Source organism: Paraglaciecola sp., assembly GCF_039943935.1.
Taxonomy (GTDB): Bacteria; Pseudomonadota; Gammaproteobacteria; order Enterobacterales; family Alteromonadaceae; genus Paraglaciecola.
The window spans coordinates 288358-329674 of record NZ_JBDUZQ010000020.1 but is presented as its reverse complement, the minus strand read 5'-3'; the positions used below and the strand labels follow the sequence as shown (position 1 = coordinate 329674).

The 41317-nt window shown below is 38.3% G+C and carries 41 protein-coding genes (1 of these 41 cut by a window edge); 17 read left to right on the top strand and 24 right to left on the bottom strand.

Annotated features, from left to right (window positions below):
- Positions 1 to 673: 673 nt before the first annotated feature.
- Both ABJD71_RS12005 and ABJD71_RS12000 read right to left on the bottom strand, forming a co-directional pair.
- On the bottom strand, positions 674 to 1939 hold the full coding sequence (locus ABJD71_RS12005; protein WP_348169348.1) for a Y-family DNA polymerase: 1266 nt from the start codon (positions 1937 to 1939) through the stop codon (positions 674 to 676).
- A complete protein-coding gene (locus ABJD71_RS12000; protein WP_348169345.1) occupies positions 1939 to 2343 on the bottom strand; it encodes a S24 family peptidase in 405 nt (134 codons plus the stop codon). The genes ABJD71_RS12005 and ABJD71_RS12000 overlap by 1 nt, the downstream gene beginning before the upstream one ends.
- A 630-nt stretch (positions 2344 to 2973) precedes the next feature.
- Between ABJD71_RS12000 and ABJD71_RS11995 the strand changes: the two genes are divergently transcribed.
- A complete protein-coding gene (locus ABJD71_RS11995) occupies positions 2974 to 3963 on the top strand; it encodes a 2-hydroxyacid dehydrogenase (protein WP_348169341.1) in 990 nt (329 codons plus the stop codon).
- A 47-nt stretch (positions 3964 to 4010) separates the two neighbouring features.
- Here ABJD71_RS11995 and ABJD71_RS11990 read toward each other — a convergent pair whose 3' ends face one another.
- Positions 4011 to 4778: a helix-turn-helix domain-containing protein gene (locus tag ABJD71_RS11990; protein ID WP_348169338.1), complete on the bottom strand. Its 768-nt coding sequence runs from the start codon at positions 4776 to 4778 to the stop codon at positions 4011 to 4013.
- A 165-nt stretch (positions 4779 to 4943) separates the two neighbouring features.
- On the opposite strand from ABJD71_RS11990, the gene ABJD71_RS11985 reads away from it, so the two are divergent.
- Both ABJD71_RS11985 and ABJD71_RS11980 read left to right on the top strand, forming a co-directional pair.
- Positions 4944 to 6113: a PAS domain S-box protein gene (locus ABJD71_RS11985; RefSeq protein ID WP_348169391.1), complete on the top strand. Its 1170-nt coding sequence runs from the start codon at positions 4944 to 4946 to the stop codon at positions 6111 to 6113.
- A 12-nt stretch (positions 6114 to 6125) separates the two neighbouring features.
- Positions 6126 to 6761 (top strand): response regulator, encoded by a 636-nt coding sequence (locus ABJD71_RS11980; protein WP_348169335.1) that lies wholly within the window; start codon positions 6126 to 6128, stop codon positions 6759 to 6761.
- Between the two features lie 15 nt (positions 6762 to 6776).
- Here ABJD71_RS11980 and ABJD71_RS11975 read toward each other — a convergent pair whose 3' ends face one another.
- The 3 genes from ABJD71_RS11975 to ABJD71_RS11965 form a co-directional block, all read right to left on the bottom strand.
- Positions 6777 to 7199 carry a universal stress protein gene (locus ABJD71_RS11975; RefSeq protein ID WP_348169332.1) on the bottom strand — a complete coding sequence of 141 codons (423 nt, stop codon included), beginning with the start codon at positions 7197 to 7199 and terminating at the stop codon, positions 6777 to 6779.
- A 202-nt stretch (positions 7200 to 7401) separates the two neighbouring features.
- The gene (locus ABJD71_RS11970; RefSeq protein WP_348169329.1) at positions 7402 to 8469 is read right to left on the bottom strand and encodes a patatin-like phospholipase family protein; all 1068 of its coding nucleotides are present in this window, start codon (positions 8467 to 8469) and stop codon (positions 7402 to 7404) included.
- A gap of 51 nt (positions 8470 to 8520) precedes the next feature.
- On the bottom strand, positions 8521 to 8904 hold the full coding sequence (locus ABJD71_RS11965) for a VOC family protein (protein ID WP_348169326.1): 384 nt from the start codon (positions 8902 to 8904) through the stop codon (positions 8521 to 8523).
- 226 nt (positions 8905 to 9130) lie between these two features.
- On the opposite strand from ABJD71_RS11965, the gene ABJD71_RS11960 reads away from it, so the two are divergent.
- The 6 genes from ABJD71_RS11960 (at position 9131) to ABJD71_RS11935 (ending at position 12427) form a co-directional block, all read left to right on the top strand.
- Positions 9131 to 9514: an ACT domain-containing protein gene (locus tag ABJD71_RS11960; protein ID WP_348169323.1), complete on the top strand. Its 384-nt coding sequence runs from the start codon at positions 9131 to 9133 to the stop codon at positions 9512 to 9514.
- Complete coding sequence (locus ABJD71_RS11955) at positions 9514 to 10020, top strand: PTS glucose transporter subunit IIA (RefSeq protein WP_348169320.1); 507 nt, start codon at positions 9514 to 9516, stop codon at positions 10018 to 10020. Before ABJD71_RS11960 ends, ABJD71_RS11955 begins: the two co-directional genes overlap by 1 nt.
- 109 nt (positions 10021 to 10129) lie before the next feature.
- The gene (locus ABJD71_RS11950; protein ID WP_348169317.1) at positions 10130 to 10474 is read left to right on the top strand and encodes an ArsC family reductase; all 345 of its coding nucleotides are present in this window, start codon (positions 10130 to 10132) and stop codon (positions 10472 to 10474) included.
- Positions 10471 to 11604: a succinyl-diaminopimelate desuccinylase gene (dapE, locus tag ABJD71_RS11945; RefSeq protein WP_348169314.1), complete on the top strand. Its 1134-nt coding sequence runs from the start codon at positions 10471 to 10473 to the stop codon at positions 11602 to 11604. The genes ABJD71_RS11950 and dapE overlap by 4 nt, the downstream gene beginning before the upstream one ends.
- Positions 11598 to 12275: a M15 family metallopeptidase gene (locus ABJD71_RS11940; RefSeq protein WP_348169311.1), complete on the top strand. Its 678-nt coding sequence runs from the start codon at positions 11598 to 11600 to the stop codon at positions 12273 to 12275. The genes dapE and ABJD71_RS11940 overlap by 7 nt, the downstream gene beginning before the upstream one ends.
- A complete protein-coding gene (locus ABJD71_RS11935) occupies positions 12272 to 12427 on the top strand; it encodes a DUF2897 family protein (protein WP_348169308.1) in 156 nt (51 codons plus the stop codon). The genes ABJD71_RS11940 and ABJD71_RS11935 overlap by 4 nt, the downstream gene beginning before the upstream one ends.
- A 23-nt stretch (positions 12428 to 12450) precedes the next feature.
- On the opposite strand, the gene ABJD71_RS11930 is transcribed toward ABJD71_RS11935, so the two are convergent.
- From ABJD71_RS11930 to ABJD71_RS11900, 7 genes are all read right to left on the bottom strand, one after another.
- The gene (locus ABJD71_RS11930; RefSeq protein WP_348169305.1) at positions 12451 to 12777 is read right to left on the bottom strand and encodes a heavy metal-binding domain-containing protein; all 327 of its coding nucleotides are present in this window, start codon (positions 12775 to 12777) and stop codon (positions 12451 to 12453) included.
- Entirely contained in the window at positions 12774 to 13196 is a 423-nt protein-coding gene (locus tag ABJD71_RS11925; protein WP_348169302.1) for an HIT family protein, read from the bottom strand. The genes ABJD71_RS11930 and ABJD71_RS11925 overlap by 4 nt, the downstream gene beginning before the upstream one ends.
- 10 nt (positions 13197 to 13206) lie before the next feature.
- Entirely contained in the window at positions 13207 to 14277 is a 1071-nt protein-coding gene (astE, locus tag ABJD71_RS11920; RefSeq protein WP_348169299.1) for a succinylglutamate desuccinylase, read from the bottom strand.
- A 118-nt stretch (positions 14278 to 14395) separates the two neighbouring features.
- The gene (locus ABJD71_RS11915; protein ID WP_348169296.1) at positions 14396 to 15715 is read right to left on the bottom strand and encodes a bifunctional diguanylate cyclase/phosphodiesterase; all 1320 of its coding nucleotides are present in this window, start codon (positions 15713 to 15715) and stop codon (positions 14396 to 14398) included.
- A gap of 94 nt (positions 15716 to 15809) precedes the next feature.
- Positions 15810 to 18290 (bottom strand): glycogen/starch/alpha-glucan phosphorylase, encoded by a 2481-nt coding sequence (locus ABJD71_RS11910; protein ID WP_348169293.1) that lies wholly within the window; start codon positions 18288 to 18290, stop codon positions 15810 to 15812.
- 211 nt (positions 18291 to 18501) lie between these two features.
- A complete protein-coding gene (gene pgm, locus ABJD71_RS11905) occupies positions 18502 to 20154 on the bottom strand; it encodes a phosphoglucomutase (alpha-D-glucose-1,6-bisphosphate-dependent) (protein ID WP_348169290.1) in 1653 nt (550 codons plus the stop codon).
- Between the two features lie 18 nt (positions 20155 to 20172).
- Entirely contained in the window at positions 20173 to 20727 is a 555-nt protein-coding gene (locus ABJD71_RS11900; RefSeq protein WP_348169287.1) for a Negative modulator of initiation of replication, read from the bottom strand.
- 160 nt (positions 20728 to 20887) lie between these two features.
- On the opposite strand from ABJD71_RS11900, the gene ABJD71_RS11895 reads away from it, so the two are divergent.
- The 4 genes from ABJD71_RS11895 (at position 20888) to ABJD71_RS11880 (ending at position 26636) form a co-directional block, all read left to right on the top strand.
- The gene (locus ABJD71_RS11895) at positions 20888 to 21808 is read left to right on the top strand and encodes a MoxR family ATPase (RefSeq protein ID WP_348169388.1); all 921 of its coding nucleotides are present in this window, start codon (positions 20888 to 20890) and stop codon (positions 21806 to 21808) included.
- A 12-nt stretch (positions 21809 to 21820) separates the two neighbouring features.
- Positions 21821 to 22840, top strand: coding sequence for a DUF58 domain-containing protein (locus tag ABJD71_RS11890; RefSeq protein ID WP_348169284.1), 1020 nt, complete (start codon positions 21821 to 21823; stop codon positions 22838 to 22840).
- Between the two features lie 3 nt (positions 22841 to 22843).
- Positions 22844 to 24940: a DUF3488 and transglutaminase-like domain-containing protein gene (locus ABJD71_RS11885; protein WP_348169281.1), complete on the top strand. Its 2097-nt coding sequence runs from the start codon at positions 22844 to 22846 to the stop codon at positions 24938 to 24940.
- A gap of 109 nt (positions 24941 to 25049) precedes the next feature.
- Positions 25050 to 26636: an ABC-F family ATPase gene (locus ABJD71_RS11880; RefSeq protein ID WP_348169278.1), complete on the top strand. Its 1587-nt coding sequence runs from the start codon at positions 25050 to 25052 to the stop codon at positions 26634 to 26636.
- A gap of 606 nt (positions 26637 to 27242) precedes the next feature.
- Here ABJD71_RS11880 and ABJD71_RS11875 read toward each other — a convergent pair.
- Positions 27243 to 27368 carry a hypothetical protein gene (locus ABJD71_RS11875; protein ID WP_275404729.1) on the bottom strand — a complete coding sequence of 42 codons (126 nt, stop codon included), beginning with the start codon at positions 27366 to 27368 and terminating at the stop codon, positions 27243 to 27245.
- A gap of 435 nt (positions 27369 to 27803) precedes the next feature.
- Between ABJD71_RS11875 and ABJD71_RS11870 the strand changes: the two genes are divergently transcribed.
- On the top strand, positions 27804 to 28277 hold the full coding sequence (locus tag ABJD71_RS11870) for an NYN domain-containing protein (RefSeq protein WP_348169275.1): 474 nt from the start codon (positions 27804 to 27806) through the stop codon (positions 28275 to 28277).
- Between the two features lie 70 nt (positions 28278 to 28347).
- Here the strand turns inward: ABJD71_RS11870 and ABJD71_RS11865 are convergent, their stop codons facing one another.
- From ABJD71_RS11865 to ABJD71_RS11850, 4 genes are all read right to left on the bottom strand, one after another.
- Entirely contained in the window at positions 28348 to 30162 is a 1815-nt protein-coding gene (locus ABJD71_RS11865) for a ferrous iron transporter B (RefSeq protein WP_348169272.1), read from the bottom strand.
- Positions 30163 to 30243: 81 nt separating this feature from the next.
- Positions 30244 to 30483 carry a FeoA family protein gene (locus ABJD71_RS11860; RefSeq protein ID WP_348169269.1) on the bottom strand — a complete coding sequence of 80 codons (240 nt, stop codon included), beginning with the start codon at positions 30481 to 30483 and terminating at the stop codon, positions 30244 to 30246.
- An 87-nt stretch (positions 30484 to 30570) separates the two neighbouring features.
- Positions 30571 to 31914 carry a 3-deoxy-7-phosphoheptulonate synthase class II gene (locus ABJD71_RS11855; RefSeq protein ID WP_348169266.1) on the bottom strand — a complete coding sequence of 448 codons (1344 nt, stop codon included), beginning with the start codon at positions 31912 to 31914 and terminating at the stop codon, positions 30571 to 30573.
- 135 nt (positions 31915 to 32049) lie between these two features.
- Positions 32050 to 32520, bottom strand: a complete 471-nt coding sequence (locus ABJD71_RS11850) for a low molecular weight protein-tyrosine-phosphatase (RefSeq protein WP_348169263.1) — start codon at positions 32518 to 32520, stop codon at positions 32050 to 32052.
- A 97-nt stretch (positions 32521 to 32617) separates the two neighbouring features.
- Between ABJD71_RS11850 and pepE the strand changes: the two genes are divergently transcribed.
- On the top strand, positions 32618 to 33313 hold the full coding sequence (gene pepE / locus ABJD71_RS11845; protein WP_348169260.1) for a dipeptidase PepE: 696 nt from the start codon (positions 32618 to 32620) through the stop codon (positions 33311 to 33313).
- Positions 33314 to 33351: 38 nt separating this feature from the next.
- Here pepE and bioD read toward each other — a convergent pair whose 3' ends face one another.
- The 4 genes from bioD to bioB are packed head-to-tail and all read right to left on the bottom strand — an operon-like array spanning position 33352 to position 37196.
- The gene (gene bioD, locus ABJD71_RS11840; RefSeq protein ID WP_348169257.1) at positions 33352 to 34077 is read right to left on the bottom strand and encodes a dethiobiotin synthase; all 726 of its coding nucleotides are present in this window, start codon (positions 34075 to 34077) and stop codon (positions 33352 to 33354) included.
- Positions 34078 to 34084: 7 nt separating this feature from the next.
- Complete coding sequence (locus tag ABJD71_RS11835; protein WP_348169254.1) at positions 34085 to 34912, bottom strand: methyltransferase domain-containing protein; 828 nt, start codon at positions 34910 to 34912, stop codon at positions 34085 to 34087.
- Positions 34906 to 36087: an 8-amino-7-oxononanoate synthase gene (locus ABJD71_RS11830; protein ID WP_348169251.1), complete on the bottom strand. Its 1182-nt coding sequence runs from the start codon at positions 36085 to 36087 to the stop codon at positions 34906 to 34908. The genes ABJD71_RS11835 and ABJD71_RS11830 overlap by 7 nt, the downstream gene beginning before the upstream one ends.
- Positions 36087 to 37196 (bottom strand): biotin synthase BioB, encoded by a 1110-nt coding sequence (bioB, locus tag ABJD71_RS11825; RefSeq protein WP_348169248.1) that lies wholly within the window; start codon positions 37194 to 37196, stop codon positions 36087 to 36089. The genes ABJD71_RS11830 and bioB overlap by 1 nt, the downstream gene beginning before the upstream one ends.
- 52 nt (positions 37197 to 37248) lie before the next feature.
- Here bioB and bioA point away from each other — a divergent pair, with 52 nt between their 5' ends.
- Positions 37249 to 38580 carry an adenosylmethionine--8-amino-7-oxononanoate transaminase gene (gene bioA / locus ABJD71_RS11820; protein WP_348169245.1) on the top strand — a complete coding sequence of 444 codons (1332 nt, stop codon included), beginning with the start codon at positions 37249 to 37251 and terminating at the stop codon, positions 38578 to 38580.
- A 160-nt stretch (positions 38581 to 38740) separates the two neighbouring features.
- A complete protein-coding gene (gene argJ / locus ABJD71_RS11815) occupies positions 38741 to 39985 on the top strand; it encodes a bifunctional glutamate N-acetyltransferase/amino-acid acetyltransferase ArgJ (protein WP_348169385.1) in 1245 nt (414 codons plus the stop codon).
- A gap of 14 nt (positions 39986 to 39999) precedes the next feature.
- On the opposite strand, the gene ABJD71_RS11810 is transcribed toward argJ, so the two are convergent.
- Both ABJD71_RS11810 and ABJD71_RS11805 read right to left on the bottom strand, forming a co-directional pair.
- The gene (locus ABJD71_RS11810; protein WP_348169242.1) at positions 40000 to 40818 is read right to left on the bottom strand and encodes a tetratricopeptide repeat protein; all 819 of its coding nucleotides are present in this window, start codon (positions 40816 to 40818) and stop codon (positions 40000 to 40002) included.
- A 125-nt stretch (positions 40819 to 40943) separates the two neighbouring features.
- Positions 40944 to 41317: the 3' portion of a SirB2 family protein gene (locus ABJD71_RS11805; protein WP_348169239.1), read on the bottom strand. It continues 1 nt past the right edge of the window; 374 of the gene's 375 nt are visible here — the last part of the coding sequence; its start codon straddles the right edge of the window (only 2 of its three bases are visible, at positions 41316 to 41317); it ends in the stop codon at positions 40944 to 40946.

Genomic DNA, 41317 nt, shown 5'->3' with positions numbered 1-41317 from the left:
TATATTAGCCAGACCGCACGTTTAAGCCACTTTAGGAATAAACGGAATAATGATTCTGGCAATTAATTTATTTCATCTTTTCATATACTTATTAGCTTTTAAAGGTAAATTTTTTATTAGCGAACCATGTAGAAATCACGAGTCTGGATAAATACAGAATATTATATTTTCACTAAGAGTATTAACTTCAACAAAAACAATGAGATAAAATTAATTGGTCTATTTTCAATTATATTTTTTCACAAATAATAACAGTGAAAAATGGAAAATTATAAAATACGCATTATAACTGTATAAACAAACAGTGTGATAATGAGTGAATTATGTCAGCTTTTATCGAGGCAATTCGAACCAACTTATATAGATACCCAAAATAATAACTTACTTAAATACTTCAGTGTATTTCTATGCCAAGCCCCCCCTAAAAACATGGGTGAATTAGAGGTTGAGCAGTTACCTAGTTATCGAAGCGAGAGTCTCACCAACCACGCAAGTTTATACTCATGTTTTAGGTAAACATAAGTCTGGGGCAATAAGTCCGATGGGTGTGAGGTGAAATATCAAAGGTAATGGTTACTCTGTTTTTGAGAAGGTAAATAAACTATATGACCGCAATTCGCTCATAACCGACCGTCATCATTGATGCGACACTTGGAAAATGTAATCTTGAGTATTAACAAATTATCTTTGGAATATCACTCCACTTTGTTGTGTATTGCGGTGATAAGAACGCTCGTCGCATCGCAAATTTTTGCTCAAACCCTTTAGCTGCGAGATGTACCGTTGAACGGCCATACCGGGCGTTAATGGTATCCATACAATTCATCAGTTTGGTGTTGTCATTCGAGGGTGTGAATAAATCGTATTGAAACAACGTTTCATTGTGTAACTCCATCAAACCCACCCCGCACTTATAATATCGTACGTTACGATTGTATAACTGCGGTATCGCATCGCCAATGACTTTAACTATATTGAGTGTGTCATTAGTGGGTACGGCAAAGTGATGAAAGTAGGACTTCCTGAAATATCCTTCAGTGTCATGTGGTGAACTTGTTGCAAATAAGGTCATACTGCTTGTTAGACTCTTTTGCTTGCGTAACTTTGTTGCCACTACTTCAGCATGGCTAGCTAAGGCACTTCGCAGTTCTTCTAAATCAGTAATTCGCTCTCCAAAACTACGGGTACTATATATTTCTTTTTTAGCCGCACGTACCGTATCCCAATTATGTCGAACTTCGCCATTGAGCTCTCGCACGGTATTTTCGACTAAAATTGAGAACTCTTTTCTAATTTGCGTGGGGTCTCTATTAGCCAACTCCCAAGCGGTATTAACCCCTAACGTATTTAAACGTTTGCCCAAGCGATTACCTATACCCCATACGTCAGTCACGGCCATCTTTGACAATACTTTTTTTTGTACTTCCTTGGTATCAAGTACAGCTACGCCTGTGAACCCCTCTACTTTTTTTGCAGCATGGTTTGCGACTTTAGCTAAAGTAGGTGTTGGGCCTATACCCACGCAGATAGGTAATCGTACTTCTCGCCATACCGCTTTTCTAATCTGCATCCCCAGAGCTTGCCACCCCTTTTGCGGTGCTGAGGATTGTTTGCCGTAATATAAAAAGCACTCATCAATTGAATAGATATTAATATCTGGGGCAAAGCGTGCACAGGTATCCATCATACGTTGGCTTAAATCAGCATATAACTCATAGTTGCTTGAACGTATAACAGCGCAAGCTGCTTCTAGCTCTTTCTTTACTTGAAAGTAAGGTACAAATTTCTTTCCAATTCCCATGCGTTTGGCAATGCCACAGGCGGCGCAAATACAGCCATCGTTGTTTGTTAACACTACGACGGGTTTGTTGCGGATTGATGGGTCGAATACCTTTTCGCAACTGGCATACATGCTGTTCACGTCACACAATGCGTACATTAGAGCTGTTTATTGAAAGGACGGTGTAGTCTGATTGAGCGTGTAACTACACCTTCAATCTGAAACTCGTCTCCCTGACTTAAAAAATAGGGTGATAGGTTCTGACCTGAAGACAATAAACAGCGCCGCACCTTGTCTATTTTCTTGCACACAAAAACACCGTTGAGGTTTGCCACCACCACGTCTTGGTCTTTAATATTTTGAGCTCGGTCAACAATCAATAGATCTCCAGAGAATATACCATCACCCACCATAGATTCTCCTTCGGCCATACCAATGTAAGTAGCTGATGGGTTATCAATAAGTAGCTGGTCTAAATCAAGATTTAGCTGAGTGTATTCTGCCGCAGGAGACTCAAAACCAATGATACCCGCGGATGCTTTAATTGGGATAAACTTCAACATGACTGTAATTATATACAGTATTATTTTATTTGATATTAACTTTTTTATTATTTTTTATGTAGCTTACGAGGGGGTAGCTTCCGGCTCCAGAGTATTAAAGTCAGGATATATAAACGGTGTGGGTAATTGGGTGATTAAGCATCTTTGACTGAGCTCTATAATTCGGCATAAGGGTTAGGATCATGTCACCTATTAAGCCCCCCAATGCTAGTCAAAACTTGGTTGTTGATACTCAGATCAGCAGATGAAGCAGCAAGACGTCACGCCACACGACTGCTCAATAATGCTTTTAGTAATATTGAGTGCCGTTATATGTGTAGAAGACAACAGAGAAAAGATGAGAGCGTAGCGATCTGTTTAATTTCTTAATAAACTCACTCTATTTCTGGGTAGTGGAGCTTATCGATATCACTTTTCAGCTGTAAAACTCAGATAATAACGGTGCCTTTTCAATCGTCCTCAATTAACGTTAAAGACAAGGCTTTTAAATAAGAAAGTATTGACATGGTAGAGGCGATTATTCAAGTCCACTCGGTTGTACCTACCTAATTTCTACCAATGATTTGACCAATATCAATGAGTAAGGAGTATTAACTGATAATCTTGTAAGATAAATAGGTAGACCTTGCCATGAAAATAGCTTTCTATAACACTAAGCAGTATGACAGAACTTACTTTGACCAAGCATTTTTAGGATCTGAGCATGAGGTACATTACCTTTCATGTCACTTAGATAAAGAGTCAGCTAATCTAATTAATGATGAAACTGCGGTATGTGTTTTTATTAACGACACGTTAGATGCAGACGTACTCACTATATTAAAACAACGTGGAGTGAGATTAATTGCACTGCGCTCAGCAGGGTTTAACCACGTAGATTTAGATTGTGCTAGAAGATTAAACCTAGCAGTGGTTAGAGTACCAGCCTACTCTCCTTATTCGATTGCAGAACACGCCGTAGCTTTATTACTTTCTTTAAACCGTGGAATTCACAGGGCCTACAACCGTACCCGAGAAGGTGATTTTTCAATTAGTAATCTAATGGGGTTTGACCTACACAATAAAACTGTAGGGGTAATAGGCACGGGGAAAATAGGGCAAGCATTTATTAAAATCATGCACGGGTTTGGCTGTAAAATATTGGCCCATGACCCTTATCCAAATGAAGAGTGTATAAAACTAGGGGCTAATTATGTCTCTCTAGATGAAATATTTATTCAATCAAATGTTATTTCTTTACATTGCCCTTTAACCTCAGAAACGCAGCATTTAATCAACGAAAACTCCTTAGAAAAAATGCAAGATGGTGTGGCTATTATTAACACTAGCCGCGGAAGATTAGTCGATAGCAAAGCTATGATTCAGGCTCTTAAAAAAAGCAAAGTGGGTTTACTGGGGTTAGATGTTTATGAAGAAGAAGAAACATTATTTTTTGAAGATTTATCAGCTCAGGGAATTCAAGACGATGTACTGGCAAGGCTAACAACCTTTCCCAATGTAATCATCACCAGTCACCAAGGTTTTTTCACTCATGAGGCCATGTCAAATATAGCCAAAACGACCCTGTCCAACATCAATCAATTTGAGCTAGATGGGAGTATTCAAAATGGTGTAGCCTAGACTTGCTTGGCTTCCAAGCCTAGGTAGGAAATGTGGTTAGAACTCCACTAATAAATGACTGAGCTATGATGTGAACTACTTACTTTAACCTTAGGTATATACTGTTTAGCTAAAGAGTTATCTCCATTTACGCAATCATGTAAACACTGCATATCCCGTATCGTTATTCTACGTTTGTTAACGTTTATGGTTTGTTCTTTTTGTCGTTGTGTTAATTGTCGGCTTACGGTTTCAACGGCCATACCTAAGTAGTTAGCGATATCTACACGGCTCATACTTAAATCAAAGGTGTGGCTCGATAGGCCGCGGCTTTCAAATTTTTCAGATAAATTAAGTAAAAATGACGCAAATTTTTGACTGGCATTCATACAATGAGAATTAAGAATAAACTTGTCATCAACATTTAGAGCTTCGCTCATACCTTGTAGTAATTTAAATCTGATACTGGATGACTTTGCCATAGCGTTATCTAACTCATTATAGGCAATACGGCATACACTGCTGGTTTCTAAAAACTTCAGGGTCTGACTATGCACGCCTTTCTCAAACCCATCTAGTCCAAGTAAATCACCAGGAAAGTAAAAGCCAGTGATTTGTTCTTGCCCTGTATCGGATATAAGCGAAGACTTAACAGAGCCAGAACGCAATATATAGATAGCGTCAAAGTTTTCACCCGCACGAAACAAGGCATCCGATTTGTGATAAATTTTATGGGATCTAACCTTTGATACAGATTTAGCTGTTTTATCTAAACACATACCTGACATAGCGCAATTCTGACACAAGGAAGACTGTTGGGAAACGTAGTGAGACATTTTACACTCCTTACTTATTTGTAGTAAATTGGCTCACCTTGATGCAGATCAGCCTTGAGATAAATACTATCTGTAAGCTTAATATTGATATATTCGTTATTCTGCGTAATTAATTTCGGTTTATACCTAGTTTGTGGCTATTTAGGAGAGTGTTAGTTGACAAAAATGGAAAGTAGCACATATAAACCCAACCCTCTTGATACCAATGCACAATTTTTAGCATTACTCGATGCCGCTGTTGACGCTATGATAGTTATCGATCATATCGGCCAAATAGAAGTATTCAATCATGCGGCTGAAAGAATGTTTGGATACAAAGCTAAGGATGTAATAGGGTCGAATGTACGCATTTTAATGCCACAACCCTACCAAGATGCCCACGATGGTTATTTGCAGCACTTTAACGAAACCAAGCAAGCTAAAATAATTGGAATTGGCCGTGAGGTAAAAGCACAAAAGTCGAACGGAGAAATATTCCCAATTGAGCTCTCAGTAGGCGAAGTTAAAAAATCTAGTCATACGCAATTCGTAGGTATAATTCGTGACATCAGCGACCGTATAAAGGTGCAAGCAGATTTAAATGAAAGCCGTGAACGGTTAGCCCAATTTACTAGGTTAAGCACTATGGGTGAAATGGCTGCTGGCATTGCCCATGAAATTAACCAACCTCTTACAGCTATTACTAGTTACTCGCAAGCATGCCGCAATTTTTTAGAACAGTATCAACCAGAGTCCGAAGACCCATCATTAATAAAAGTTAAAGCTGCATTAGACAAAATTAGTGCGCAAACACACCGCGCTAGCGAAGTTATAAGCCGTCTTAGAAATTTTGTTAAAAAGGGACAGGTTATTCGCACTACGGTTAACTTAAGCTCCTTAATACAAAACACCTTGAGCTTAGCAGAGATAGATACCAGAATTCTCGACCATGGTATTGAATTAAAGCTATCCAATGACCCTCGCCCTATGGTAAATATTGACGATATTCAAATTCAACAAGTATTATTTAATTTAATAAACAACGCCATAGACTCTCTTCAAAACCGCCCTTCTGAGCCTATTCAGATCAGCACTCATTGGGTAGCCCCCAAAAATATTGAAGTATCAGTGAAAGACTTGGGGGTCGGCATAAGCAAAGAACAAGAAGCATCATTATTTTTACCCTTTTTCACCACTAAAGCATCTGGAATGGGGGTAGGTTTGTCTATTAGCCAAACAATTATTGAAGCCCACGGGGGCAAACTCACTTATCATAAAGGTGAACCATCCGGCAGTATATTTACCTTTACCTTACCCGCTACTGGTGCCAAAACTTTGCCTCACATTGAAAAATAGTAATACAAAAATATGACGACTAACCCACAAGGCTCGACTGATTCGTTAGTTCACTTAATTGACGATGACGAAGCTGTGCTAGACTCCATCAGTTTATTGTTAGATTCAATGTCAATTGCTAACAAAACCTACCCTAATGCTATTGCATTTTTAGACGCTTATACTACCGAAAACTTTGCCACTTTATCTGGATGCATTGTGTTAGATATAAGGATGCCAGGGATGAGTGGTATGGAGTGTCAGCAAAAACTAAAAGCCCTCGATTGTAATTTACCTATTGTCTTTTTATCCGGTCACGGTGATGTGCCATTAGCCGTAGAGGCAATGAAACAAGGCGCGGTAGAATTCATTCAAAAACCATTTCGAGAACAAGCCTTGTTAGACTGCATTCAACATGTGTTGGCGACTAACCAAGCAGAGCAAAGCCAAGCAATACAACAGCTTGAAATTCAAAAACGAGCAGACACTTTAACTAAAAGAGAAAAACAAATAATGGAAAAAGTAATTGCAGGTCAAGCCAACAAGCTTATCGCCAATGAACTAAGCCTTAGCCAACGCACAATAGAAATTCACCGCGCCAATGTCATGGAAAAAATGCAAGCAAAATCATTAGCAGAGCTTGTGATTATGGGGTTATCTTGCCAATAACGTTAGTGTTGAGCTTTATATTTTGACAGCCAAAACATCACATTTAGCACCATGCAGTACTGCATTCGCTGTAGAGCCAAGCAATAACTTTAACCCACTCTTGCCATGGGTACCTACAACAATTAGGTCAGCTTGTATTCTTTCAGCTAAACCATGGATCTCATCAGCTGGATCGCCGATAGGTGCTACCACTTGACCTTCAGGGATACCATGTTTCTTAGCGAGCGTTACCAATGCATCTTGTGCATTTTTCTGATTGTCACTTATAAAGTCTGTTCCTAAGGAATATCCATAAGATTCAAAATATAACTGCGGTAACGTAGCGTAAATCAGGACTAAATCTTCGGGGCTGCTAGCTAGTTTTTTAGCTCGTTCTAGTACTTTTTGATGTTCAGAGAAAATATCTATCGCAACAATAATTTTTTGATAATTATCCATACAAGCATACCTTTATGTTGATTCTATTCAGTTAAAACGACTGACATACAAGGGCAACCTTTACATCGAGTAGTTTAATCATTTGTATATAGATTATTAAAGAGTATTGAGGAAAATGTGTATTGATCCACATCAAAATAACGACAGTCACTAAAAAATAGCGAATGTTCCACTAGGTTCTCATTCATTGAAAAATGTGGCTTTAGAGAAACTCAAAGGGTTTTACATGTTCAATTATTGTTTGCGAGTCATATAGCTTCGCAAATTCTTGACCTAATTGATTACTTTGATTGATTACCGACTCCCAATAACGAATACGTTGCTCTGCAGGCATGGTTTCAAAGTCTTTTCTGTCGGGTATTTTGGCGTATGGTAACTGGCTTATAAACTCTTCAGATGGCACTAACATCACCACATCATCGTAACTTGTGCTATGAGGTAAACGTTTTTTCAAAGACTTATCAAACCATCCTGGTATTGGGCGTCTATTAAAGTGTGGATAAAGCACTAACCCCTTTTGTGGCCCAAAGCGGAGGTCAAAATGATAGTCAATAATTCCCCCATCTCGGTACATCCCTTTTGGGGCCCCTTGAATATCTTGCACGCCTTCAATAATTAGTGGAATAGAGCCTGAAGCCATCAATGCTTGTGCTAAATTGTCAGATGATAACAGTATCGAATAAGATGGCATACCATAGGGATCTGAAATAGCTAACTCGCTGTCGGGTACGGAAAACACATAGCGCTGATAAAATTTATTTAGCCAGCGGCGCTTTATTGCATTTGCACCAGCACTAGCAATCAAACCCGTTAATTGTATGGGTTTAGATTCAAACTGCGTCAGCCCCTTACATTTAGCCACAACAAAGTGAGCTTTAACAACTGGGTTATTGATAATTTCTTGTATGCCAGTATCACCTAAAACGTAATCAAGCAGAGCAGTACCTTTATCAGTGATCTCTTTGGCTGTAGGTTTATCTGAGTAGGTTGTCGTGGAGTAACGCTGCGCTAAGCGATTGATAGCTGAGACAGGATCTTTTTGTGCGAAACAAGCAAATCTAAACGCACCAGCCGAAGAACCAATAATGTCTAAAGGCTTGGTTCGTCCTTTAAAAAAGTCAGAAAAAATATAACGATCTAACCCAGCTAAAACAAACCATTTAGGTCCACCAGACGCACCAAGCATATAGTCAAATAAACCGGGATGAAAGCCTTCACGTGTGATCCTATTCAAGGCATTTTTGCCCGCATAAATATTTAATAAGCTCATTTATCAACAACTTCCACTTTAATAATGTGCATAACTATATCTTTAATAAACCTAACCTTGCTCATCATAAATGACACAGACCGCACCTGCGGGATCTTCAATAACGGCGTAGTTGCTAATGTCACTTAGTTTTTTCACCTCAGTTAATGCTTTGCCGCCTTGTATAGTAACTTGTTTTAGTGATTCATCTAAATTCGCAACTTTTACATACATTAACCATTGTGCTGGCAACCCAGCGTTTGGGCCTTTAGCATGACAAATCCCCGCCACACCACTATCATCGCTTGGTGTTTGCATAACATAGTCATCGTAGTCTCCCATGCTAATAGGTAATGATCGCCACCCTACTACAGATCGATAAAAGCTAGCTACATTTGATGCATTATCAACCGTTAGATCCCGCCATGTAATACTGCCAACTTCAGCTTTACTCATACTATATCTCCTGTTTATAGAAACAAACGCTGTAAAATACAGCATTCGTTTTATTATCGAGTATTTTACAACCAGTAGTAATTTTCCTATATATATCAGCTTATTAAACACTATATAAACAGTACTCAACAGACTTATCCACAGATTACGTGGATAAAGCCAACTTGACATGACAACTACTGACTGGTTTCCTAAGGTTATAAATAAACTTACCATTTAAATTTATATGCCTAAACAAACCCTTGCGATCTTATCAGAGATCTTTGTAATACATAGTTTGCCAGATAATGCAGCTATTCCCCCCGAAGTATTTAAAGCCCCTGTCTATTTTATTGGTAAAACCAATGAAGAGTTATCCCTTGTTGTGCCCAATTCTATTACTATTGATAGTGATGACAAAGACAGTGACTGGAAAGCTCTAGAAGTCCTAGGCCCATTAAATTTAAGTATGGTAGGTATCATGTCACAAATTGGCGGAGTATTAGCTGCAGCAAAAGTCAGCATTTTTGTTCTATCTACCTTTGAAACAGATTTCTTTTTAGTCAAGCAGAAAGATCTAGAAACAGCATGTAATGCACTAACTGAAAATGGATATAAAGTTCAAAAGTAATGGGATTATTTAACCGTTTAGTTACACCAGACAATATCCCCGCTAATTCTAAGACCTTTGACATCTTAAGCCCTATAAATGGCAAGGTTGTGAGCCTAGACAGTGTACCTGAACCTATTTATACACAGCGCTTATTTGGGGAAGGAGTGGCTATTGAGCCATCTGGCTATCAAGTGTTTGCTCCATTTTCAGGGAAAATGCTTTATTTTCCTGAATTAGCCTGTCAAATGCGTATTAAGGCCAAGAATGGCTTACACCTTCAAATTCAACTAGGAATGGATTCACACTTGATGATGGCTGAGGGATTTAAACGATTGGTAAAAGTAGGAGAGTCATTTGAACAAGGTCAAGTTATTGCTGAATTTGCTATTCACAAAATGAAAAACACGTTAACGAGTACCTTGTGTCCTGTTACCATATTGAATAGTGAAAAGGTAAAAGGCGTACACGCTTTCTATTATTCAGTGAGAGCAAAAGAAGACAAAATCATGAGTGTATATTTCTAAACACATTTATTAATATATCTATAATTAAAATGGTCATTACAACATCTTTACCTACCTCCCCTTTTGTAGCTATAGTTCCTCTTCAAACGATTTAACCAATTAGGAAACCATGACCACACTATTTGGCATAAAGAATTGCGACACGATAAAAAAAGCCAGAGCTTGGCTAACTGAACAAGAGATAGAATTTACTTTTCACGATTACAGAAAAGACGGGCTAGAGTTACAGTGGCTCCAACAAGCCGAACAAAACCTAGGCTGGGAACAAATGCTCAATAAACGTGGCACGACCTTCAGGCAGCTCAGTGATGAACAAAAACAAAATATAGATAAAGAAAGTGCAATGGCACTCATGCTTAAACATGAAGCCATGATCAAGCGCCCTATTTTGATACATAATGATAACTATTTTATTGGCTTTAAAGCCGACCAATACTCAGAGGTATTTGCATGAGTCGCAACGTGTTAGATGTAACTAAAAACCTAATAAACCGTCAATCCGTTACCCCAGAAGATGCTGGATGTCAGGATTTAATGGCAAGTATTTTAAAGCCATTAGGCTTTGAAATTGAAGATTTAACATTTGCAGATACTAAAAACATTTGGGCTAGAAAAGGCACGGAGTCTCCTGTGTTTTGCTTTGCGGGTCATACAGATGTAGTCCCATCTGGTCCAGCAGAAAACTGGCAAACGCCACCATTTGAAGCTACAGAAAAAGATGGATATTTGCATGGTCGTGGCGCAGCCGATATGAAGGGCAGTTTAGCAGCGATGTTAGTAGCCACTGAAAACTTCGTGAAAAATACCCCTGATCACAAAGGCTCCATTGCTTTTTTGATCACGAGTGATGAAGAAGGCCCATTTATTAACGGTACTACTAAAGTTATTGACACGTTAGAAGCAAGAAATGAAAAAATAACATGGTGTCTTGTGGGTGAACCATCTAGTACCGATGAAGTTGGGGATGTTGTAAAGAATGGCCGCAGAGGTTCGCTAACAGGCGATTTAGTCGTAAATGGGATCCAAGGCCACGTCGCCTACCCTCACCTCGCTAAAAACCCCATTCATGACTCAGCACTTGCTTTCGCAGAGTTAGCTAACACCCAATGGGACAGTGGCAATGATTCTTTTCCTCCCACTAGCTTTCAAATTTCTAATATTAATGGCGGAACCGGCGCAGGTAATGTGATCCCAGGCTCACTAAATGTCTGTTTTAACTTCCGTTTTTCGACTGAAGTAACTGATCAGGAGTTAATCGGTAAGGTTACTCATGTTCTAGACGCCCATAAATTAGACTACAAAATTGATTGGACCTTCAATGGTCAGCCATTTTTAACAGACTCAGGTGATTTAGTTGAAGCCACTCAGCAAGCTATCAAACACTGTACTGGTAAAGACACAGTACTATCAACAGCAGGTGGAACATCTGATGGACGTTTTATTGCTCCCACAGGCGCGCAAGTAATAGAGCTTGGGCCTGTCAACGCCACCATTCATAAAATTGATGAGTGTGTAAAAATGTCCGATTTAGAAACATTAGCTGACATCTACGAAGATATACTAAAACGGTTACTCGCTTGCTAACAAATGCACAAATACTGGGTAAAGACGAAAGCCAACTTGTCGAGTTAGACAATGGCTTTCTGCTTTTACCAAAAGTCGCCAATGCATTTGAAGCCATGCAACTTGCAGCTAAAAAAGACAAGGTTGATATTCAAATAGCCAGTAGTTATCGTAGTTTTGAAAGACAAAATTTCATCTGGGGCAATAAGTGGTTGGGTAAAACTCAGTTGCGCGATGCAAACGAAACGCCCCTTGATGCTACTCAATTAGATGATTGGGAAAAAGCCCAGACAATTCTAACTTGGTCTGCTTTACCTGGTGCAAGCCGTCATCATTGGGGCACAGATTTAGATGTTTACGACAAAACCAAAATTGAGGCATCTGGTGCTGCTCTGGAGCTAATTTGCAGTGAATATGATGAAAATGGTCCATGTTATGAACTCAACAAATGGCTGGGAAGTTACGCAGCTGATTTTGGTTTTATAAGACCCTACTCTACATTCAAGGGTGGTATAGCAAGAGAGCCTTGGCACTTAAGCTATGAAGAGCTATCAAATAGTATTATTACCCAGTTAACGCCACAAACTCTGCTGACAGCGCTAACCGACTCAGATGTTTTGGGCATTCAATGCATCACTGAAAATATGCCAGAAATATATTCTCGCTTCGTATTAAACAGAGGAAAATTATGAATATTTGGATAATTGGTGCCATCATTACTTTGGTACTTGGTGTAATCATAGGCAACATTTTGCTGCTAAAACAAAGTGCTAATCAAGAGCTATCCAAACCTACCAAGGACAACAACGAGTCTTATGATAGGTTTGAAGACAAAGATGACTAACTTTAGTTTTTACATGGCTGAAATTATTGATCTGAGTATCGTACGGCTGTACCGCTAATACTAACCATCAACATGGTGCCCCCCTTACCTACTACTTCATAATCAATGTCTATGCCGATTACCGCATTGGCACCAATCGAGCGAGCTTCACTCTCTAGCTCTTGAAACCCAATTTTACGGGCCTTAGTCAGCTCATCTTCATATGCCCCAGAGCGCCCACCAACAATATCTCTTATTGATGCAAAGATATCCTTAAACAGGTTCGCCCCCATAACTGCTTCACCTACCACTATCCCTAAATATTGTTCAATTTTTTTACCTTCAAGGCTATGTGTTGTTGTTACTATCATTGTTTAGCTCCTTTATTTAAGGCTTCTTGTATTAACACGATACGTTTGTTTAGTTCACTTTGAACATAAGGTTTGGCTGGAAATTGCCCCCAAATTGGTTTTGGCCAACTAACATCGTCTTTAAAACGAGCGATATGATGTAAATGGAGTTGCGGCACCATATTACCCAATGCAGCTAAATTCAACTTATCAGGTGTAAACAAGTGTGTAATAACCTGACTAACCATCGCAGATTCACTCCATAAAACTTGCTGCTCCTGACTAGATAACTCAATTACTTCACATATATTTGCTACTTTAGGTACCAAAATTAACCATGGGTAATTCATGTCATTAATTAAACGTACCGTGCACAAAGGCAAATCAGTTATCCACATACTATCTTTCTCTAATTGTGGATCTAATACAAATTCAACCATAAAAATGCCCTTAAATTGTTGTCGGTATAACTGTTAATATTGCTCGCTGACCAATTTCTACGTCTGCATTGGGGAATACTATTGCTTCGCCTTCGTGCTCTGCCCTGTATATTGCACCACTTTCAGTGGCCAATACCTCACCTCTTGCAAAGTCACTGAAATTAGGCATGTCGTCTGCGAAGTTCAGAACAAAATCTGCTTGCAGTTTGTTAATCACTTGATTCACTTTGTAAATTAAAAAATCTGCTTGATTATAGGGTTTGAGTGCTAAATTGTTACCACACACCATTTTAGTTAGAGTTTCGATAACGTCTTGAAAGTCCGACATTTTGTTTTCGCCAAAGGGATTAACCTTACCCAATTCCACAGTAAATGCATGTGCGTCAAACTCATTGGCTGAATAGTAACTAAAAGTAGTGGTTGGATTACCCGATAATAAAATGGTATTCACCCCACAAGCTAATAATATTTGTAGCTGCTCTTTATCCCAAGGTTTATCATTTTGAAATGGATAAACTGCAAACTTGTGATTTTTAGAGGGACGAATAGCGGTATGTAAATCATAATGATACCGGCTACATTGCTGCTTATTATTACGGCCGCAATAAAATTTCTTTACTGCAAGCTCTAACTGATTTGCTCGATGTCTTTCACCATTAACTCGTTGATCTACATTGATGTTTTGATGTTCACCACTAAATAATCGGTTCATATTTTCAGTCACAAAGCGCTGTTCGATATCCATAGCTGGTAAATTCCCAAAAATAACCAGAACCCTTTGTTTGACAATCAACTTTTCACTTAAAATATCACTGACTAAGTCATCACAAATCTCAATCGGTGCAGTTTCATTTCCATGTATCCCACACGATAACACTATGTCCTTATCTGTTACATTTTCTGGCTCAAAGCATATTATACCCTCTGCAATAATCTTCACCTTGGTATGCTGAGACAACATAAAATGGACTGGCTTCGAAAATAGTTGAGGGTCCTGTCGAGAAAGTTGCAAAAAGCAACCGTTTTCCTTAAGTCTTTGAATGGTGTTAGCGCTAAGTGTTTTTGTTTCGATTTGGTTCATTGTTAGAGAATATTCATGAATTTGACATTAAAAATCCATAATACGCTATGCAAGATCTTAACTCGATACATAAAAGGCGTTACCAGATAAGACACATATATTTAATATAGATATATCATCAGTTAGCACTTAATGTTTGTTCTCTTACATAAGATGTACCTACGGTTATATCTTTACTAGCAAGTTCTTCAAAATGCTTTAATGACACCGCTTTAGAAAATAGAAACCCTTGTCCAGAATCTATCCCCAATTCCCTTAAAATATGTAGATGTTGAATATTTTCAATTCCTTCAGCAACTAACTCACAATTCGCTGCTTTAGCAATTATTTGACTAGCTTCAACGATGGCCTTACTTACTGGGTTCTTATCTATTTCCATAACAAATGATTTGTCAATTTTAATACAGTCAACCTCGATATCTCGCAAATAAGCTAAATTAGAGTACCCTTTTCCAAAATCATCAATGGCGATACTAACGCCTAACAGCCTTATATCTGACAGTTGCCTTTTCACTAAAACTGAATTAGATAAAGCAACATCTTCAGTTAATTCAAGCTCTAACAGCGACAAATTAAAATTATACTGTTGTGCTAATGCCGTAAGGGTTGAAACAAAATTCAAATCATATAATTGGGTTGGAGACATATTTACCGAAAGCTTTATTGACAAACCGACTTTCGATAAATAGACAGAAGCCTTAATTGACTCTTCTAGTGTCCAGTAGCCAAGTTCATTCATCATATTATAGGACTCAGCGGCTTCAATTAACGCTCCTGGAAACAATAAACCATCCAATGGATGATTCCAACGTAACAAACACTCTGCACCAACAATTGCGAGTGAATTAAGTTCAATTTTTGGCTGAAAGTAAATTTCAAGCTCATGATTATTTAAGGCGCGCTTTAAATCTGCTTTTAATGTTAAAGAGCGTCCACCTTCTTCATTTTTAAATTCATGAGTATATTGAAAGTTATCGAATTTATTACTTTTGGCGTGTTTTAAGGCGATTTCAGCCAAAGAGAAAAAGGCACTGACATTAGTATTATTTTTAGGGTTTGCCGTTGCGCCGACTTTAAAATCAACAATAAAGGCATGTTCATTACACTGTATTGGAGTTTTAAAATGCTCAATTAAATGCGTATAAAACTGATACAGATCTCGTCTATGATGGATACCAGAAACCACTATGCCAAAAATATCACCACTTATTCGTCCAAATATGACAGTGTCACCAAAGAGATATAAAATCCGGTTGGCGATTTCGAGTAATATCTGATCGCCAAATTCATATCCAAAGTTACTACTCACATCTGAGAAACGAACAACATCAATCAATAGTAATGATTGATTTGAATCAAATAACAAGGTCTCTTCAATATCGTCTAATAGTGCATATCGATTTGGTATTGCATTAAGAGAGTCGAATGTTTTCTGCATTAAATACTATTACTCAATTAGAACGAATTAAAATAATCACTAAGATGGCTCATCGAAAGCCGGTACATTTAGATTGCAAATCTCCAATGGAAACTTAATCTAATTCGACATCACAGGGTGTTAACTTCCAAATTTTATCCACATAATCTTTTACAGATCTGTCCGAGGTGAACTTTCCCATACGTGCTGTATTTTGTATTGCCATTCTTGCCCATTTATCTTTATCGCCAAATACAGCATCAACTTTAATTTGCGCATTACAATATGACTCATAATCAGCAAGAACTTTATAGGGGTCCCCACCATCTAGTAAAGTATTTTTAAAGAAAGATAACCCACCGGGTTTGTCTGGAGTAAAATAATCAGAGTCTAACCAATCTAATACAGTTTTTAATTCGTTGTTATTTTCATAATACTGAACAGGATTATATCCTTTGGTATCTAATTCTTTTACTTGCTCAACGGTTAAGCCAAAAATGAAAATATTATCTGCCCCTACTTCCTCTGCTATCTCGATATTCGCTCCATCTAAGGTACCAATAGTTAGCGCCCCATTTAACGATAACTTCATATTTCCAGTACCAGATGCTTCTGTTCCTGCAGTCGAAATTTGTTCAGATACATCTGCAGCAGGTATAATTTTTTCAGCCAAACTGACACGGTAATTTGGCAAAAACACAATTTTGATTTTATTATTTATTCGACCATCGTTATTAATTTTTTTAGCAACTTGATTAATTGCATAAATAATGTCTTTTGCTAATTTGTACCCAGGAGCGGCTTTTGCGCCAAAAATAAAGACTCTGGGATGCATTTCATATTCAGGATTTTCCAATAACCTATGGTACAGAGTTAAAATATGCAGCAAGTTTAAATGCTGACGTTTATATTCGTGTAAACGTTTAATTTGCACATCAAATATAGCGTTAGGATCAACGTCAATCCCTGTTAAATCAAAAATTTCCTTTGTTAATATGACTTTATTTTCAAACTTAATTTTCATAAATTGTTTTTGAAATCGTTTATTTTTTGAAAATTCAGTTAACTCTCCAAGTTTATTTAAATGTAGCGGCCAATCATTTCCAATACTTTTGTCTATTAACGTTGATAGTTTGGGATTACAAGCCTTCAACCACCTGCGAGGGGTTATACCATTAGTGACATTAGTAAGCTTAGTTGTCCATAATTCATCAAACTCAGGAAAAAGGTTTTTCTTAACTAAAGCCGAGTGAATTTCTGCCACACCATTAACAGCGAAAGAACCAATTACTGATAAATTCCCCATACGTACCATTTTATCGCGACCTTCTTCTATCACAGATAATTTTCGTTTTTTAGCATCATCACCAGGCCATAAATTTTCCACTTCTATCATAAAGTGGTGATTTATTTCATAGATGATTTCTAGGTGGCGAGGCAGGATTTTTTCAATCATTTTAACAGGCCATTTTTCAAGGGCTTCAGGTAGCAAAGTATGGTTTGTATAAGCAAAGGTTTTTGTACAAATCTCCCAAGCTGTATTCCAATCGAGTTGAGCACGATCCACCAAAATACGCATTAGCTCTGGGATTGCTATTGCTGGGTGGGTATCATTAAGTTGAATAACAACTTGGCTCGAAAAACGTTTCCAGTCGTCTCCATTCGCGCGTTTATACCGACGAATAATGTCCTTTATAGAACATGCACTAAAAAAGTACTGTTGAATTAAGCGTAGCTGTTTTCCAGCTTCAGTTTCGTCATTGGGGTATAGGACCTTCGATATAGTTTCAGCTTGTACTCTTTCTTTCTGCGCATCTACATATCCACCAGCATTAAACACATCCCAATTAAAGTATTGAGATGCCTGGCTTTGCCATAATCTGAGTACATTTACTGTATTGCCACCATAGCCAACAATTGGTATGTCCCAAGGTAGGCCTTTAACGATAAAATTTGGGTGCCACTCTTTTTCAATTTTACCATCGACATCGTATTTGGTTTCAACATAACCGCCTAATGACACCTCTTGAATAGACTCAGGCCGACATATCTCCCATGGGTTTCCATAATCTCGCCAGCTATCAGGACGCTCTATTTGATGACCATTAATTATTTCTTGGCGAAACAACCCATTTTCGTAATGCAACCCATAACCAACAGCAGGGAAATCTAAGGTCGCTAAGGAATCCATAAAGCACGCAGCTAAACGCCCTAACCCACCATTGCCAAGGGCCATATCAGACTCTTCTTCCATGATGTCTGTAATGTTAACTCCTAACTCTCTCAGTGCCATATCAGTACATTCAAACAGCCCAAGGTTATGCAGATTGTTGGACATTAGACGCCCCATTAAAAACTCAGCAGAAAAGTAATGAACGGCACGAGTATCGTTTAAGTAATGGCTTTTTTGAGTTTTACGTAGTTGTTCTAAGACTTGCTCTTGAACTGCAGCACAGGTTGCTTTCCACCACGCATGATTATTAGCTTTGTTTTCGTCTGTGCCAAGCGAGCAATGAAGGTGACGTACAATGGCATCTTTAATGGTTTTCTTACTAGTATGGGTGATTTTGATTGGCTTTTTAGGCTTTGTTAACATTTTCTACCTCATTAAAAAATAGGCAATTTCATCTCGTTTGCTAAATAACCTCACTCTAGTTCAGATAAGGTCAGTAAAGGATAAAAATTCAATAACCTAGTTTTAACAGGAATTTTGAAGAATATATATTAAAAAAATGTTAATAACGTAAACCGCACTTAATGAATGGTCACCAAGCGCGGTCTTTCTTTTACTTTTACTGCTTTTCCAATTATACGTTTGCAGACTTAAAAACGCTTTCAACTAAAGCCTGCGCTTCTTTCACTAATAAAGCTAAATGCTCCTCACCATTAAAACTTTCGGCATATATTTTATAAATATCTTCTGTACCTGATGGACGAGCAGCAAACCAACCATTTTCAGTGCTGACTTTTACTCCACCTATAGCCGCATTGTTACCAGGTGCGTGAGTCTGAATGTTGATAATGACCTCGCCTGCTAATTCTTTAGATTGGATAACGCTTTTGTCCATTTTGCTCAACACTTGCTTTTGAGCGTGAGAGGCAGCCACATCAATGCGAGTATAAACAGGTGCAGAGAATTGCTCAGTAAGGGCTTGATAATGCTCACCAGGATCTTTCCCTGTAACAGCAATGATTTCAGCCGCCAACAAACATAAAATAATGCCATCTTTGTCCGTCGCCCAAGGTTTACCATTGCGACGTAAAAAGATGCCACCAGCACTCTCTTCACCTGCAAAACCAATTTCACTACCTAATAAACCTTGCACAAACCATTTGAATCCAACAGGCATCTCAGCGATTTCTTTGCCCAAGCCTTTGACCACACGATCAATCATACTGCTTGAAACTAACGTTTTACCTACTTTGATATTCTCTGGCCACTGGGTTCGGTGTTTATATAGATATTGAATTGCCACAGCTAAATAATGATTTGGATTCATTAAGCCGCTTTTGCGGGTAACTATACCGTGACGGTCAAAGTCAGGGTCATTACCAAAAGCCACATCAAACTTATCTTTTAAATCGATCAGGCCTGCCATTGCATAGGGTGATGAACAATCCATTCTAATTTTGCCGTCTTTATCACGGCGCATAAATGCAAATTGTTGATCTACATTGCGATTTACAACTTCGATATTCAACCCATATCTTTTAGCTATTCGATCCCAATATCCTAAACCTGCACCGCCTAATGGGTCAGTACCTAAAACTAAACCAGCTTTTTTAATCGCTTCCATATCAATAACGTCGCCTAACTGGGCAATGTAATTCTCTGCAAAATCGATTTCTGTTACGAAGTCTGACGCATAAGCATCATTCAAGCTGATACGCTTAACATCACTTAAATCATTATCAATAATATCATTAGCACGTTGTTGTATTACATTGGTCACATCGCTATCTGCTGGCCCACCGTGTGGAGGGTTATATTTAAAGCCGCCGTCTTCAGGTGGATTATGTGAAGGAGTAATTACCACACCATCCCCTATTAGTTCAGCGTCACTTGTATTAAATTCTAATATGGCATGTGAAATGACTGGAGTCGGAGTATAGCCTCTACTCTCTTGCACCACTATAGACACTCCATTAGCCGCAAGTACTTCTACAGCAGTAGAAAACGCAGCCTCAGACAAAGCATGTGTATCCATACCCATAAACAATGGCCCAGTAATTCCTTTTTCTTTACGAAATTCTGCCAAAGACTGACAAATCGCGGCGATATGCGTGTCGTTAAACGTGCACAATAAAGAACTTCCACGGTGCCCAGACGTCCCAAAAGAAACAGCTTGTGTGCTATCGCCCTTGGTAGGTTTATCGGTGTAATAAGCACTTGTTAATTTTGCGACGTTAACTAATTGTTGCTTAGATGCGGGTTTTCCAGCTTCAGGGTGCAGAGCCATAATGATCCTTATAATTTATTATATGTGTTCAGGTGCAAAAACTGCGATTAAACGCTCGATTTGTGATCCATCAAATCCCATTGTGTGTGCCACTTCCTTTAGCATATTGATCTTCTTAACGGTATTGTTATTGGTGATGACCCAATATTCTGAACCAGGAACATTTTTAGGGTTTGTACTACTACCCGTTTCCAATAATGTTTCTTTGCTTGTAGCAAAATAGGTTCTATTTCGCCCACTCATTCCTAGTACTTTACTAAACAGCCCTTGATGATGTTTGTGAATAATTGATAAAACTAATAACCAACGTTCTACCATCTTGGGAATTGCTTCAAGTTGTTGACCTTGTAATTCATCAAACACCGCTACTGCTTGACATTGTCCATGAGAAAGCTCTTCACTTGGAATATCTAGTGGAGCCTCTTTCTCTACTCTTGAAATCTTTGTTGATGAAGGTTTGCTATCACTCGGCATAACAAGACGCCTTAAAATATCTGAAGCGCTTTCACCTATATCTTGGGTTTGAGAAGCGATGAAATGATATAAATCATCATCTATCTGAATACTTTTCATTAAATTCTTTTTATTAAAACAACATAGAACTCAATTATACGGATTGATGCGATCAATTCACCGATTAATTTAAAATCATACCCAAGTATCAGTAAAATAATCTGAAAACACATTTACTTAAGCTAGAATAATTTTCCTAAGTTAACCATTTATGTCCTCAATGAAACAAAACCAACTATCAAATGTTACCAACACTATTTGCCAAGTTCTTATTGGAAAACAAATACAAGTAAAACTTGCGCTGACTTGCTTAATTGCAGATGGACATTTGTTAATTGAAGACCTTCCAGGTATGGGTAAAACCACTCTTTCTCATACGCTAGCCCATGTATTGGGCTTACAATATTCTCGTATTCAATTTACCTCGGATTTATTACCTGCAGATATGCTGGGTATTAATATTTTTGACAATAAGGAACAAGAATTTCAGTTTCATCCTGGACCTGTTTTTAGTCAATTAGTTTTAGCTGATGAAATTAACCGTGCCAGTCCCAAAACGCAAAGTGCATTGCTAGAGGCTATGGAAGAGGGGCAAGTTAGTTTAGATGGTAAAACGCATACACTGCCTAAGCCTTTCTTTGTTATTGGAACACAAAACCCCCAACACCAATCAGGAACGTATCCACTACCAGAGTCTCAATTGGATCGTTTCTTAATGCGCATTCAATTGGGGTACCCAGACAAAGAAGCTGAAAAAAGTATGCTGACTGCTATGGTTAGTGAAAACAAGTCAATTACCCCCCCAATAATAACACTTAATGATTTTTTGCAAGCCCAGACAACAGCAACTAAGGTGCATGCATCTGATGATATTTTGAATTACATTTTAGCTTTAGTCACCTTTAGCCGTGAGAGTAATCAATTTGCAAACCCTTTATCTCCAAGAGCAACGAAAGCACTTTTAAGGGCGGCCAAAGCTTGGGCCTATTTACATTACAGAGACTATTTAATACCAGAAGATGTTCAAGCTGTTTTACCCTCGGTTGCCGAGCATAGGCTACGTAGTGCTTCAAGTGATTTTAGTACTCAAGGTAGCTTGAGTAAAATACTCTTGGAAGCCATAGACCCAATCGCTTTTTAATTGCATGTAACTATGTCAATAATTCAACGTCAATTTGATAAATGGTTAGACAAACGTATTCCAACGGCTAATCAATTCCAACTTAATCATAAAAATATATTTATTTTCCCTTCTAAATTTGGCTTTCTATTTTTAGGGCTGTGCAGTTTACTATTTCTACTCGGTACCAATTACCAAAATAACCTTATGTTGTTACTTTGTTATTTTTTAATCTCAATCTTTTTGGTCACCCTACTGACAAGTTATGCCAACTTTGCAAAGATTCATCTGCATATAGGTAAAACCCCTGAAGTTTTTTTAGGTGATAATTTACACCTACCGATGTGGCTAAATGCAGACCCCAAGGTTCTGCCACCAAGTGGATTAATTCGATTTAAATTTAACATTAATACAATAAAAAATGATAAGACTAAAAATCCTGATAAGGACGGCACTCAAATAGATGGCAATAATTTTTCTAACCCCGTTACATTAAATCAACTCTGCAACCAAAGAGGCAAGATAACTTTGCCTAGAGTCACCATAGAAAGCTTTTATCCATTGGGGCTATATCGTTGTTGGACTCATTTATCCTTCGCTAATGACATCACTGTATTTCCTAAACTTTTACCATGTGACATAGTATTGTTTTCTAAAAGTCACAAGGAATCGAATGAACCAGGACAAACCGTTTATCAGTCATTAGGCCAGGACGATTTCTCCCATCTCAAAAATTATCAATTAGGTGAGCCCTTAAACCATGTAGCGTGGAAACAACTAGCCAAAGGTAGAGGCATGGTAAGTAAACAGTTCACATCTGAAGCAAACCATATCGGGTGGCTTAGTTTAATACATACAACTGCTCCATTGCTTTTACCTATTTCTGACAAACTAGAAATAAAACTAAGCAAACTATGTTATCAAGTCACCGAATTAAGTAGAAACAATCAAACATTTGGCTTAGACCTTGGGGAGACTATAATTCCTCCTAGTTCAGGGGCTGCTCACCGTTTAAAATGTTTAACTGCTTTAGCTACTTATGGTGAGCATTAATTTATGCTTACCCCCCGAAGTCCGATTGAAAAACTCTCAGCTAAACACTCAGTGAAAAGTATCACCTTACTTATATTGGCGATTACACTAACCTTGGTTAGCTTGAGCTTGTATGAATCTGTTTTTACTTGGGTAATATTAATTATTGGTTGTAGTGGCGTTATCAGGAGCACAATCTACTTTCAATATTATAAACACCTTCCCACCATTCGAACCTTAAACTTACTAGCTTTACTTAGTATATTAGGGTTGGTCTATTCTAGCTTGAATGAAGGATTATTGTTGATAATGGTTAACTTACTTGTATTGGCCTGTGCGTTAAAGCTTATGCAAGCAAGAAACCAAAGAGACGTTTATCAATTAGTTAGTAGTTTGTTTTTTGTAATAGGGTGTGGTTTTATCTTTAATCAATCTATTGGGTTTTATATTTTCTATACCCTAATGAGTATAACCCTACTAGTTAGCCTAGCGTGTTTTCAAGCGCCAAGCCTATCAATACAAAAACAATGTAAAACAGCCCTGAAGCTGAGTTTTCAAGCACTCCCAATCTGTATTTTAATGTTTTTAGCGCTACCCCACCTGCCTCCACTATGGCAAGTTCCTGCATCTAAGAGTTTTCAAACAGGTCTGACGGATAATATTACACCTGGTGACATTGCTGAGTTATCTCAATCGAGTGACCTAGCGTTTAGAGCAACCTTTCAAGGAGCCGTACCTAATTCTAAAGATAGGTACTGGCGCGCCATTGTATTGGAAGACTTTGATGGTAAAACGTGGAGTATTGCCCCTTTTCGTAAGAAGGTTCAACAGCAGTTAAAGTTACAAAACAAAGTGTTTTCCCCAGTTATTGTTGGGCCTAGTACAGACTATCAAGTAATAGCAGAGCCTACTCACCAAAACTGGTTATACGCATTAGACTTAGCCATTCCCAATAATGTTAAAAGTACTAATGATATTTGGCAAAGCTCAGACTATCAGTTGATTAGCAACCAAACATTACTGAGTAAATATGAATATTCTGTGCGCTCTTATCCACAAGCAATGGCACATCAAAAGTTTACCCAAGTAGATCAACGTCTCAATGTAAACGTTCCAGAGGAAGGTAATAGGAAAACACAACGCTGGGTGGCCGAACAACGAAAATTAAACACATCTGATGATGAATTCATCCAAGCTGTATTAGCCTACTTTACACAACAACCTTTCGTTTATACCTTGCGCCCTAAGTTAATGTTGAGCGATTCTATAGATTTGTTTTTGTTTGATAATCAGGCTGGGTTCTGTAGCCACTATGCTAGCGCACTTGCATATATGTTACGTTTAGGAAATGTTCCCGCACGAGTCGTAACAGGTTATCAGGGAGGAGAGCTAATTAAAGAAAGCAACCAAGCACCCTATTTGAGTGTATATCAATACGATGCTCATGCTTGGGTTGAAGCATGGACCGAACAACATGGCTGGCAGCGATTCGACCCAACAGCTTTAGTAGCACCAGATCGAATTGAATTTGGTTTACAACAAGCAATGAAACAAGAAGGGAGTTTTTTGGCTGGATCGCCATTTTCGTTGGCTAGAATGTCAAATGTAGTTTGGCTTAACAATGTTAGATTATTTCTAACAGACTTAGATTACGACTGGAGTCGCTTTGTTTTGGGCTTTAACGAGGATAAACAAAAAGATTTATTCAAAAGTATTCTAGGAAAAATAACACCAGACAGGTTATCTATTTTAGGATTAAGCACTGTTACGCTTATCGCCCTATTACTTTGTTTGTTTTTTTTACCTCATTGCTTAAGAAATAGAATGAGCACCACACAAAGGATTTATTTTAAAGCATTGAAAATTTTTGAAAGCTCAGGAACAAACCGTCCTGCATGGCAAGCACCATTAAGCTTTAGTGAAGCAGTAAAGCAACAGTACCCAGCCCCCGTTAGTAACGCTTTTACTCAAATCACCCAGCTTTATTTGCGTATGCAATATCAAGATACCGATAAACATAAAAATTCTGTTTTAAATTCCAAGCTCACCCATAAATTGATGCGTAATCACTTACAAAAACTCAAAAAAGAAATAATAAAAAATAATAAAAGCCCCCTTTAGTTTAATCGCTAGCCAATTAAATTTATGGCATAATTTGCGCCGAATTTCACTGCCTGCTTAGATTATAGACAGTGCCTTACCCATAAACATTATTTATAGAGAATTGCCCGTGCTTACCACTGCTAATATCACAATACAATTTGGCGCAAAGCCTTTATTTGAAAACGTATCTGCCAAATTTGGAAATGGAAATAAATACGGCCTAATTGGCGCAAATGGTTGTGGTAAGTCAACCTTTATGAAAATAATTGGTGGAGATTTAGAAGCCACTGCTGGAAACGTATCCATTGACCCAGGAGAGCGAATCGGTAAGCTGAAGCAAGACCAATTTGCCTATGAAGAATATAGTGTTATCGATACGGTTGTAATGGGGCATAACGAATTATGGGCAGTAAAATCTGAACGAGATGCCATCTATGCGAATCCTGAAATGACTGAAGAAGACGGCATTCGGGTTGCAGATTTAGAGTCTGAGTTTGCAGAAATGGACGGCTACACAGCAGAATCGAGAGCTGGAGAGTTATTAATTGGTGTTGGTATTCCTGTTGAACAACACTTTGGCCCGATGAGTGAAATTGCACCGGGTTGGAAACTAAGGGTTTTATTAGCTCAAGTGCTATTTTCAGATCCGGATATCATGCTCTTAGATGAGCCTACCAATAACCTGGATATTAATACCATTCGTTGGTTAGAGACCGTTTTAAACGAACGTAACTGCACCATGATTATCATTTCCCATGATAGACATTTCTTAAATTCTGTTTGCACACATATGGCCGATATCGATTACGGCGAAATACGCTTATTCTCAGGAAATTACGATGAATACATGATGGCGTCGACCCAAGCACGCGAACGTTTATTGTCCGATAATGCCAAGAAAAAAGCACAGATATCTGAGCTAAAAGCTTTTGTAAGTCGCTTTTCTGCAAATGCTTCAAAATCGAAACAAGCTACTTCCAGGGCCAGACAAATAGATAAAATTCAACTAGACGAAGTCAAACCTTCTAGCCGACAAAACCCCTTTATTCGTTTTGAAGAAACTAAAAAATTACACCGCCTAGCATTAGAGGTTGAAGGTCTATCTAAACGATATGACGAAGAGTTATACAAAGGGTTAGAACTAATGATCGAAGTGGGTGAACGCGTTGCGGTTATAGGACCAAACGGGGTAGGTAAAACCACTTTATTAAAATGTTTAGTGGGTGATACTGAGCTGTCCGCAGGAACAGTTAAGTGGTCAGATAATGCCAATATTGGATATTATGCTCAAGATCATGCAGAAGATTTTGAAGAAGAAAAGACCCTTATGGACTGGATGTATCAATGGGCCCAGGAAGGTGATGATGAACAAGTAATGAGGGGCACATTAGGCCGATTGCTATTTTCACAGAATGACATCAATAAATCAGTTAAGGTCATATCTGGTGGTGAACAAGGACGCATGTTATTTGGTAAATTAATGCTACAAAAACCCAACATCTTAGTAATGGATGAGCCTACTAACCACTTAGATATGGAATCTATTGAGTCACTTAACTTAGCACTAGAGAACTATAAAGGTACCTTGGTATTTGTAAGCCATGATAGAGAGTTTGTATCCTCTCTAGCAACTCGTATTATAGATATTCAACCTGACGGTATAGTAGACTTTAAAGGCGATTACGAAAGTTACCTGGCCAGTCAAGGGATGTAATAGTAAAACACTAACTACTGCAGCACCTTTTACATTTAATACCCGAAAAGCATCCATACAAACGGATGCTTTTTCAATAAAATATCAAACACATTTAACCGTCATTCCTCTCGCCTAACTTAAGTCATCAATTTCGTATCAATACCTAAAGATAAACGACATTGCCCAAATAAGGCTTTTAGAAGTCATATTCTATGCTCTATTTAGACCTTTTACTTCAAGTGCTATAGATTACCTACATTAACAACACCAAGCTTGAATCAAACCAAGTCTATAATAGATTGCCCTTCCTGAACCTTCAAAACTGACATTTGAAATCTAGTATGCAGAGCCTAAAGGACTAGTAGAAAAGTTTATGATTAAAAGCGATCTAAATAGCATGAGCACCTACATTGTTAAGGCAGCCATTAAGTTGATAGCTAAGAGCTTCAATATGAAGTTGAAGAGTCTTTAACCAGTAGTTCCTAAAAATATTGCGCTTGAAACAAATGCATTAAAGATATTTAGGGTACAAGCTTATTGTTAGAAAAAGTAAATGTTATTGGGAAGGAATACATAATAAAAAAGCCACTTAACTATGTGTTAGGTGGCCTAGTTTGTTTATGGTTAGTGGATTTGAAGTAACCAGTCTACGAACAACCTAGCTTCCGAGGTATTCGAAAAGGTATTTGTTTGTTGCCCTGATACGTCGGCAAACACCACTTTTTGTTTATTCACAGATATGTTGTGCACTGGGCACTCCACACGGATCTGCGTTCCGTTATATGTATATGACATAATAAAACTCACTATAAAATGCAAAGTGCATATTTAAAAATAAGCTCATTACAGTTTTGACGATAACTAAAATTTACATTTTACTGCGCACTAGTACAAAAATTAACTGAGTGGCTAATATTGAATATTTCGTCGAACAATAATTCAGCTTGTTATTGTGATGATTTAGTTTTCAATCTAAATATCACGTTTTTAATGTTGGCTGACTGGATCAAAGAAAGACATAACATCGGAGGTTTGTATTGAGAGAGGTCAACAAACCAGCAATTAACTTAACCTGTTTTGATTTACTACGCAACTATTTATTAGACCTTTTAGTCAACTATTCATAAATTCTTTCGCCTACAAGCTGTTATTATTGTCTAAACCTTAAAATGTAGAGGCCTAAATTTGCAACGTATTGCTATTTTTGTAGATGTACAAAATATTTACTACACCACCCGCCAAGCTTACGGAAAACAATTTAACTACCGACGCTTTTGGCAACACTTAAACCATCAAGGGAATATAATTGTCGCTAACGCTTACGCCATAGACAAAGGCGATCAACAACAGCAAAAATTTCAAAGTGCTCTTAAACATATCGGTTTTGATGTAAAACTAAAACCCTACATACAGCGTAGCGATGGCTCTGCTAAAGGTGATTGGGACGTAGGAATTGCAATAGATGTATTAGAGGCAGCAGAAAATGTAGACACTATCGTCTTATTATCAGGGGATGGCGACTTTGATTTATTACTAAAAAAAGTAAATGAAAAATATGATTGCCAAACTGAGGTGTACGGTGTCCCAGAGCTAACTGCGAATTCACTGGTAAATGCTTGCCAAACATTTTTCAAGATAGATGAACACCTATTACTTTAATATCTTTAGAACTCATTAAAACTATCTAAAATTGCGATGTGACCTTAAGCCACATCGATAAGCTTTATATTTATAGTAAACTTGCAGCTAACCAAGCTAGGCAATATGCCAACACACCATAGGCAACAAATAATCCCCAGGCAATCTTTCTACTTCCTGTTTCAGCTTTTAAGGTGGCAACCGTCGCAACACACTGCAAGGCTAAGACATAAAACAACATTAAGCCAATACCTGCCCCCAGTGTTAGTCCATCAGCTTGAATATTAGCAGCGAGACCTGAGATGTTTTCATCCGCTCCTTCAATTCCAAATAATGTGCCTAGAGCTCCTACAAATACTTCTCGAGCTAAAAAAGAAACGAGAATAGCAACACCATAGCGCCAATCAAGACCAAGAGGCTCAAATATAGGTTCTATCCAATGACCTAACATAGCTAAATACGAAGACTGCAATACCCCGTTTTCTGGAAAATAACCCAAAAACCAAATAACAACAGATACCATAAAAATTACAGGGCCAGCACGTCTGACAAACTGTTTTGCACTAGTTAAGATTCTGTGACCCAAAGGCTTCCAATGAGGTAAGCGGTAAGTGGGTAACTCTAAAACAAACGGCATTTCAGCTTTATCTTTATCAACATCAGTTAACTTAGTCAGTAAAGTACTGACTAGTAGTGCGGTTAGGATCCCAATAAAATACAGTATAAAAAATGTAATCCCCTGTAAATTAACCACTCCACCCAAATAATGTGTATCGGGGATTAACACAGCAATTAGCAAGGCATACACGGGCAAACGAGCAGAACAAGACATTAGTGGAATAGTCATCATAGTGATCAACCTTTTACGAGGTGACTCTATTGTTCTAGCAGCCATAATGGCCGGTATAGCACAGGCATGTCCAGATAAATAAGGAATGAAACTCCTACCCGACAACCCAAAGTAACTTAAAGGTTTATGACATATTAGTGCAGCTCTGGCTAAATACCCCGAATCCTCCAAAAGCCCTATAACAAAAGTGAGCACCATTATTTGTGGAACAAAGACTAAGAATGACCCCACTCCACCAAATAAAGCATCAGTCACAAAATCATTCACCACACCATCTGGCAGAAAAATACTGACTTTAACGGCACTTTCAGCCAGAACCAATTCTACGAAGTCCATTAATGGACTTGCCCACGTAAATATACTTTGAAATAGCAAAAACATGATGGTTAAAAATATTACTCCACCCAACAGGTTATTTAGTAAAAATCCATCAATTCGATTTTGCTTTTTTAAGACTACATCAGCTTTTACACCATAACGTTTTGATAAAGTGCGGCTAATTTCTACTACAGAAGATTCATCATCGCTATGGAGTAAAGGTAAAAATTCCTGTGGATGTTTTGCAGCATCAATTAGGGCTAGCTTAAACTCGTGTAATCCAATGAGTGTTTTTGCAGATAAAGCAAATATGGCACATCCTAGATCAGCCGCTAATTTTTCAGTATCAATTTCATGCCCAAACCGTTGCACTTCATCAATCATATTCAAGGCAAATATAATACCTTTGTTATGTTGAAGAGCTAAATCTCGCACTTGTAACCCAAAGACTAAACTACTTTCTAACCGAGTCGCATCCAAATTACAAACAACAATCGACGTTTCATCACTAAGCATAGCCTCATGAAGTTTTTCAATTGCAAGCTCTTCGTCTCTCGATAAGCTTTTTAAAGAATAAGTACCGGGGAAATCGACCAATTTATACTGGTCAAACGCTCCACTTTTCAATTCAACAGTTACGCCAGGGAAGTTTGCAACTTTTTGTCGTAACCCTGTTAACTGATTAAATAGGAGACTTTTACCTGAGTTGGGTTTTCCAACCAAGATGATATTTTTCATTGAACGCCTTCACAATAGAAAGTGTGATAAAGAGGTAGCCTAAGGGGTGAACTAAATAGAAATAAAACCTAATAAAAAAAATTAACTAGCGCTAATATTGATACGGTTAGCTATATCTTGCTCTAACGAATAAACGCAATCGCCCAATTGTAAAACTAATGGACCTTTAAATGGGCTACGTCTTAAGCACTGAATATCTTGGCCTGACGAAAACCCCATTTCACTTAAACGCCTTTTAACTGATGGCATAAGAGTTGGATCTAAGCCATCAACCTTAGCTACTTGTTTCTTTTTAATGTCCCAAAGAGTTAATTGACTCATACTAAGTATCACAAATAGAAATCATTATTATTTATAACATTAGTGCCGTGTGAGTGCAATCAGTTACTCCCCCACGGCTGTGAGTTTTTAATTAGATCTTAAATGGTCTGCAACTAAAAATGCCATTTCTAACACCTGATCAGCGTTTAAGCGCGGATCACATTGCGTCTTGTATGCCTCAGCTAGGTCATCATCACCAATTTGATATGCGCCACCAGTACATTCAGTCACATGCTGGCCAGTCATTTCTAAGTGAATACCACCTGCGTGTGTTCCTTCAGCTTTATGGGCCGCAAAGAATTGTTTAATTTCTTTAAGAATCGCATCAAAATTTCTAGTTTTATAACCACTAGACGCTTTAAACGTGTTGCCATGCATCGGATCAGAGCTCCACACAACTTTACGCCCTTCTTCTTTAACCCTCCGTAACAATTTAGGAAGATTTGCTTCAAGATTATCTGCGCCCATTCTAGTAATGAGGGTTAATCGCCCCGCTTCGTTATTTGGGTTCAAGGCATCAATTAATTGAATTAATTCATCCTCTTGCATACTTGGGCCAACTTTTACGCCAATTGGATTATGAATACCTTTAAAGAACTCTAAGTGCGCATGATCTAACTGACGTGTACGCTCCCCAATCCATAACATATGAGCGGAGCAGTTGTACCAGTTACCTGTTAACGTATCAATTCTAGTAAGCGCTTGTTCATAATTTAGTAACAAGGCCTCATGAGACGTAAATAAACTCGTTTCGTGTAGAGTTGGGGTATTACTTGAATTAATCCCCATAACATCCATAAACTCTAGCGACTCTTGGATGCGCTTTGCCAAATCTTGGTAGCGACTCTTTAATGGATTGTTTTCAACAAACGCCATATTCCATCGGTTAACTTCGTGTAAATCAGCCAAGCCACCTTGAGCAAATGCACGTAGTAAATTAAGCGTAGATGCCCCACGGTGATAAGCTTCTATCATACGACTTGGGTCTGGCTCACGAGCATCTTTAGTGAATTCAAAGCTATTAATAATATCACCGCGATAGCTTGGCAAAGCCACGCCGTTTATAGTTTCAAAATCACCAGAACGAGGTTTCGCATATTGCCCCGCCATACGCGCAACTTTAGTAACCGGACATCGGCCTGCATAAGTAAGTACAATAGCCATTTGTAAAATAACTTTGAAGGTATCACGAATTTTTGGAGCATTAAACTCATCAAAAGATTCAGCACAATCACCACCTTGCAATAGAAAGCCTTTTCCTTCAGCTACATTTCCCAGTTGCTTAAACAGATCTCTAGTCTCAGCCGCAAATACCAATGGAGGATAACTACTTAGCTTACCTTCAACATCTTTTAGATGTACCTTATCTTGGTAAGTAGGTTGTTGTAAAATAGGCTTTGAACGCCAGCTATCTGGTTGCCATTGACTCACGATTGTTCCTCATAAATATCTAATAAAGTTAAAATAATAATCTTGGTTAAATGCTTGATAAAATTTGCAGGACGCAACATAAAGGCTCTGAGTTCAAAGATCAATCAATTACTCATTAGTATTGTAATAATCAATCTAACTAGCCTGTAATTGACCTATTAACCCAATGGCTCCCTCTTCAATTAAATCTAAGACATATTCAAAGCCTTTTTTGCCACCATAATAAGGATCAGGCACTTCCTTTTCTTGTAGATCAGCAAAACTAAGAAAAAGACGTACTTTATCTTGATGCTCTTTAGGGCATATTTCCAACAAGTGAGAAATATTTTTGTTATCCATTCCCAATATATAATCAAACGTCTCAAAATCCTGGGGTTCAACTTTTCGGCATTTTACCCCTTTAAAACTATATCCTCTTTCTAGGCCAATGGCTTGAGAGCGTTTGTCAGGTTCTGCTCCTGTGTGGTACCCAGCAGTACCTGCAGAATCTATCACTAGATCTAGATTTTGATCTTGGGCCATTTTTGTAAACACTGCTTCGGCACTTGGAGAACGACAAATATTCCCTAAACACACAAAAAGTACTGATGCTTTGCTCTTTGACATATCCCCCCGACCACCCGTTTGAATGTTGAAATTATTTATAGGCAAAGTATTTTAACTATCTATAATTATGCGTCCACTGCTAATAAGAAAAATTTAAATGAAAGTTTTAATGTTAAGTAGCTCTCGAAAGGGAAGTGAAGAATATCTCGAACACGCCAGACCTTTTATCACCGAACATATTAGAGATATTACAGACGTGTTATTCATTCCTTACGCAGGTGTTACGATAGGTTGGGACGAATACACCCAAAAAGTTCAAATGGCGCTACCTCATCTTAATATTAAAGGTATTCATGAATTTACTGACCCTATAAAAGCAGTGCAAAATGCAAACGTTATTTTTGTTGGTGGAGGCAATACTTTTAACTTGTTACATCAGCTATATAGACACAAGCTAACAACAGAAATTCAAAATCAAATTAAGCTAGGAATACCTTTTGTTGGCTGGAGCGCTGGTTCAAATATCTGTGGAGCCAGCATCCGAACAACTAATGATATGCCTATAGTGCAGCCCATTAGCTTTAATGCTCTAAATTTAGTGCCGTTTCAAATAAACCCTCACTACACAGACTACCAACCTCCAGGATACAATGGCGAATCAAGGGCTCAACGTATTCAAGAGTTTTGTGAACTAAACCCTAACATACCAGTCATTGGTATTCGTGAAGGAGGTGCCTTATTGTTACAAGACACTAGTTTAGTATTAGTAGGTGAATTAGACGGTGTAATATTCAAAGGTAAGTCACAAATAACCATCAAGCCTAAGCAACCTTTGGATGGGTATTTATGCTAATGGAGGTTAGCTTACGTTCAGGCAAAAATAATCAGTGCCTAGAGGCTCAGTAAACTAATATCTAAATAGTTAGCACATTCTTGAGGAGCGCCTAGTCTTGGAATACTACCTAACAAGGGCGCATCTATAAGAGTTTTTAGACTTTCAATATTTTCTTCTAAAAATGGCATATCAGATTCAATATGATTTGCTACCCAACCCGCTATTTTAAGCCCATCATTTTTTATAGACTCAGCTGTTAACACTGCATGGTTCAAACACCCTAACCGCAATCCAACCACAAGGATCACAGCGAGATTACGCTCTTTAACAAATTCAGATAAAAATTTTGGCTTCCCACTAAAATTCTCACCCAAAGGTAATCGCCAACCGCCAGCTCCTTCAGTAATCAGTACATCTGGCTTTTTGCCCATTAAATGTACGAACCCCTCTCTTACAAGATCAATAGAAATAAAAGACTCTTCTTCATTTAAGTTAAAATGCTTGGCAGCTAAGTGAGGTGCTATTGGCGCTTCAAATGTTAGAGGGTTCACTTCGTCGTAACTTAAATCCAAGCTAGAGTGAAGTTGTAAAGCTAAAGCATCTTCATTACGAAGCCCCTCATTAGTCAACCTGCAGCCTGCAGCGATAGGTTTATAGCCAGCAGTTTTATATTCTTTTTGTTTTAAAGCATGGAGCAAACCAACAGTTACAAAGGTTTTACCTACTTCCGTATCCGTGCCAGTAACAAAAAACGCTCGACTACTTGAAGAAATATGCCCCATATTGATCCTATAAAGGTTTTGTAATTTGTATGAAACAGACCTGATAAGTCAGAGGAAGTTGCAAGGTTTCTTCATAATTTTTTCGATATGCTGTTTCTAGGTTTTGTAAAGTACTGCGACTTAAAGGTTTATAATTCGATTTCTTAGTACTACTCTTGACCTTTACTATTGAAGGATTAGGCAACACTACATTAGCTCCAATAGATTTAATAGATGCCAACAAATCTCGAATATTATTGTGCCAAGTAACATAAGACTTAATCTTTGATGTGGTTCTCAATCCCTGCTCTGAGGCGGCTTTATGCCAGCTTTTTGCTGTTTCAAATGTATTTACATGGTGATATTCATCAACTTGTTGCCAGCTTCTGTTTAACTCTTCAAATGACCCTTCGCACATTATGGCTAGCACACCATGACCACCTGGCCTCAAAACCCTTTGTAGTTCTGACATCACTGTATTTAGATCTGTACACCATTGCAGAGCCATACTAGAAAAAACCATATCTACAGACCCCTGGGCTAACGGAATATTCTCAGCATCACCTTGTATCCAATCTATTAACTTAGAATCAATAAATTGTTGCTTAGCGTAGTTTACCATCCCAAAAGCCAAATCCATGCCAATAACTTGCTTAGTTTTAGTCGCAAGCTGCTTAGTCACACGTCCGGTACCACATCCAATATCTAAACTTAACGCGCATTTTTTTGGAACTAACTCCACTGCATCAAATGCAATATCTAACTGCACATCAGCAGCTGCGTTATACATATTCGCAGCGCGGCTAAACTGTTTTGCAATACGAGATTTTTGTAAAGCCGCCGAGTCCACTAACATGACTCGGTAAGCAAGCTAAGCTGCAGGGCATCTACAAGAGCATGAATATCTTTTTCAAGATGTCCAGCCGTTAATGTAATCCTTAGTCTAGCAGTGTGCTTGGGCACCGTGGGGTATCGTATAGCAGTAACCCAAATACCAAGCTCTTGTAGTCTTTGACTAGCAACCATGGCTTTTTCTGAATCACCAATCAATATAGGTTGAATGGCTGAATTTGAAGGCATTAGTAACAGCCCAGCTTTATTGGCTAATTCTTTAAAAAGGTCAATTCGAGCATGCAAGGTTTCACGGCGTTCATTTTTTTGAATTGCCTGTAAACTCATATAGGTAGCGTAAGCTTGTGCAGCGGGCATCGCAGTACTGTAGATGTAATGTTTCGCAAAATTAATAAGGTATTCAATAAACTCATGGCTGCCTGCAACAAATGCTCCTGCGGTTCCTATAGCTTTACCAAAAGTAGCCATTAATATGGGTAACTGTTTTTGAGATAAGCGATATTCTTCTACTACCCCTAATCCAGTTTTTCCTAAGGTGCCGAAACCATGGGCATCGTCAACCATAAGCCAGCAGTCTTTAGTATTGAGTATGGGTAAAATTTCAACTATGGGTGCTTGGTCTCCATCCATACTAAATATACTTTCTGTAGTCACTAAGGTATTAGGTGTTTTAGCATAGGATAATAATGCTTCAAGATGAGCTAAGTCATTATGTCGGTAGCGCTTTAAATTTGCGTTCACATTTTGTGCACCATCGATAAACGACGCATGCATCAATTTATCTGCAATAATAAGATCTTTAGTTTTAGCTGTAACATGGCCATATAACGCCTGACAAATAGCATGATTTGCAGAAAACCCTGAATTAAACAGCAACACTCTGTCTCTGTTTAATTTTTCCGCTAGGTATTCTTCAAGTGCTTGATGGGCATTGGTATAACCTGTAACAAGTGGCGATGCTCCAGAGCCTCCACCAAATTCACTCACACCGTCAATCCAACCTTGCATCACAGCACCAGAGCGGCGCATAGCTAGATAATCATTACTAGAAAAATTAATAAAATGCTTGCCTTCAATTTCAATCAAGGTGCCAGAAGAAGAGTCTATCGTTTTTCTTGAACGTATTAAGCCTTCACTACTGCGCTTTTGTAACGCCTCTGAGATAAATTCAAATGCCATTAAACGCTAGCTTTATCAGCTTTTTTGGTAGATGCATCATAAAAAATCTCATTTAAGGTTTTATCTTCAATCTCTTCTATTAAAGCTGCTTCATGGGCCTCATCAGAATACTCTCTGGTTTGTTTAGAATTAATTCCTAGCTTTCTAAACAACATTACGTCTTCGTGAGTTTCTGGATTAGAGGTCGTTAACAATTTACACCCATAAAAAATTGAATTTGCCCCTGCCATAAAACACATTGCCTGCATTTGTTCATTCATGGCCTCTCGACCAGCTGATAATCGTACGTAAGACTTAGGCATCATTATTCTGGCTATAGCTATAGTACGAATGAACTCAAAATAATCTAAATCCTCTACACTCTCCATAGGTGTGCCCTCAACTTTGACCAACATATTAATAGGCACGCTTTCTGGATGATGCTCTAAATTGGCAAGTTGCACTAAAAGGCCCGAACGATCAGAGGACGTCTCTCCCATACCAACTATGCCGCCAGAGCACACATTCATGCCTGCATCACGGACATTGTCGAGCGTGTTTAATCGGTCTTGATAAGTACGAGTTGTAATAATATCACCATAAAATTCAGGAGAGGTATCTAAATTATGGTTGTAATAGTCAAGACCTGCTTGCTTTAATGATAACGCTTGTGCACGGCTTAACATACCCAGGGTCATACAGGTTTCTAACCCTAATTTTTTCACTTCTTTTACCATTTCGGTAACGTATGGCATATCTTTATCTCGGGGATTGCGCCAAGCAGCCCCCATACAAAAACGGGTTGACCCTGCAGCTTTAGCCTCTTGCGCTCTCTGGATAACCTTTTCCACTTCCATTAGACGCTCTTTTTCTAATCCAGTGTCATATCGGGCACTTTGGGGGCAATATTTACAATCTTCTGGGCAAGCGCCAGTTTTTATGGATAGCAAGGTACTCACTTGTACTTGATTTGGATCAAAATGTTGCCTATGGACCATTTGAGCTTGGAACATTAAATCATTAAAAGGTAAAGTAAATAATTCATTCACTTCATCTATACTCCAATCATGTCGCAATTGTGTAGTGGGCTTAGAATTTTGATTTGATGCAGTATTAACGAGGAATGACATAGCTAACCTTTGAATTATTCGACTTTACACTTTTTGGTAAGGCGCTTAGTCTATGTACCACGACAATATTGTCAACCCAACTAACAACAAAAACTTTACAAGCGACCGTATTTTGAACAACCAAGATTTACACTTTGATCAACAACATATTTGGCATCCTTACACATCGGCGATTAATCCTTTACCCTGCTATCAAGTTACCAAAGCTGATGGGGTATATATTCATCTTTCATCAGGAGAGAAGTTAGTGGATGGAGTATCATCATGGTGGACGGCTATTCATGGGTACAATCATCCTGCTCTCAATGACGCTTTAAAAGCACAGGTAGATGATTTTTCACATGTTATGTTTGGAGGGTTGACGCATAAACCGGCCATTGATTTATGTCGAACCTTAATTGATTTAACTCCTGAAGGGTTAGATAGAGTATTTTTGGCCGACTCTGGCTCCGTTTCTGTAGAAGTTGCAATGAAAATGGCTTTACAATACTGGGCATGTCAAGGTAATGATCGCAAAAAACGCTTTATCACACCTCGTAATGGATACCATGGAGACACATTTGCCGCTATGTCTGTGTGCGACCCGATTAATGGTATGCACAATATATTTACGGGCACATTAACCCAGCAAGTTTTTGCCCCCGCTCCACAAACTCGTTTTGATAAACAATGGAACGAAGATGATGTAAAGCCGTTGGAGGACTTAATCTCTAAACACCACAATGAGTTAGCAGGCCTAATCATAGAGCCTATTGTTCAAAATGCTGGGGGGATGCGAATTTATCACCCAGAATACCTAAAACGCTGTAGACAACTCTGTGACGACTACAGCATTCTGTTAATTTGCGACGAAATAGCCACTGGTTTTGGCCGTACCGGCAAGCTATTTGCCTGTGAACATGCTGATATCAGCCCAGATATAATGTGTTTGGGAAAAGCCTTAACAGGAGGCTATATAAGCCTTGCTGCAACCTTGTGCTCAGAAGACATCGCCCAAGGAGTTTGTCAAGGTGAGCCTGGCGTATTTATGCATGGGCCAACATTTATGGGAAATGCATTAGCCTGCTCGGTGGCCAATGCAAGCTTAAGCTTGATTCAACAAGGACACTGGCAACAGCAAGTAGCCGCAATAGAAAAACAGCTAAATTCAGAATTAGTAGCCTGCTTAGAGCTAGATTCAGTGGCTGACGTAAGGGTATTAGGGGCAATTGGTGTGGTTGAATGCAAAGCACCTATTGATGTAGCACAGCTACAAAAGATCTTTGTAAAGCAAGGAGTTTGGATACGACCTTTTGGTAAGCTAGTTTACATTATGCCACCTTACATCATTACACCAGAGCAGTTGCAGCAACTTACTAGAGGCATATATCAGGCATTAAGGTAATCTTTAACTGGATCTACACTACAAAATTCATCAATGAATATAAGCTACTTTCTTTTAATAATGCCTATCTTTAACCAAACCATAAATATTCGCTAATTTTGCATATTTATTAATAGCAAAGTAACATGCCCCGCAACTATTTTCAGCCGGTCCAAGAGTGATGCCAGTAAACTTACCTTCTATAGAAAAGCAAATTTTACCCCCCGTACAAGGAGTGCGATTAGGTTGGGCAGAAGCCAATATAAAACAAACTAATCGGAAAGATCTTTTAGTGATAGAAGTTGCAGACGGAAGCAAGGTTTCTGGCGTATTCACACAAAATAGGTTTTGTGCTGCTCCTGTACATGTTTGTAAAAAACACTTAATTGAATCACGACAAATAAAAGCCCTCGTCATTAATACAGGTAATGCGAATGCAGGTACCGGTGAACAAGGCATGCAAGACGCTCTAACAACCTGTGAACAATTAGCAACTCTGTTAAATGTTCCAGTCAACGCCATTTTACCTTTTTCTACGGGTGTCATTTTAGAGCACCTACCAATGGATAAACTATTGGCAGGGCTGCACCCAGCGGTTGCTAGATTAACTGAAGATGCATGGAAACCGGCGGCTTGGGCCATTATGACCACTGACGTTGCTCCAAAAGCATATGCAACATCATGTGTATTAAACAGCAAAACGATTCAAATAACAGGTATCTCGAAAGGGGCTGGAATGATCCACCCTAATATGGCTACTATGCTCGGGTTTATCGCTACTGATGCAGCAATATCTCAACCGCTACTAGATAAGATAACCAAACACATTTCAGATTTGTCCTTTAACTGCATTTCTATAGATGGTGATACTTCTACAAATGATTCCTTTATTATTATTGCCACTGGAAAAGCTGGGAATACAGAAATTACCAGCGAGAAAGACCCTGCTTACAAAGTCATATTTGAAGAGCTCCTTAAAAGTGCACAATATCTAGCTAAAGCGATTGTTCGCGACGGAGAAGGTGCAACAAAATTTATTACTGTAAATGTAGAAGAGGCCAACACTAACGAAGAAGCCAAAGCAATTGGTTACGCTATTGCTAAAAGCCCATTAGTAAAAACTGCCATGTTTGCTTCTGACCCTAATTTAGGTCGAGTGTTGGCAGCAATAGGTTATGCATCAAGGGACTGCAAGTCCTTAGAAGACCTCGATGTAAATACGATCCAGCTTTATTTTGGCGAAGTGTTGGTCGCAGAGCATGGGGGCCGCGCCAACACCTATACAGAAAGCGCAGGCCAAAAATTAATGGAGCATTCAGAAATAGACATAACCGTAAAATTAAATAGAGGCCATGAGAAGGCTACCATATGGAGTTGCGACTTTAGTTACGACTATGTGCGTATAAATGCCGAATACAGAACATAATTTTCACAATCTAACTAATGGAAAACGGCTGGTGTCTGCTCATTTAAATGTTGCAATTGTGCTTGCAATAATTGCGTAGCAGGATCTTTTGGACACTGACTGATGAAGAACTGATAATCGGCAATTGCCACTTGAGTGCAATCTAGTTGGTGTAATAAAAAGCCTCTGTCCCGTCTTTCATAAGGGTCATTTGGACACAGTTGTACCAAAGTATCTACGACACCTAATGCTTCGGTGTATTTTTTTTCAGAAATATATGCACACTTTAAATTGTGTAACAATCTAACAAGCGTTTCCTCACAACAGGCCTCATTCAAAGCTTCTTCAGGCATACCTTCATCTTCGAATTCATTCAAAATTGAAAAATAAAGTTTCTCTAAGTTACCTCTACTTAGTTGTTTACCATTTAAAGGATCAACAAATACTGCGGGCGCATTATTGAACTTACATTTTACCAAGAAATGTCCAGGAAAATTAACGCCATGTATATCAAAACCTAGTGAATTACCGAGAGATTGAAATATAATTGCCAAACTAACGGGCATGCCAGTACGGTATTCTAATACTTGGGTTAGAAGACTATACTGACTTGAAAAGTAATATTTGTCGCTTCCACTAAATGCGAGTTGAACAAAGAAAAACTCAATAAACCGTCTGAAGCTATGTTCAGTTAATTCTGTTGAATTTATATATACCGAAGCTTGCGTTTTCCAATTATCCATTTGTTGTAAGTATTGCTGTAAACACCCACTGTCTTTTTGAAATGCAACAGCAACATTTAACGCAGCAAGTAAACAATCTTTATCAATAATAGCTTGCTTTAACTCTTTCACAGAACCCCCTAAATAACCCTCTCTCTTATTTATCGGTTTTTTAGTGGGCACCTTTACCTAAAATACAATTAAATTTGTAAAATCACATAAATGTTCATTTTATCGGCCGTTTTAATCGCACAAAACTAAAAAAGTAGTGGTTGTTTGGTGACAGCAATAAATCCTGCATAAGCAATCCAACTCAATGCCCCTACAAATCCAACACCCCGCATTATAGCAGTCTGTTCAGGCTTTAACGCCAATACAACCATAAATGCGTACATGAAAAACGCCACTAATTTTTCCGTTACCCATCCATCAACAACCGGATACTGTTGGATCAAAATGCATAATGCAATCGCAGCCACTAACAACACTGTGTATACAATGTGAGGCAGAATTTTCAACCATTTCAGCTGTAATTTATCTGATTTAATTACAGTTAAAATAAAACGTGATAAAAACATTAAGACGCTCAATACAACAGCTGACATATGGGTAAGTTTAACTATTTCGTACA

Bases quoted from the DNA above. Each gene is read 5' to 3' on its own strand.
- ABJD71_RS12005 (WP_348169348.1), bottom strand. From the start codon at position 1,939: ATGTACGCATTGTGTGACGTGAACAGCATGTATGCCAGTTGCGAAAAG.
- ABJD71_RS12000 (WP_348169345.1), bottom strand. From the start codon at position 2,343: ATGTTGAAGTTTATCCCAATTAAAGCATCCGCGGGTATCATTGGTTTT.
- ABJD71_RS11995 (WP_348169341.1), top strand. From the start codon at position 2,974: ATGAAAATAGCTTTCTATAACACTAAGCAGTATGACAGAACTTACTTT.
- ABJD71_RS11990 (WP_348169338.1), bottom strand. From the start codon at position 4,778: ATGTCTCACTACGTTTCCCAACAGTCTTCCTTGTGTCAGAATTGCGCT.
- ABJD71_RS11985 (WP_348169391.1), top strand. From the start codon at position 4,944: ATGGAAAGTAGCACATATAAACCCAACCCTCTTGATACCAATGCACAA.
- ABJD71_RS11980 (WP_348169335.1), top strand. From the start codon at position 6,126: ATGACGACTAACCCACAAGGCTCGACTGATTCGTTAGTTCACTTAATT.
- ABJD71_RS11975 (WP_348169332.1), bottom strand. From the start codon at position 7,199: ATGGATAATTATCAAAAAATTATTGTTGCGATAGATATTTTCTCTGAA.
- ABJD71_RS11970 (WP_348169329.1), bottom strand. From the start codon at position 8,469: ATGAGCTTATTAAATATTTATGCGGGCAAAAATGCCTTGAATAGGATC.
- ABJD71_RS11965 (WP_348169326.1), bottom strand. From the start codon at position 8,904: ATGAGTAAAGCTGAAGTTGGCAGTATTACATGGCGGGATCTAACGGTT.
- ABJD71_RS11960 (WP_348169323.1), top strand. From the start codon at position 9,131: ATGCCTAAACAAACCCTTGCGATCTTATCAGAGATCTTTGTAATACAT.
- ABJD71_RS11955 (WP_348169320.1), top strand. From the start codon at position 9,514: ATGGGATTATTTAACCGTTTAGTTACACCAGACAATATCCCCGCTAAT.
- ABJD71_RS11950 (WP_348169317.1), top strand. From the start codon at position 10,130: ATGACCACACTATTTGGCATAAAGAATTGCGACACGATAAAAAAAGCC.
- dapE (WP_348169314.1), top strand. From the start codon at position 10,471: ATGAGTCGCAACGTGTTAGATGTAACTAAAAACCTAATAAACCGTCAA.
- ABJD71_RS11935 (WP_348169308.1), top strand. From the start codon at position 12,272: ATGAATATTTGGATAATTGGTGCCATCATTACTTTGGTACTTGGTGTA.
- ABJD71_RS11930 (WP_348169305.1), bottom strand. From the start codon at position 12,777: ATGATAGTAACAACAACACATAGCCTTGAAGGTAAAAAAATTGAACAA.
- ABJD71_RS11925 (WP_348169302.1), bottom strand. From the start codon at position 13,196: ATGGTTGAATTTGTATTAGATCCACAATTAGAGAAAGATAGTATGTGG.
- astE (WP_348169299.1), bottom strand. From the start codon at position 14,277: ATGAACCAAATCGAAACAAAAACACTTAGCGCTAACACCATTCAAAGA.
- ABJD71_RS11915 (WP_348169296.1), bottom strand. From the start codon at position 15,715: ATGCAGAAAACATTCGACTCTCTTAATGCAATACCAAATCGATATGCA.
- ABJD71_RS11910 (WP_348169293.1), bottom strand. From the start codon at position 18,290: ATGTTAACAAAGCCTAAAAAGCCAATCAAAATCACCCATACTAGTAAG.
- pgm (WP_348169290.1), bottom strand. From the start codon at position 20,154: ATGGCTCTGCACCCTGAAGCTGGAAAACCCGCATCTAAGCAACAATTA.
- ABJD71_RS11900 (WP_348169287.1), bottom strand. From the start codon at position 20,727: ATGAAAAGTATTCAGATAGATGATGATTTATATCATTTCATCGCTTCT.
- ABJD71_RS11895 (WP_348169388.1), top strand. From the start codon at position 20,888: ATGAAACAAAACCAACTATCAAATGTTACCAACACTATTTGCCAAGTT.
- ABJD71_RS11890 (WP_348169284.1), top strand. From the start codon at position 21,821: ATGTCAATAATTCAACGTCAATTTGATAAATGGTTAGACAAACGTATT.
- ABJD71_RS11885 (WP_348169281.1), top strand. From the start codon at position 22,844: ATGCTTACCCCCCGAAGTCCGATTGAAAAACTCTCAGCTAAACACTCA.
- ABJD71_RS11865 (WP_348169272.1), bottom strand. From the start codon at position 30,162: ATGAAAAATATCATCTTGGTTGGAAAACCCAACTCAGGTAAAAGTCTC.
- ABJD71_RS11860 (WP_348169269.1), bottom strand. From the start codon at position 30,483: ATGAGTCAATTAACTCTTTGGGACATTAAAAAGAAACAAGTAGCTAAG.
- ABJD71_RS11850 (WP_348169263.1), bottom strand. From the start codon at position 32,520: ATGTCAAAGAGCAAAGCATCAGTACTTTTTGTGTGTTTAGGGAATATT.
- pepE (WP_348169260.1), top strand. From the start codon at position 32,618: ATGAAAGTTTTAATGTTAAGTAGCTCTCGAAAGGGAAGTGAAGAATAT.
- bioD (WP_348169257.1), bottom strand. From the start codon at position 34,077: ATGGGGCATATTTCTTCAAGTAGTCGAGCGTTTTTTGTTACTGGCACG.
- ABJD71_RS11835 (WP_348169254.1), bottom strand. From the start codon at position 34,912: ATGTTAGTGGACTCGGCGGCTTTACAAAAATCTCGTATTGCAAAACAG.
- ABJD71_RS11830 (WP_348169251.1), bottom strand. From the start codon at position 36,087: ATGGCATTTGAATTTATCTCAGAGGCGTTACAAAAGCGCAGTAGTGAA.
- bioB (WP_348169248.1), bottom strand. From the start codon at position 37,196: ATGTCATTCCTCGTTAATACTGCATCAAATCAAAATTCTAAGCCCACT.
- bioA (WP_348169245.1), top strand. From the start codon at position 37,249: ATGTACCACGACAATATTGTCAACCCAACTAACAACAAAAACTTTACA.
- argJ (WP_348169385.1), top strand. From the start codon at position 38,741: ATGCCAGTAAACTTACCTTCTATAGAAAAGCAAATTTTACCCCCCGTA.